Origin of the sequence: Coprococcus sp. AM11-30B, from assembly GCF_027674365.1 — a bacterium.
In the GTDB taxonomy this organism is placed as follows: domain Bacteria; phylum Bacillota; class Clostridia; order Lachnospirales; family Lachnospiraceae; genus Allocoprococcus; species Allocoprococcus comes.
In genome coordinates this window covers 261-57,931 of record NZ_JAQDVB010000004.1, presented here as the reverse complement: position 1 = coordinate 57,931, position 57,671 = coordinate 261, and the positions used below count along the sequence as shown (strand labels likewise).

Here is a 57,671-nt window from a genome sequence, read left to right as displayed (position 1 = left end):
ACTCAAAGAAGAATCCGGTGCTTACGCTGATCGATGATTATACCTATGATAAAGATATATACAAAGGTGCGATCGCAATTGAAATTGATATCGAATCCGGTGAAGTGTATTCTGCATTTTATGCAACAAAATGCGACAGTCTGAATTATGCCGAGAAAGATGAAAAACATTCGCTTACCATGCTTGACAGAGAATACGAAAGCAGAAGCAAGCGTCTGCTTGGTTATTATTCCGCAGATGATACGGTAAATGCAGTCAATCTTGGTACAACGAAGCTTCGTATTGCAACGATCAGTCTTCAGAACAGTGAACGGTTGTCGTTGAACTGGTCAAGTAATGTGGGCAGCAGTCTGGATGTAAGCTATGAGATTATTTTCTATTTAAAAGGAAGTGACAAAAAGCTTTTCAGTATGGTTGTATCGCCATATGATCTTCGGAAAAACGGATGGTCCATTGATCAGAATAAGTCGGACAGTGGACAGATGGCATCGGTTACTCTGAAGGATGGAAAGAATAAAGAAAGTGAAGGATGGGAGTTCCCGCTGACTTACAGCGATAATAAGTACTCTCTGATTCTTGATGCCATGATGTCTGCGAAGACACAGGCAACGTTGGCATCGGATTCATCTGCTTATGAGAAAACGTTGAGCACAAGTATCTGTCGCCTTGCGTCTATGACAAAAGATCTTGCAAAGGCACAGAATATTTATGCAACAGTAAAAGCGACTTCTTATGCCGGAAAAGATTCAGCCAACTTGATCCAGAAGGAATATAAAGACAGCGAGTCAGTATCATCTAATACAGCGAATACCATGTATGCGGACAGCACATCCCTAAATGATGTAAAGATTGCTGCGTACCGTCATCTTTCAAATATCCGGTATTATGCAGAGGAAGGAAATCCGACCTTCACACTTACCAATAAAAATATGGACTGGACTTCAGCCGGTACCGGTGTGTATCAGCTGACACAGCAGACTTCGGGTAATGTTTCCGGACAGAAGAATGTCCTGAAGCTGGCCTGGAAAGAGAACAGCAAAACTTCGGTCATTGATTTTCCGGCAATTGCGGAGCTTCCTGCAGGCTATACGTTAAAAGGAAAGGGAGGAAGTACGCTGCTCTCGAATCTGAAGCTGGGTGAGGACTCGATTATTGATGATACAACAGCAGACGAACTTCAGACTGCTGCAGCAGTACAGAAAACCGGAAGAACCGAAACGAAGGCAGCAGGTCAGGTGAGCAGACCAGAGTATCTGGGACTGTTCTGTGAAGTAAAGGGAACGATCGAACAGGTGACGCTCCAGAATCCGAAACTGACCTTTGGAACGGAAAAGGCAGATACCAGAAAGTATTCGTCACTGAAAGGAATCGGAATCCTTGCCGGGCGAAGCGAGGGAAATATATCAGATACGGCAGTGACCGGAAAAGATACGGCGGTCAATGTATCGCTTGAACAGACTGGTGCAGGGGCATCTGATGGATCTGTTATGGCAGCGGTCGGTGGGGTGATCGGAAGTATGGCAAATGCAGATGGCACTACGGTAGCAGTAGGGCAGGCAACAAAGCTTTCTATGTCGGGGACTATGAATGTCAAGATCCCGGATACTGATCCCCAAAGTACAAAAAGAGGAATCGGTGGTATCGTGGGATATGCAAGCCTGCCAACCGAAAAGAATGGTGCCAAAATTGCGGAATGCGAAAACCATGCGAACATCAACGGCAATTACTGTACAGGTGGAATTGCAGGAAAGGTAACTGGTACATTAGAGGCTACGAACTATCGGGATGATGTGCTAAGAGAAATGTCGGATCTGACAGACTGTAGCAATGACGGACTTGTACTTTGCAACGTTTCTTCCGTTGCAGACGATTATGAAAAAGGAAAATATTTCGGCGGAGTTGTCGGATATGGTGAGAATACGCTTCTTTATGGAGCTTCAAGTGCAGCTGGACAGACCGGGTATGTGTATGATCAGACGAAAAAGGATGAATTACTCCGTGGAGAATATGTTGGTGGTATCATCGGATATGGAAATGTTTCCCTGCTTGCCAACTGTTCAACAAAGAGCGGTGGATATGTGCTTGGATCAAAATATGTCGGTGGTATTGCCGGTGGTCTTGGCGGTATTAGTCAGGCAATCCGGGCACATGGAGGAGTTTCTGTCACGACAAATGGAAACTATGTGATTGGTAACAGTTATGTTGGTGGAATCGTTGGTGAAAATGCAGGTTCAGTCGAACTTACAGATTGTATCAATAATGGTGTGACGGCTGGTTATGAAAAATACATTGGTGGAATTGTCGGATATAATGCCAACGGAGCTACGATCTCAAACTGCGCAAGCTACTTATCCGATTATGATAATTCTATTTACAATACGATTGTAAATAACTGGGAAGCAAAAGCGGATTATGCAGGTGGAATTGCAGGATATAATGATGGTAATATTCTGTTTTCCGAAGAAAGCCAGAATATTACGGTCAAATCTGTTTCCAGTATCGTGGTTGGAGAAGATTATGTCGGTGGCGTAGTTGGATTCAATGATGTGAATGCCAGGATCAGTGTCAACTACACCCTGATCGGTGGACGTATCTATGCATTTGGAAAATGTGCAGGTGGTGCGTTTGGATTAAATGCATCTGCGTCTGTGACGGAATCAGACTTAAAGATCCGTCCACGAAGCGTGGAAGGTCAGCTTTTTGTCGGCGGATGTATTGGAGCGAATCTGATAAATACAAATAACGATCTTGTGATGGATGGAATCCATACAGATAACATCCTTGGTACGATCAAAGGAAAAGCATTCTGTGGTGGTGTGGTTGGATATATCAGCACCTATTCTACAACAGAAGGAGAGTTGCGGGAAAATGCAGATAAACTGCTGCCGGAACTGAGTGCGGATAATATCCCGGTATATGCGAGTGGATATACCAATACCAATATGACAAGGATTACGGTCACAACGACGAATAATCTTCCGATCACTGCCAGTCTGTATACAGGAGGGATTCTTGGATACAGTGAAAAGAACAGCAGGATTGTAGTGAAAGAATGTACCAATTCGGGAAATATTTCTCTGACATCTGCTGCGTTTGGTGAAGCGGTCGGAACGGTGAAATTGGGGACATTTGCAAAAAATGAGATTGGAGCGGGCATCGATCTGCCAGATGAGGCGGAAAATCTGGAGCTGCACCTGGCAGGTGGAATTGTCGGAGTCAATCTTAAAAATCAGATCATCGACAACTGTACCAACAAGGGAAGTTTATCCGGTTTCACAGGAATCGGCGGAGTGGTCGGACTGAATGCGGGGCTCATTTACCAGTGTACTCTCAGTGAGCATTTTGGAAATGCAGCGCTTAGTTATGTCGGTGGAATTGCCGGACTGAATATCGGAAGCGATACGACATTTACAGATGGAACAAGAAACTACACAGCAGGAACCATTGAAAAATGCAGTACCATGTCAGGAAAGACCATTTCCGGTAATCAGAATCTGGGTGGAATCGTCGGCTGGAATCTGACCAAAGGTGTGATAAGAGAGAACACCAGCTATGCAAATATTTCTGCTGCCAGTGATAATGTTGGTGGAATCGCAGGTAGAAACAGCGGTACGATCCAGGTTGCTGAAGACGAGAATATCAGCCGCAGCATTATGAGCAGTCACGGAACGAATGTGGGCGGTATTATTGGTATTAATGAAAAAACAGGAACTCTGAGTGTTACCGGAGATGGCGGAACAAACGGAGAAATTGTAGCTGTCGGAAGCGGAGCGAGGATCACCGGTTATGAAAATGTCGGTGGAATTGTTGGAAACTATCTGGGACAGGATTCTCTTGGCCAGTCTGGAACACAGTATCTGGTATGCAAGGCGAGTCAGGTACGGGCAACCCACGGAATGGTTGGAGGAATTGTCGGTACAACCAGTGGAAATGTGACCAATACAATCAACCGGGCAGGAAAAGTAACTGCGGATTCCGGATATGCGGGAGGAATTACGGCAGTTAATGTGGCAAAGATTTCGAACAGTAAAGATTACGGAAGTGTGAGCAGCAGTTCCGGATATGCCGGAGGAATCGCGGCACAAAATGAAGCGGATGGAATTATTGAGAACTGCAACGTTCAGGGAACAAAAACGACAAAGGCAGAGATTTACAGTCTGGGCGTCATGGACGCAGGAGCAATCTGTGCAGTGAATAACGGAACGATACTGGGAAGTGCACCGAAAGAAAACGTGGTCCTTAAGGGAAGTGCGGTCATTATCGGAGGAATTACCGGATTAAATAACGGAACCGTAGGAGATTCCCAGGCGACAGGAAGTGTGACAAAGATTACGACCATGCCGGAAATCAATGTACAGCAGACTGCGCTGGTTGTCGGAGGCGCTGTCGGCATGAACCAGGGGACGGTGGTAAAGGTTGTGGCAGAAGGTGTGAATTTTAATGATTTCAGTGGATATAAGTATCTTGGTGGAATTGTTGGAAGTAATGGTAATGCCACGATTTTGCAGAATGGAATAGATGGTATTTCCGTCATAAGCTGTGCTTATTCCGGAGAAATGACAGAAGCAAGCAGTGAAGCCGGAAACTGTTATGGCGGAATTGCCGGAATCAATTATGTGCTGCTGAAAGACGATAAGGTTCCTTATATCAAAATGAATATTCAGGGAGTCTATAGTGCGACAAGTTCAAGCACAGCAGAACAAAAAGAAGCACTGTCCAGCCATGTCGGCGGAATTGCCGGAAAAAATGAGACAGATGGTTCTATTGATGGCTGTATGCTTGAGGATAATACATCCAGCAGTCTGTCTGCAGAAGCAGGTATGCTTGGTGGTGTGACCGGATTTAATAAGGGTGCAATCGAAATGTCCGGAAGTGGTGAAACCTCGGATATCATATTAGATGATATACAGGAAGATACGCTTGATAAAATGAACCAGAGAGCACGTAAATCCGGACTGCGCGAAGATGGAAACAAATATGTCAATTATAGCAGCTGGTCTGGTGGCAAAAAGTATTCAGACAATACAAATATTACATCTGGAAAGATGTTGATGTATATGAATGCAAACGGAAATCTGGGAGGTATTACTGCCTTTAACGGGACAACCGGTTCGGTTAATAAGTGTGTGTCAGGTAACTGGTTTATACTGAATAAATCACAGGCACTCAGTGTAGGTACCGGTGGAATTATCGGAATGAATGAGTCTGAAAATGATTCGACTTACTTGATCAATGGAGCGTTTGTCGGACGTGAGCTGTCGACCGGAATTACCAACCGATTTGCCGGTGGAATTATCGGAAATCAGAACAATTCAACTTCAAGTGACTGGAATATCAAAAACTGTATCAATTACGGAACGATTTATTGCTATAATACTCATTATTCCGGCGGAATTATGGGACAGTGGACAGGAACTGGCGGAACCATTGAAAAATGCAGAAATTATGGTAACTTGCAGACTACATACAGTGCCGGATGGATTGGTGCGTCCAGTGGTATTGTTGCACAGCTCTATCATCCATATGAAAAAGATACTTATAATATTGTAAGCTGTAACAATTATGGAAGTATTTACAGACAGAATGGTACATCTGGAAGCGGAGCAAATGACAGTGCCGGAATCCTTGGAAATATTACAACCTATCGAACTGGAAATATCAGTCGGGGACAGAGTTTTACTGTACAGATATTAGATTGTGTGAATGAGGCAGGAGTACAGATTTACTCTTCATCCATGGCATCTGGAATTTTTGGTTTCCTGTCGTGTGATAAAGCAGATGGATATGCAATACAGACATCAACACAGAATGTTGTTATCCGGATTGAGAGATGCCGGAATTTTGGTAATAAGTTAAATGGTGATAATTTTGCGAGTGGCATTTTTGGAGACCGGTATGGTGAAAGCGATAAAGCAGGTGCTTCATGGTCGGAAAACACGATTGTAAAAGAATGTTATTCATTGAACTTAGGTGACAGCAATTATAATAAAACAAATTATCCGGTTTATTCGGCAGCAAGTGATTATACAAAAAATGGAAGACCGGAAATGATGTCGGCAGAAAATCGGAAAAATAATTTTTATTTGGATGGATCAAAGGAGAGTACTCCATGGGCATTTACCAATGTCCGGATTTCCAGAAGCAAAACAGGAAGTGGAAAAGCAAAAAACGGTTTGGATGCAGGCGGGTTGAAGTCATATGGAAGAGGGGATAATAAAAAATTTAGTACCTATACCTGTGATTATTTCTTCCTGTATGATATGGATAATGAGCAGTATTTTGCAGCGTATATTTATGCACAGCAAACGGTGGACGGAGCATCGTGTAGATTGGATGGACGTTATATAAAATATAACAATAACGTAATAGGAGAAGTGTTGTTCTATTTGGAAAAAGGTGAGGTACCAGCATGGGATAAGTTATATGGATCCTATATTACCAATCCAGATAATGTACTGATAGAAGATACTCGAACCAGTTATCGCCGTATCGAAGGAATTGTTTCAGATTCCGGAAGTGAAAAGATTCTGGCGCCAGCTGCAGCAAAAGCAACAGTTGCGGATGGACAGATTACGATGGTTGTTATACCAAAAGATCTTGAAGATTCTTTAACACAGGAAAAATGTGATCCATTTGCTTATGTTGTATCAATTGCAGATGATCAGGGCGTGACAGAAGAACATGTGATGTATACAGAGAAAGAGAGTTTTGATATTCCGGCAGGAATGTCCGGAGTATTAAAGATCACAGTTCGCTCAAAGAGTATGTATGACGATATAGAAGAGTCAGAAGCAATAAATGCAGAAGTAACACAGGGAGAAGGAATATTGCCTGAGCCAGATGTGAAAGTAGAACTGATCGAAACAGGAACGGAATCGGGTCAGTATACCTATCGTTATAGTTTAAATAATCTGGATGTTTATAACAAGAAGTATCCGGGATGGCAGGTGAAAATCAGTCTGTTTGGACGATATGAATCATTGACTCTGAATGCGAAAAATCCGACAGGAAGGCTTTACATTGCTTATGATGAAAAATGGTATCAGATTAATGCACAGGCAACAGGAGATGGTTATCAGTCATCAATACTTACTTCTGTGCCGGTATATCTTCCGAATTATCAGCCACAAATTAAAGTGGGAACTTATAACAGCAATGACCGGGTGAAGGCAACGACATCGATCAGCGGAAGCAGTCTGGATGATCTGAAGATTAACGTCACACTTGAGGGAGCAAATACAAACATTGTAGAAACACCTACCATTTATCGTGCAGAACTGATTGGAACATGGAAGAGCGGAACTTCAGAAAAACAGAATGTTGTGTTTGCAAAAACCGATATGATGTCAGTATCCAAAGGAAATGCAGTAGCGACATTTGCAAATCTTCCAGATTATCTGCGGGATGCATCGAACCTGAAGATTCGTCTCTGGTATTCACAGTCTGGTCTTGGACCGGTCTACACATATTATGATGTAGATACAGAAAATGCTGCAAATATAATTGAGCTGGCTGATGTTGAGGAGCAGACCGACGGAACAGAAAAATGTGAATGGAAGTATAGTTTCAGTACGGTTTTGAAGTATAACAGAGGATATTTTAATGATTATAACTATACTTCGGGCAGACTGTTCACCTGGCTTGCAGCCCCGGTACTTGATCAGAAAGACGGATCCAACCTGGAACCGACCTATGATGATGAGAACCGGATGCAGTACACCTTCTCGTGGGACAAGAATCTAGCTGCGACATCCGATCCGAAGTATAAGATCGAGATGACCGGTATTGATGCAGATGGCAAGGAAGTTACGATTGATACAAGCGCATATAAAGAGAGCGGGCGAAGCTTTACCGCAGACGGAGATGACTGGAATTACACCCAGATCCGTCTGAAAGTAACCCGTATCGGAGATGCATCAAAAAGTCAGATCGGACTTTCTTCCACAGCGATCTACAATGTATCACAGCGTCTGGAAAAGCCGGGACAGCCATCGGTAGTGAATGTGGATGAAAATGAACTGAATTACAATGTCAGCTGGGCAAAAATCTCAGATGAGACTTATTGTATGGGATACCAGATCTATGTTCGCGAGTACAGCAATTCTGGCGAGCCCGGAAAAGAAACAGCCATGGGAGATGTGATCTCGAAGCGTGAAGCAAAAGATGGCAGCTATTCAAAGACGATCAATCTGGAAGCTTATGCGGGCAAACGAATCGTTGTCTATTTGGTAGCCAAAACGAGTGATAAGAATGTCTATGTAGACAGTGCTCCGGGTGTGACCTATGAACTGGAAATTCCGAGCAGACTTGCAGCTCCGGTACTGGATGGATGGAAAGTCAGCTGGACACATGATAAGGAGAAGCCGGTAGATGCGGAAGATTTTAAAAATGGAACGGCAGAAGGTCTGAGAATCAACATTGCCGCATCGAAAGAAAGCATTCCACCTGGAGGAAGCGCATACCTTCTGAAAGCCTATGTTTATAATTCCAAGGAGGATGCAGAAGCTTCTACCGTAGAGAATCCGGGGAATCGTATGATAAAGATTTATCCGCAGACTTATGAGGATAATTTTGTTCCGGTTCAGATGAACATGGAAAATGCACAGGATTATTACCACTTTATGAATAATTTCTCAATTCGCTATGCCGGTAAATGGATCGCGTACTACACCAGAATTTCTTCCGGTAACAGCAGTGTCAGCTCACGGTGGGTGAAAGTCGGAACGGTACAGCTTCCGTATGCAAAACTGACAGCACCGGAAGTAGAAGCAGATACCGTGGAAGAAGAAGAGAAGGTAAAAGTAACCGATACGCCTGAAGTGCCTTCCCATGAAGAACAGTGGAATGCAGATCGTACGGTGCTGAAATGGAGCAGTATCGACTGTGCAGAAGTCTATTCGATCAATCTGAAAGGAAAACTGACAGAGACAGAAGCCGGACAGGATAATAAGCTGGAAGGAAAACTCCGGGTTATCGAAACGACAGAAACGGTGGATGGAGAAGAACAGAAGAAAGTAGAACTTCAGCAGTATGTATACCGCAAGATAAAAGAGAAGACAGAGACTTCTGAGGAAGAATGGAAATGGATCTGGGAGAATGTGAAGGAAAAAGAAGATGATTCACAGGAAGGTGTACCAGATGAGGAAAAAATCCATACTTTTGAACCGGAAGTATACAATGTGACGATTGAGTCAAATTATGTTTCAGACAGTGGAGCTTATAATTATTACACGATTACGCTGAAACCGGTGATTATCGCCGAGCCAGACGGAAAAGGCGGCTTCCGTTACACTTTGAAACTTCCGGATCTGGAATCTGTGAAAGATACGAATGAAGTTTCTGTGGAACATGGTAATTTTATCGTGACAGAAACGGCAATGTTTAAAGCAGATGTACTTGCAAATGTAAAAGCAGAAGACGCTGGAAGTGGCAACGGAAGTGATGCTTATGTGGCATCAAAGGAAACTGAGATCAAATGGAGTCGGTAAATATGGAGGAAGCTATGAAACATACAGGCTGGCAGCAGCTGAAAGCAAATGAAAAAAAAGGTGTATCCATGGCAGTGGTGCTTTGTGTATCCGCGTTCTTTATCGCTTTTGCGGCTGCCATCCTGTATACGGCGGGACTCATGACGGCGCAGTCGAATATGCGCCTGAAGGAGGAACGCTGCTACCAGCTGGCAAAGAGCTACGCAAAAGTACTGGATAAAGAACTAAAAGCCGGAAATACCTCATCGGGTACGAATTTCTATACCTTTGCAAACAGCTTTTTGGAAAATTCCCAGTACGCGATCTATAACGATGAAACAGCGTCCAGTGCAGAGGCGACGAAATACAAATTTGTTACAGATGGAACGAGTACGGATGATCTGTCAGCAGGACAGATTGGTGAAGGGTATGGAAATCTCTGCATTTCCCTTGCGAAAGAGAAAGTTGGAAGTTCAGCAGGGGATCTGAAAAATGGAGAAATTAATGTCAGTACGGCAACCGATTATACGGCAGAGATCGAGGCACGGCAGAATACAGTTGTCAGACAGTATGTGCTGATGGTCGGAGTGACAGCTTATTATGAAGATGCATCTTATACTTATACCGCAGAATATACAAGAGAAGAGACTTATGATGTGAAGTTTACCTATAAGGGACAGAATATCATATGGGTACCAGTTGAGACTGGAGGGGGCGTCTGGAGGGTCGGAAGTACGGTCGGAAACGAGTGCGATTTTTCAGATGGTGGCAAAATCGAATATACATACCAGACCAGTGAACCGCTTTCACGGAAATTTGTGGAAGACACGGGAGAGATTACGATAACAGGAGGCGATGGCGATGCACAGAATTAAAAGAATAAAAGCGAAAGCCGGAGAAACCCTGGTAGAAGTTATGGCGAGTATGTTTATTTTCCTGATCATGTTCGGAGTGCTGGAGGGAGCCATTTCCTACAGCAATTCGGCATTGAAAAAGAATAAAGAAATCCGTGCAGATAATGCGGCTGTCCTTGAGGGACTGCAGTCTTCGGAAGAAACGGTAACGGGAAGCCAGAAGACGATCCGGTTCCGTGCGGCGGATTCTGGCCTGACACAGATTGGAAATGTAGTATTTTCCGTAGATGCAACTCTGGATAGCAAACAGATTACCTATACAGATGCCGAGAAGCGGCAGCAGAATACAACCTTTTATCTTTATGGACCGGTGGCAGCTTCATCAGAGTCCGGACAGACAGATGCCGAAGGAGGAGACTGATCATGAAACGACTGAGAAGCCTGCTTCAAAAAAAAGAAGGAACGACGCTGGTTGAGACTATGGTATGTCTGCTTCTGATCAGTATTATGCTGGCGATGGCAGCATCCGCTTTAAGTGCGGCATCCCGCATTTTTGTCCGGGTGCAGAGGACGCAGTATGCACAGTCTATACTGGATACCGCAATGACGGAATTGAGAACAATTACTCAAAATGCGAGTGGGTATGTGAAAATCTATGATATTCCGGCAGTTTCAGCAGAAAAAAGCGAAAACATTACAGAAAACATTACAGAAAGTACTGGAAATTTGCACGGAAATACGGTAGAATTTATAAATGAAGAGGGTTATGTCGTCCTTGTTTCTACAAACGGATGCGAGGATACTGACCTGTATATTCAAAACAATCGAACCGGTCAGGCGTCGGCTGTGGACAGTGGGCAGTTACTGACCAGATATTATTTCCGCAATAGCTCAAAGAACAGTTATATCTATCTGAAAGATGGAGTTCCGGTGGCACGTGCAGTTGCCACGGTATTTGGAAAAGGGTTTTATATGAACAATTATCTGGAAGTGATTTATTCTTTTCCAGAAGGAACCCAAAGTGGTGATCAGGTAGACTGGATCAGCGCGACCGTGAATCTGTACAGTGACAAAGAGCTGACGAAACTTGTTGCTACGGATTCAGAGATCCTGGAGTTTAAGCACAGTGTGCTTTGCTGTGAGGAGATTACGGCGAAGGCGGAGACAGGTTCAGATTGAGAAAGTTTATATTTATATGATATGAGCGCATGCACCGAGGCGTTTATATAGAAACAAAAGATACTTTAAGAGGAGTGAAGAAACATGTTTAAGAAATTGAAAGAGAACAAGAAAAAAGGTTTCACACTGGTAGAACTTATCGTTGTACTGGTAATTCTTGCAATCCTGGCAGCTCTGCTGATCCCGGCACTGACTGGATATATTAACAAGGCAAAAGAGAAACAGATTACAGCAGAAACTCGTCAGTTAGTAATGGCGGCTCAGACTTTAACAGATGAACAGTATGCAAAATTAAATACTGGTGTTGAATTAACAGCTGCTGTTACTATTGGCAATAATACGGGAATCAATGGATCAGCACTTACATTAGGAACAGGGGATATTAAAGAATTAGCAGAAATTTCTGTTACAGCAGCAACTTTTAAAGATGTTCAAGTTGATAAAAGTGGTAAAATTACTACAGCAACATACGTAAAAGGTACACAACAATGTGTATATAAGGCTGAACCGGCTGCAACCGAAGAAAAATATAGTGTAGGAACAGCAAGCGGTACAAATAAATAAGAAAGGTAAATACTCATGCCAACCCCCAACAAAGCCCAACCACCCAAAACTAAATACCGTTGGATAAGGTCGGCACTTAACGTTTTACTTATTCTTCTGCTTACGATCGTCCTCATTATACCTGGGGTGCTCCGGTTGATTTACCGGGCAGACTCCCAGGTGGCTTTGGGAAATGCAAAATCGGTGCGGGTAGCATTTCAGGTAATCGGGACTGAGGCGTACGGCAGTAATGGACCATTCGGTGACGCTTCCCATAAAGGAGGCGTCGCCGATGGTTTATATGATGAAATCATTAAACTCAGTAAAGCACCCGGAGATTTCTGGGTATTACAGACCGATGAGACCGGTTATCAAGTCCTTCGGTTCATTTATCAAGAAGGAGAATATACTGTCTGGTATCAGGCAGACGATCCTTCACCATATAAGGTGTATCATGAGGAAACCATGATCGATACCGGAGATTGAGATGTTAGTAGTTTTAGAAGGAATTTTATGGACGATACGGTTCTTTTTTGGAGCCTGTATCTTTAGCTTTTTAACGGTCGTGATCGACCGGTTACCCCGTGGGGAAAATGTAGTACGCGGGAGAAGCCACTGTACAAGCTGTGGCAGAGAACTGACTGTATGGGAACTGATCCCGTGTGTGAGCTTTCTGTGTCTGGGCGGAAAGTGCAGAGGATGTGGGGAGCGGATCCCCTTAAGGTGTTTTTGGACAGAACTTGCAGGTGGAGCAGCTTTTATCGGCTGCGTGACCAGATATGGCTGTGGCAGATCAGGCGTAATATCGCCAAGAGGCGCAGTGATTTTTGCATATTTAGGAATATTACTTGTGGTAGCCCTGATTGACTGGGATACACAGATGATTTATGATAGATTTCATATTATGATTTTGATACTTGCAGTTTTTGATTTCCTGCTTTATCCGGAGCGGGGAATTGTGACAAGATTGATCGGTGCTCTGATCATTTCCGTACCGATGCTGATCCTGGCACTGGTGATCCCGGGAGCATTCGGAGGCGGAGATATCAAACTGATGGCAGCAAGCGGACTGCTTCTTGGTACGGCATCTATCGTGTGTGCGATGTTTATCGGAATTGTAACCGGAGGCGGTTACGCGGCGGTGATGCTTGCCGGAAAGAAGCTTGAGAAGAAAGACCAGTTTGCATTTGGACCATTTCTTGCACTGGCACTTGCAGCAGCCGTTTTCTGGGGCGATCAGATTGCAGCGTGGTATCTGCATTTTCTGTAGAGAAACTGCAAAGAAGTGAAATAGAAGATCCATCATGTGAAAATGACAGGGTTTGATGTTAGATAGAAGAGAGGATTTATGGAGGATGGCGAAATTTCGATATGTCGCAAAAGACATGGGCGGAAAAACCTACAGAGGAACGACAGAGGCGACTTCAGAGGCGGCACTGATCCAACAGCTTCGGGAACAGGAACTGTTTCTGGTAGAATCGAAGAACCTGACAAAAGGAAAAGAATATAAGAAATTAAAGGCAAAACAGCTGGCAGCATTTTGCCGGGAGCTTTCTACGCTTCTGGCATCTGGTGTCAGCCTTGTGCGTGCTATGGATATTCTGGCGGATCAGGAAGGACTGGATCCAAAAGAAAAGGAGATCTACAAAGATGTACTTCTGGATCTAAGAAAAGGGGTTCCTCTTTCAGAGGCGATGGAGTCCAAACAATGCTTCCCGGATCTGATGATCGGAATGCTCCGGTCAGGAGAGGGAAGCGGAAATCTTGATCAGGTAACAGACCGTCTTGCCGTGCAGTATGAGAAAGATTATAAGCTGACACAGCAGGTCCGTTCTGCAATGACTTATCCTTGCATTCTTCTGGTGCTGTGTGTGGCGATTGCAATTTTGATCGTTACCTTTATTCTGCCACAGTTCCAGTCTTTGTTTGATCAGATGGACAGCCTTCCGTGGGTGACGACTGTTCTGATCGCAGCTTCGGATTTTCTGACAAAGAAATGGTATCTTGCGATCCTGATCGTAGTGATTGTTTATGCACTGGTCCGGATTATTATGGGAATCCCGGCAGTCCGACACCAGATCGATTACCGGAAGGTTCATCTTCCAATATTTGGAAAACTTTTCAAAGTTGTCTATACGGCACGTTTTGCCCGTACTTTAAGCAGTCTGTATTCCAGTGGTATGCCGATTGCACTTGCGATCAGTGTTGCCGGGAAAACGATCGGCAATGTCTATATCGAGGAACAGTTTGAAGAAGTTGTGACCGAGGTCCGGAGTGGTGTGCCGCTTTCACGGGCACTCAGGCAGGTGGATGGACTGATGAAAAAACTTGCCAGTACGATCCTGGTCGGTGAGGAAAGTGGACGGCTGGATGTGATGTTGGATTCAATTGCCGTGTCCATGGAAGAAGAGGCAGAGCAGGCGACAAAGCAAATGGTTACATTACTGGAACCGATCCTGATCATTTTCATGGCGCTGATCGTCGGATTTATTATGATTGCAGTCATGCTTCCAATCTATCAGTCTTATGCAGCAATTGAGAATGCATAGCAGGTGATTACAGGAAGCGGAGTTTAGATACAAAGGAGGAACAAGATGAGCGATACCGTCATCGTTTTGCAGGATGAATGTATTCTTGCTGCTGAAGGAAAGGCAGGCAAATCACCAAAGATCCAGAAGGTAGAACGGATACCGATCGATGTATTTGGGGATCCTTTTGAACAGTGGAAAGAGGCATTGGATAAATATAAAAAGAAACACAACCCATCCCAGGTGAGACTGGTGCTTCCGGCATCCTACTCATCTGCCAGAGTAACGCAGATCCCTTATGCCAGGGGAAGACAGCTTACCAGGCTGGCGGAGAATGTCATGGCGGAAAATGGCAGTGACTGGGTACAGGATTATGCGGTGATCAAAGCAGACAGAAAGAAAGGAATCTGTCTGTGCTGCGGAGGCGCGGAAGAGGATGTCCTGAAAAAGATCCGTGAGCTGACAAAAGCGGTCGGGATTTCGGCTCAGTGGATTTCTGTTCCGATGGAGTGTTATCTGAATACATTAGGACAGTTGAAATCCTACCAGAATGATACTGAGATCGTTCTCCTGTTTGAAGAAGGAAGTGTGACGAGCATTCTGTTCCGGGAAGGTCAGTATATGTATTCTACGAGAAGCCGTATCTTCAGTGAGAGAGGAACTCTGGATTTTGGTACGGAGATCGTGCGGAATATTTCAGGTATTCTGCAGTTCTATTCCACCACAAAATCTGATGTGCCGCTCACAAAAGTATTTTACGCCGGATGCAGTACGGATGATTTTGAAGTCAGTGAGGACGGAATCCATGCGATGAATCTGGAAGTAGAGCCGTTAGAGGCAGAATTTGATTTTGACCCTTCAGAAAAAGTGGATGACTGGCTGATCTGCATTGGTGCCATGGTCAGTACCAGGCAAAAAGAGATCAATTTAAACAAAGTCTGGAAAGGAGAGGGCACGGATGGTGTCCTGAAAAAAGAAAGTCTTGCAAAGCATCTGATGTTTCCGGCGATTACGTTTGGTATATGCCTTGTGGCAGTGATCGCAGTGACGATCTGGAATTATGCAGAATCTCACAACATCGAGAAAATTGAAGACTGGATCAACGATCCACAGATTCAGAGCGAATATCAGGAAGCAAATGCGGTCCGGGAAGAGAGCGACCGGCTGGATTTCACACAGAATCAGGTCGAACAGATGAAATCCAATCTGGCAACCTATCCGGATCTGGATGCGGAGATGATCGCGAAGATCGTGGATGTGGGTGGAAGTGCCATGACAGTCCAGATTAAGACGATGGATTCCGAGACGGGAGAGCTTACGTTTAATGCGGTCAGCTCGGCGGTCATTGATATTCCGGCGTATGTAAGAAAACTTTCCGAGACAGGGCTGTTTTCAACGGTAAATTACAGTGGATATTCTTACGATGACGGAGAATATTCGCTGATGCTTTCCTGTGTATTAAAGGGAGCAGAGACAGGAGGTGAGGATCAGTGAAAATCGATATGGAATTAAAACCAGGTGACGTGGTACTTTTAAAGGTGCTTGCCTGTGTATTGATCCTCTTTTTCATGGCGCGTTTTCTGATCTTTCCGGGAATGGAAAAACATCAGGATCTGGTGGCAAAAAAAGACGACCTGACGATCGAGAAGCAGGAAATGCAGTATACGATCAGCAGTAAGGCGTCGACAGAGAAGAAAATCGTGACGCAGAAAGAAAATCTGAAAAAAGCACAGGAAGGTTTTTATGACCTGATGGAAAACCGGGAGGTCGATTCCCTGATTACAGGGCTTGCACTGAAACATGATCTGTTTCCGGTGTATTTGAATATTGAAGATCCGGTGGCAGGTGTTCCGGCGGCATATCAGTTTTCTGAAGCTTCAGATGATTCTGCAGAAGATTCTTCTGCAGAAGAGTCGCAGAGTACACTTCCGTATGTTCAGTATGTGAATACGACGACGGTTACGATCACCCTGCAGGGGCAGGAAGCGCAGATCCGGGAACTTCTGGATGATATTGCGAAGAACTATCCGGGAATCCAGGTGCGTTCTTTTGATATGCAGTCCGGCACTTATGTGGACAGCAGCCTGCAGAAGACAGAGCAGATGAATTGTAATTGTGTACTGGCTGTATACACCTGTGGAGAACTTAGTAATACTAAAGGAGAGTAAGCGAACGTGAAAAAGAATCTGAGAATCGGAGAAATCCTGGAAGAAAAGGGTTATGTGACCGGAGAGCAGATGTCACAGGCACTTGCCTATCAGAAAGAACATAGAGAGATGCGAGTTGGACAGATTCTGATGGAACTGGGATTTGTCACGGAAAATCAGGTACTTGAAGCACTGGCGAACAGACTGAACCTGGAAATTGTAGAAGTATCACAGATCCAGGTCGATCTGCAGGCAGTAGGGATGATTTCGAGAGAGCTTGCGGAAAAAAATCTTTTCCTTCCGGTCAGTCTGAAAGGAAAAGTACTGGGACTTGTCACTAATGATCCACTAAATTATTTCGCACTGGAAGAAGTCAAGCAGCAGACCGGATGTCAGCTGGAGATCTATTTGAGTGAGGAAGTACCGCTGCGCAAGGCGATTTCCTACTATTATGCGGAAGTCAATGCGCGGAATGCGGCAGAGCAGGCGAATGTGGGATTTGCGACAACGGAGGAACTGGAGATCGAAGACCTGGATGATTCCGATGATGAGGCACCGATCATCCGGCTTTTAAACTCGCTGATCGAGCGTGCGATCAAAACCGAGGCGAGTGATATTCATATTGAGCCATTTGAAAAAGAGACAAAAGTCCGTATGCGTATCGATGGTGTGATCATGGAATATGTTACGATCCAGAGAAATATCCATGCACCATTGATCGCCCGTATCAAGATCCTGTCCAATCTGGATATCGCAGAGAAGAGAATCCCACAGGACGGACATTTCCGTGTCAAGATCAATGACAGTTTTGTCAATATCCGTGTTTCTGTTTTGCCGACAGTGTTTGGGGAAAAAGCGGTTCTTCGTATCATGGCAGCGACCGGACATCTGGAGCATGCGGATCATTTTGGAATGGATGATTTCAGTTATAATCAGTTTTTGCCGATGCTGAATTATCCGAATGGAATTATTTATATTACGGGACCGACCGGAAGTGGAAAATCAACGACACTTTATATGGTGCTGGATTATCTGTCCGGAAGACATGTCAATATTTCCACGATTGAGGATCCGGTGGAAAAGAACCTGCCGGATATCAACCAGACGCAGGTTAATCCGGTTGCCGGTCTGACCTTTGATGTGGGACTGCGTGCCCTGATGCGTCAGGATCCAGATATCATCATGGTCGGGGAGACTCGTGACGGTGAGACTGCCGGAACATCGGTCCGGGCTGCGATCACAGGACATATGGTTTTAAGTACCCTTCATACCAATGATGCGGTATCCAGTATTGTCCGTCTGGAAGACATGGGCGTGGAGACATATCTGGTTGCCAATTCTCTTGTCGGACTTGTGGCGCAGAGACTGGTTAGAAAGGTGTGTCCGCACTGTGCAAGACAGATGGAGACAACCGAACAGGAACGTCTTTTCCTTGGAGAGGATGTGCGTGTGGTTACAAGGGGAACCGGATGTACCAAGTGTAATAACACCGGATATAAAGGTCGGATCGCAGTTCATGAAGTCCTTGCGATCAACAATGATATCCGGAGGATGATCATCAATCATACAACGATCGAGGAGATCAACCGATATGCAAGAGAAGTGCAGCATATGCGGACGCTGAAGGAAAGTGGACTGATTCTTGTGAAGGAAGGGAAGACAACGCCGGAAGAACTGCTCAAGATCAGTTACGAATAAAGCAATTCTGCTTTTTAGCAGAACGGGGAAGATGGAGGAAAGAAGAAATGTCACAACTTGGAAGCAGTCAGGAAAAAATAGATACGATCATCCGTGAGGCAAGAGAAAAAAAGGCTTCGGACATCCATCTTTCGGAAGGAATGCCGATCTGGTACCGTGTCAACGGACGCCTGATCCAGGCAGAGGCACAGATACCGTCAGAAGAAATGGCAGAGATGCTGACGGACATTTTAAGTGAGCGTCAGAGAAAACTGTTTGATGCGGGCAAGGATGCGGATTTTGCGATCCGTACTTCAGACGGTCATCGTCAGAGGGTCAATGTGTTTCGTCAGCAGAAGAAGGTGGCGGCAACGATCCGTCTTCTGAACGCGCATATTCCGTCGCTGGAAGAACTGAAGATGCCAACGCTTCTTTATCAGCTGGCAGAAGAGCCGCGCGGTCTGATCCTGGTGACAGGTCCGACCGGAAGTGGAAAATCAACCACACTTGCGGCAATGATCGAGCATATGAACCAGGTCAGTGATCGCCATATTATTACGATTGAAGATCCGGTTGAGTATGTCTATGAGAATAAAAAGTCTCTGATCCATCAGAGGGAGGTAGGAGAAGATGTGGAAAGCTTTGCAGCGGCACTTCGCAGTGCACTCCGTGAAGATCCGGATGTGATCCTGGTGGGAGAGATGCGTGATTATGAGACGATCCAGGCAGCACTTCTTGCAGCAGAGACGGGACATCTGGTGCTATCAACACTGCATACGACCGGTGCGACGCAGACGGTGGAACGTATTATTGATGTCTGCCCGACCAGTGGACAAAATCAGGTGCGTATCCAGCTTGCCGGGACCTTAAAGGGGATTATCAGCCAGTGCCTGATCCCGTGCGAGGACGGTATGACGCGTGTGGCAGCGACGGAGCTTCTGATCGGTACGGATGCGATCCTGAATCTGGTCAGAGAGGGAAAGACACATCAGATTGGAAGTATCATGCAGACGAGTGGAAATGCAGCGATGCATACCCTGAATATGGATCTGTCAAGACTGGTAAAGCAGGGCTATATTTCCAGAGAAAATGCGCTTGCTTATACGAATAATAAGGCGGAGATCCAGCAGTATCTGTAAGGACGGAGCCGGAAAATCATAACAGAAAAGTGGAGCAGTACCACGGAGGAAATCCGGTGGGTACTGCTCCGTTATGATTTGGGTAAGATCATCCGGAAATCTTACACCGGCTCAGATACCATTTTTCAACCAGTCCGATCAGTGCGTATAGCAGCATGGCGATCACGCAGAGGATGCAGATGCTCATCAGCAGCCAGTCGAGCTTGAAGACCTGACTGCCGTAGATGATCATATAGCCAAGTCCTTCCCTGCCGCCGATAAATTCTCCGATGATCACGCCCACCAGACAGAGCCCGATATTGACCTTCATGGTGCTGATGATCGCCGGAATGCAGCTTGGGATCACTACCTTGGAGAGAGCATGGAGCCGGTTTCCGTGAAGGGTGTAGATGAGCATGATCTTATCCGGATCCACTTCGGAAAATTCGGAATAGAGGTTCAGGATGCTCCCGAAGATCGCAACCGACATTCCGGCTATAATGATCGTTGTGCGGTTTGCACCGAGCCAGACGATGAGCAGCGGGGCAAGAGCAGATTTTGGCAGGCTGTTCAGCACCACCAGATAAGGTTCCAGGATTTCCGAAAGCTTCCGGAAGAGCCAGAGAAGGACGGTGACAAAAAGGCTGAAGAAGATCACCAGGATAAAACTGACTAGGGTTTCGTAAAGCGTCACTCCGATATGACGGAAAATACTGCCGTCACCGGTCATTTCGAGAAAACACAGGGCAATCCGGGAAGGACTGCTGAAAATGAAAGAGTCGATTAGCCCTGTATTTGCGGCAAATTCCCAAAGGAAGAGAAAGGCAAGCAAGATGGAGATTCTGGAAACAACAATGATCCGTTTATGCCTGCGGTGCATATTCAGGTAATGCAGCTGGTTTTTTGAAAGTTCATTCATCCGGGTTCAGCTCCTTCCAGATCAGATTGAAATAAGTCTTAAATTCCGGGGTATTGCGGCGGGCAAGCGGGGAAAGTCCCGGATCAGAAAAGGAAACATTGACCGTCTGCCCAATGGTTGCCGGACGGCTTGTGAGAACAAGGATCCGGTCAGCAAGACTGACCGCTTCGGCAAGGTCATGGGTGACGAGGATCGCTGTTTTTTTCTCTTTTTTGATAATCTGCCCGATATCATCACTGACATTTAACCGGGTCTGATAATCCAAGGCAGAAAAGGGTTCATCCAAAAGCATGATATCCGGCTTCAGGACCAGCGTGCGGATCAGCGCGGCTCTCTGGCGCATTCCTCCGGAAAGTTCGGATGGTTTTGCATTTGCAAAGGCATTCAGGCCGTATTGTGTAAGAAGGGCTCTTGCCAGTGCGCGGGAACGGGCAGTCAGTGCATGCTGGATCTCGAGACCGAGAAGAACGTTCTGATAGATGGTACGCCACTCAAGAAGTTCATCCTTTTGCAGCATATATCCGATGCCGGAAGTATTGTCCGGATGATAGCTGCCGTTTATTTTGATGAGACCTTTTTCCGGGGTGAGAAGACCCGCAATCAGGTGGAGCAGTGTAGATTTTCCGCACCCGGAGGGACCGACCAGAGCAATAAATTCCCCTTCGCGGACCGAAAAGGTGATGTCTTTCAGGGCGTAGGTTTCTCCTTCCAGTGTATGGTAAGCATAATGAACGTTTTTCAGTTCCAGTGCATATTGCATGATAATCCTCCAGATACAGAAACGATCATAAGTCTTTTACTTACAGTTTATGAGAAATAAAAAAAAGCGTGTGTGCATCTGGCTGGAATGGAGCGGAAAAAGAAAAACAGAGCAGAAAAGATATTGTGCGAAGAGAACAGCTGCACTATAATAAGAAACAAATCTGCAATATGAGGAGAGATGAACAGATGCAGAAAAAGAATTACCAGAAAGAACTGGATAAAAAGATAGAACTGATCGTATCGGAAAAGAAGGTTCCACGTCTGTTCCTTCACAGCTGTTGTGCACCATGCAGCAGTTATGTGCTGGAATATCTGTCGGAATATTTTGAAATTACGGTTTTTTATTACAATCCGAATATTTTTCCGGAATCCGAATTTGAAAAACGGATCCACGAACAGGAGAAGCTGATCCGTGAGCTTCCGGCGAAACATACGATCCATTTTCAGGCGGGAAATTATGACAGTGAAAAATTTTACGAGATGGCGAAGGGACTGGAGATGATTCCGGAAGGTGGAGAGCGGTGCTTCAGGTGTTATGAGCTCAGACTCCGGGAAGCTGCGAGATTTGCAAAAGAAGGCAGATATGATTATTTCACCACAACCCTTTCCATCAGTCCGCTGAAAAATGCACAGAAGCTGAATGAGATTGGTGAGCGGCTTGCCGGGGAATATGGAGTGGCTTATCTGGTTTCGGATTTTAAAAAGAGAAATGGATATAAGCGTTCAACCGAGCTGTCAAAGATTTACGGACTTTACCGCCAGGACTATTGTGGCTGTATTTATTCCAAAAATCAGAGAGAACGGGAAAAGAAACTTCGGGAGGAAGAGGAAAGTTCTGTGAAAAGTTAAGAGGGGAACTTTACAGAATCCGACATTCTATGGTACACTAAAGCACAGAATTACGTTGAAGAAAAGAGGGAAAGCTATGGCACAGTTATGGGGAGGACGTTTTACGAAAGAAACCGACAAACTGGTTTATAATTTCAATGCGTCCATTTCATTTGATAAACGATTTTATGAGCAGGATATCCAGGGCAGCAAGGCGCATGTTATGATGCTTGCAAAGCAGGGGATCCTGACAGACGATGAGAAGCAGCAGATTCTGGACGGACTGGAAAGCATCCGCAGGGATGTAGAGAGCAGAAAGCTTGAGATTACAGAGGAATACGAAGATATCCACAGTTTTGTAGAGGCAAATCTGATCGACCGGATCGGAGATGCAGGAAAGAAGCTGCATACCGGAAGAAGCCGTAATGACCAGGTTGCACTGGATATGAAGCTTTATACAAGAAGTGAGATCACCGCACTGCAGGGACTGGTTGTGGATATGCTCCGCGAACTTCTTGCGATCATGAAGGACAACACCGAGACGATCATGCCTGGATTTACCCATCTGCAGAAAGCGCAGCCGATCACACTGGCACATCATATGGGCGCTTATTTTGAAATGTTCAAAAGAGACCATATGCGTCTGAAAGATATTTACAAAAGAATGAATACCTGTCCGCTTGGATCCGGAGCACTTGCAGGAACTACTTATGATCTGGACAGAGCATACACCGCAGAGCTTCTCGGATTTGACGGACCGACACTGAACAGTATGGATTCGGTATCGGACCGTGATTATCTGATCGAGCTGATGAGTGCTCTATCTACGATTATGATGCATTTAAGCCGCTTCTCAGAAGAAGTGATCATCTGGAATTCCAATGAATACCAGTTTGTCGATATCGATGACAGCTACAGCACCGGAAGCAGTATCATGCCACAGAAGAAGAATCCGGATATTGCGGAACTTGTTCGTGGAAAGACAGGACGTGTATACGGTGCACTGTCTTCGATCCTGACTACAATGAAAGGAATTCCGCTTGCTTACAATAAAGATATGCAGGAGGACAAAGAGCTGGTATTTGATGCCATCGATACCGTGAAAGGATGCCTGGCTTTATTTACCGGAATGCTCGCAACCATGAAGTTCAACAAAGAACGTATGCTGGAAAGCTGCAGACACGGATTTACCAACGCAACAGATGCAGCTGACTATCTGGTAAATCACGGGGTACCGTTCCGTGATGCACATGGAATCGTAGGAAAGCTGGTACTTTATTGCATCGATAAGAAGATTGCGTTAGATGATATGTCACTGGAAGAATATAAGGAGATCTCTCCGGTATTTGAAGAAGATATTTATGATGCGATCAGCATGGAGACCTGTGTCAATAAGAGAAATACGATCGGTGCACCTGGACCGGAAGCTATGAAAAAGGTGATCGCGCTTCACGAAGCATATCTGGAAGAGTGCTAATCGTTATAAGGAAAATGAGCATTGCTGGTCACAGGTACTGGGAACAGTAACATGAGCGTTAATAAGTAGACATAGTTTTTCAATTGTCAGGGTTGAAAAATGTCGGAAAATGCGCTATGATATACAAATCACGCGTACAAATGTGCGCATTAAAAAGACAAAACAGGAAATGAGGACATAAAAATGGATCAGAAATTAAGAGTAGGTATTCTTGGTGCAACAGGAATGGTAGGACAGAGATTTATCTCTCTGCTGGAAAATCATCCGTGGTTTGAGGTAGTAACACTGGCTGCAAGCCCGCGTTCCGCAGGGAAGACATATGAAGAAGCAGTCGGAGACCGCTGGAAAATGGACACTCCGATGCCGGAAGCAGTCAAGAAGATCGTTGTACATAATGTCAACGAAGTAGAAGAAGTTGCAAAGACAGTTGACTTTGTATTCAGTGCAGTTGATATGTCAAAAGATGAGATTCGTGCGATCGAGGAAGCATACGCAAAGACAGAGACACCGGTTGTATCTAATAACAGTGCCCACAGATGGACACCGGATGTACCGATGGTAATCCCGGAAGTAAACCCAGAACATTTTGCAGTCATCGAAGACCAGAAAAAGCGTCTTGGAACTACAAGAGGATTTATCGCAGTAAAACCAAACTGTTCGATCCAGAGCTATGCGCCTTGCCTTGCAGCATGGAAAGAATTCGGACCAAAAGAACTGGTTGTTACAACCTACCAGGCAATTTCAGGTGCAGGAAAGACCTTTAAAGACTGGCCGGAAATGGTAGAAAATATCATTCCATTCATTGGTGGAGAAGAAGAAAAGAGCGAGCAGGAACCGCTTCGTGTTCTTGGCAGAGTTGAAAATGGACAGATCGTAAAAGCAGATTCTCCGAAGATCACATGCCAGTGTGTACGTGTACCGGTTCTTAACGGACATACCGCTGCCGTATTTATCAATTTTGAAAAGAAACCAACCAAAGAGCAGCTGATCGAAAAACTGGAAAGTTTCAAAGGCTTCCCGCAGGAAGCAGAGCTTCCGAGTGCACCGAAGCAGTTCATCCGCTATATGACAGAAGACAACCGTCCGCAGGTGAAACTGGATGTAGATTATGAGAACGGAATGGGAATTTCTATCGGACGACTCAGAGAAGATTCCCTTTACGATTATAAATTTATCGGACTTTCCCACAATACAGTCCGCGGTGCGGCAGGAGGAGCTGTTCTCTGTGCTGAGACACTGACTGCAAAAGGCTTTATCACAAAGAAATAGCTTTTGCAGGAAAGTTTAAAAGAAGTTAACTTTTCTTTCTTCTGATTCAGTGGTAGAATGAAATTATACCAGTGTAAAGGAAGAGTGAAGGTGGGCTAATATGAAAAAAGAAATGCAGAACTATACACAGAACAGAGAACTGTCCTGGCTGAAGTTCAATCAGAGGGTACTGGAGGAAGCAAAGGATTCTTCAGTACCCCTTCTTGAAAGAATGAAGTTTGTATCCATTTTTACAAGCAACCTGGATGAATTTTTTATGATCCGCGTAGGAAGCCTGTATGATATGTCGCTTACGGATAACAGCACGATCGACAGCCGTTCGGGGATGAATCCGAAAGAGCAGCTGGATGCAATCTTTGCGGCTGTAGCACCATTGTATAAAGAGCGGGACAAGACTTACTCGGAGATCAAGAAGCTGCTGAATCCATACGGTGTCTGTGGACTATCGATAAAAGAGCTGGAGCAGCAGGAAAAGAAGTATGTGAAAAAGTACTTCAAAGACCAGATCCTACCGATCCTGTCTCCACAGATCGTGGATGCCAATCATCCATTCCCACATCTGCTCAATAAGGAACTGTATGTGATCGCAAGTCTGAAGCAAAATGGAACTTCCATGATTGGAATCGTACCGGTTCCACAGTTTGTGTCAGATATTTTATATCTTCCGGGCCATGATATCCGTTATATCCGTATGGAAAAGGTGATCATGGAATATCTGGATGTGGTGTTCGACAAATACGAGGTATCGAACAAGAATTATATCTGCGTGACAAGGAATGCAGATGTGTCGCCGGACGATGAGGCACTGGAGATCAATGATGATTTCCGCCTGCTGATGCAGGAAACCCTTCACAAGCGCCGCAGAATGGCAGTAGTCCGCATGGAGACAGCGGAGCCGCTGGATAAGGAACTGGAAAAGTATTTCTGTGACAAATTTAAGATCACACCGGCACAGATCTACCGGACCAAGATGCCGATGAAGCTGGATTATATTTTTTCGATTATGGATAAGGTTCCGGCATCGCTGAAACGTTCTCTGATCGACGAACCGTTTACTCCGCAGCCGTCCCGCTATCTGACGGATGGAAAAGTGATTCCGCAGGTAAAGAAAAAAGATATACTTCTTTCTTATCCGTATGAGAGTATGGATCCGTTTCTGCGTATGATCAAGGAAGCGGCTTATGATCCGACCGTTCTTACGATCAGGATCACAATCTACCGTCTGGCAAAGAAGGCACGGCTGGTAGAGTACTTATGTGCAGCGGCCGAGAACGGCAAAGAGGTTACGGTTTTGATCGAGCTGAGAGCCAGATTCGATGAACAGAACAATATTGACTGGTCCGAACGTCTGGAAGAAGCAGGATGCCGTGTGATTTATGGATTTGAAGGTTATAAGGTGCATTCCAAGATCTGTCTGATCACTTACCGGAACCGCAACAATATCGAGTACATTACGCAGGTGGGAACCGGAAACTACAATGAAAAGACAGCGACGATGTATACGGATGTGTCGCTGATCACAGCGGATAAGGGAATCGGAGAGGATGCAGCCGTCTTCTTCAAGAATATGTCCATTGGCAATCTCAATGGAAGCTATCAGCACATTATTGTTTCACCGACCAGTCTGAAACCAAAGGTGCTTTCACTGATGGACGAGGAGATCAAAAAGGGAACGAACGGACGGATCATCATGAAGATGAATTCTGTGACGGATGTAGATTTTATCCAGAAGGTTTCCGAGGCATCGAATGCAGGGGTGAAGGTGGATCTGATCGTCCGTGGGATCTGCTGTATTCTTCCGGGAGTCAAAGGGTACACAGAGAATCTCCGTGTGACCAGTATTGTCGGACGTTATCTTGAGCATCCGCGTATTTTCCTTTTTGGAACCGGAGCGGATCAGAAAATCTATATCGGTTCCGCAGATATGATGACGCGTAATACGGAAAAACGCGTGGAAGTGGCATGTCCGGTTTACGATGAAACTATCAGGAAACAGCTGACACATATGCTGAAGATCATGCTTGCGGACAATGTAAAAGCGCGGGAATTAAAGAGTGACGGCAAATACTACATGAAAGAAAAAGGAACTTCAAAAGTCAATTCCCAGGAATATTTTATGCGTGAAGCAATCACCGTCAGACATCCGGAAGGACGGACAAAACAAAGCTTCGTTGATAAAATCCGGAAGATTTTTCGAAGAAAATAATTTGTTTTATGTTCTGAATATGATATGATAAAAAAGTGGAGCTGGTATCAGCTTCACTTTTTAAACGCTGTGAGAGTTGCTATAGCGTGAAAATACAGGAGTACAAAATTATTATATGGGTAAATTGGTATATATTGCAGAAAAGCCGAGTGTGGCACAGGAATTTGCCAAGGCACTGCATTTGAATTTGAAAAGAAAAGACGGATATCTGGAATCAGATGAGGCGATCGTAACCTGGTGTGTTGGTCATCTTGTCACGATGAGTTATCCGGAAGTATATGATGAAAAGTATAAGAGATGGTCTTTGCAGACACTGCCATTCATTCCGCAGGAATTTCTCTATGAGGTGATACCGGGAGTAAAGAAGCAGTTTGAGATCGTAAAAGGAATACTGACCAGGAAGGACGTAGACCGGATTTATGTCTGTACCGACTCGGGAAGAGAAGGAGAATACATTTACCGTCTGGTGGAACAGATGGCAGGCGTAAAAGGGAAAGAACGCCGGCGTGTGTGGATCGATTCCCAGACGGAGGAAGAGATCCTCAGAGGAATCCGTGAGGCGAAGGATTTGTCAGAATACGATAATCTGTCAGCTTCGGCTTATCTCCGTGCGAAGGAAGATTATCTGATGGGAATCAACTTTTCCAGACTTCTGACACTCAAATATGGAAACAGCATTTCAAATTATCTTGGGAATAAATACACGGTTGTATCTGTCGGACGTGTGATGACCTGTGTCCTTGGAATGGTCGTAAGGCGGGAACGGGAGATCCGTGAATTTGTTAAAACGCCGTTCTATCGTGTGATCGAATCGGTAAATGTAGACGGACATACTTTTACCGGTGAGTGGCGTGCAGTGAAAGGTTCGGCTTATTTTGAGTCTCCAAAGCTCTACAAAGAGAATGGATTTAAAGAGAAAGAGGAGGCCAAAAAGCTGATAGCTGTTTTGAAAGAGGGAACATCCCCTCTTACCTGCCGGATTGTATCCATCGAAAAGAAAAAAGAGAAAAAGAATCCGCCACTTCTGTTTAACCTTGCAGAACTTCAGAACGAATGCTCCAAACGGTTCAAGATCAGTCCGGATGAAACGCTCCGCATTGTGCAGGAGCTTTACGAGAAGAAGCTTGTCACCTATCCGAGAACAGACGCCAGAGTGCTTTCGACGGCAGTATCAAAGGAGATCACAAAGAACCTGAACGGGCTGAGTAAATACCAGATGGCTGCACCATATATGCAGGATATTCTGCATTACGGAGCATATAAAAATCTGGCAAAGACGCGTTATGTCAATGACAAGCAGATCACGGATCATTATGCGATCATCCCGACAGGACAGGGACTTTCCGCATTGAATTCGGTATCTGCAACGGCTCATCATGTGTATGATGTGATCGTCCGGAGGTTTCTGAGTATCTTCTATCCTCCGGCAGTTTATCAGAAAGTGGCGTTGGTAACACAGATCGGAAAAGAACAGTTTTTCTCCAACTTCCGTGTACTTGCGGAAGAAGGATATCTGAAGGTGGCAGGGGTCCCTGCACCAAAGAAAAATGCAAATGGAAATGACGCGGAAGGAGATGGAAGTGATAACAATGTGGATCTGGATGCCGCATTTTTTGCATCCATCCAGAAGTTAAAAAAAGGTGATATCCTGGATGTGAAATCACTGGATATCAAAGAGGGAGAAACTTCACCGCCGAAGAGATACAATTCCGGTTCCATGATCCTTGCGATGGAAAATGCAGGTCAGCTGATCGAGGATGAGGAACTTCGTGCGCAGATCAAAGGAAGCGGGATCGGAACCAGTGCGACCAGGGCGGAGATCCTGAAAAAGCTCTTCAATATCAAATATCTGGCACTGAATAAAAAGACGCAGGTGATCACACCGACGCTTCTTGGAGAAATGATCTATGATGTGGTGTTGAATTCTATCCGTTCACTTCTGAATCCGGAGCTGACGGCAAGCTGGGAAAAGGGGCTTAACTATGTGGCAGAGGGAGAAATTACATCGGATGAATATATGACAAAACTGGATCATTTTATTGTTAGCAGAACCAACGGAGTACTGGGACTGAATAACCAGTATCAGTTAAGAAGCTGCTATGACAGGGCAGCAGCATTTTATAAAAAAGAAACCAAAGGCAGAGCATCGAAAGGAAAGAAAGAATGAAAGAAATGACGGTTAAAGAAATGTATACGCTGGAAGAGACGATCGCAAAGGATTTGTTTGAAGGAGTGACCTACCCGTGGGAAGTACTTCCGAAAATCAGCAGTTTTATCCTGGAACTGGGTGCGTCTCTTCCGGAAGAAGAGTATGAAAAACGTGGAGAAAATGTGTGGGTTGCCAGATCCGCAAAGGTTGCACCGACTGCATTTATCGGCGGTCCGGCGATCATCGGAAAGGACGCAGAGGTAAGACACTGTGCGTTTATCCGTGGAAATGCGATCGTAGGAGAAGGGGCGGTTGTCGGAAATTCTACCGAGCTGAAAAATGTGGTCCTCTTCAATAAAGTACAGGTTCCACATTATAATTATGTGGGGGATTCAATCCTTGGATACAAGTCACATATGGGAGCAGGTTCTATCACATCTAATGTGAAATCCGATAAAAAACTGGTGGTTGTAAAGACGCCGGAAGGAAATATCGAGACCGGTATGAAAAAGTTCGGCGCGATGCTGGGTGACCATGTAGAAGTTGGATGTGGAACCATTCTGAACCCGGGAAGTGTAGTAGGACCGCATACCAATATTTATCCACTTTCTTCGGTTAGAGGATTTGTGCCGGGAGGAAGTATTTACAAATGTGCAGGTGAAGTGGTTGAAATGAGACAGGAGTAATGACGGATGAAGCTTACAATACTTGGAACGGGAAATGCAACAGTAACGGAATGCTATAATACATGTTTTGCCCTCTCGGATGGAAACAGGCATTTTCTGGTGGATACCGGCGGCGGAAACCGTATTTTAAAGGTGTTAAAAGACACCGGGATCCAGCTGGAAGACATTCACGATATTTTTATTACCCATGAACATATCGATCATCTTCTGGGCGTGATCTGGCTGATACGGATGATCGGGCAGAAGAAGATTGGCCAGGGAAAATATGAGGGGAATCTGCGGATCTACTGCCATGAAGAGCTGGCAAGATCAATCCGCATGATCGCAGAGCTTACGATCCAGAAAAAGGTGACGAAATATTTTGATGACCGGATTCTTTTTGTGCCGGTGCATCATGGAGAGACAAAGGAAATCCTTGGCTGTCCGGTCACCTTTTTCGATATTTTTTCCACGAAGGCAAAGCAGTTCGGATTTACGATGCTGCTTCCGAACGGAGTGAAGTTTACCTGCTGCGGTGACGAACCGTACAATGAGAAAGATTATGAATTTGTGAAAGGCAGCGACTGGCTGACCCATGAGGCGTTCTGTCTGTATGGAGAAGCAGATAAGTTCAAGCCTTATGAAAAGCACCACAGTACTGTGAAAGAAGCATGTCAGCTTGCCGAGGAGCTTCAGATTCCGCATCTGATCCTGTATCATACGGAAGAGATGCATCTTAAGGAGAGGAAAGAGCTTTATACGCGGGAAGGACGGGAGTACTATCACGGGAAGTTGTTTGTACCGGATGATCTTGAGGTGTTTGAGCTTTAGATTGCAGGACGGGTGGTCTGCGGGAAAATAGAAGACGGACGCGCTTTTAATAAAATAAACCGGACAGATTTAGTTGTGCAGGGCATTCCGATGAGCCTCCGAATGCGAAAATTATGTCAGCAATGGCTTCCGAGAAGAAGTGTTCTGGTTGTGGGGGAAGGGGGAGATGTGGTATGATGGGGGAGTCAGAAGCTTTGGGGATCTGGGCGAGAAAGGTTTTCGGGAGGGGTTCGGTTTCTTCTCCGGGGAAGGTGAGACGTGTGGATCTGATTTAAAAATGTAGTTGACAAACCAGAACATATGTACTAATATAGAACCAGAACAAACATTCGTTCGATGGAGAGCGTGGGCGAAGAATCTGGGATAAGGAGATTAATGATGGCGAATAACACAATGAATGATGAGAATAAAAAGAAAGCATTAGACGCAGCAATTGCAAAGCTTGAGAAAGATTTTGGTAAGGGAGCAGTTATGAAGCTGGGTGATCCGGCGGCACAGGTGCATGTTGAGACGGTTCCGACCGGTTCTCTGAGTCTGGATCTGGCACTTGGTGTTGGCGGCGTTCCGAAAGGACGTATTATTGAAATTTATGGACCTGAATCAAGTGGTAAGACGACAGTTGCATTACATATGATCGCAGAAGTACAGAAAAGAGGCGGCATTGCGGGATTTATCGATGCAGAGCATGCACTGGATCCGGTATATGCGAAGAATATCGGTGTAGATATTGATGAACTTTACATTTCACAGCCAGACAGCGGAGATCAGGCATTGGAGATCACTGAGACAATGGTACGTTCCGGTGCGATTGACATTATCGTAGTCGATTCTGTTGCAGCACTTGTTCCGAAGCAGGAGATTGAGGGTGATATGGGTGATACACATGTAGGTCTGCAGGCAAGACTGATGTCACAGGCACTCAGAAAGCTGACACCGGTTATCAGTAAATCAAACTGTGTTGTAATCTTTATCAACCAGCTGCGTGAGAAGGTTGGCGTTATGTTCGGTAATCCGGAGACAACAACGGGTGGACGGGCACTGAAGTTCTATTCATCTGTCCGTATGGATGTCCGCAGGACTGAGACTCTGAAGCAGGGCGGAGAGATGGTTGGTAACCATGTACGCGTGAAGATCGTGAAGAATAAAATTGCACCTCCGTTCAAGGAAGCAGAATTTGATATCATGTTCGGAAAAGGAATTTCCAGAGAAGGAGATATCCTGGATCTTGCGACGAAGATTGATCTGGTCAATAAGAGTGGTGCATGGTATGCATACAACGGAGAAAAGATCGGTCAGGGACGTGAGAATGCAAAGTCTTATCTGACAGCACATCCGGAGATTATGGAAGAGATTGAAGAAAAAGTCCGTGCGCATTACGGAATCGGTGCAGAAGGGCAGGAAGCAGAAGAACCGGCACAGGCTGCTCCGGCAGATGCTGAAGAAGTGATGGATGAGGAAGAATAAAACATATGATGAGAATTACCCGAATCGAGCCAGTTACAAAGACAAAGTATCGGGTATCTGTTGATGAGCAGTTCGCCTTTGTGGTTTACAAAGGCGAACTGTCCCGTTTTCACCTGAAAGAAGAGTGTGAACTGACAGAGGATACTTATGCAAAGATCAAAGAAGTCCTTTTGAAGCGGGCAAAGCTTCGTGCGATGCACCTGCTGAATGACATGGCAAGAACTGAATCCCAGCTCAGAGATAAATTAAAGCTGGGCGGCTATCCATCGGAGATCACCGAAGCGGCGATTGCCTATGTGAAATCATTTGGATATATCAATGATGACGCCTACATTCGGAACTTTATAGACAGCAGGAAAGATAAAAAGAGCAGACGGGAGATTTATGCCCTTCTGAGACAGAAGGGCGTGGATATGAACCGGGCAGAAGAAATCATGGAAGAGATGTATGAAGAGCATTCCGATCAGGAAGCAATCCGGGAGCTTCTTCGCAAAAAACACTGGGATTTTGCCTGTACGGATCCGAAAGAAAAGCAGAAAATATATGGATATTTGGTGCGGAAAGGATTTCGTTACGAAGATATCCGTCAAGTAATACAAGTTTGCGATTGGAATGCTTGACATATTTGTGAAAACAGTATAGAATTTAAGTGTTGTATTTGTACAATGAAAACTAAATAAGGAGGTGCTCCTGTGCTGATACCTATAATTATTGCTGTAGTTGTTACGCTTATAGTAGTAATGCCGGTTACTTATTTTGTTACTGTTTCCAAGTTGAAGAACGATGCAAATTCTAAAATTGGGAACGCTGATGTAAAAGCAAGAGAAATTATTGATGATGCTTTGAAGACAGCAGAGACAAAGAAGAAGGAAGCACTTTTGGAAGTAAAGGAAGAGTCTATCAAGACAAAGAATGAACTTGAAAAAGAGACTAAGGAACGCAGAGCTGAACTTCAGCGTTATGAAAAGCGTGTACTTTCAAAAGAAGAATCTCTGGATAAGAGATCTGCGGCAATTGAGCAGAGAGAGACTGCATTTACTGCAAAAGAGACAGCGATGAAGCAGCGGGAGGCTGAAGTTGAAGAACTCAGCCAGAAAAGAGTACAGGAACTAGAAAGAATCTCAGGACTTACCTCCGAACAGGCAAAGGATTATCTATTAAAAACTGTTGAAGAAGATGTGAAACATGACACTGCCAAGATGGTGAAAGAGCTTGAAACACGTGCAAAGGAAGAGGCTGACAAGAAGGCGAAAGAGTATGTTGTCACCGCAATCCAGAGATGTGCGGCAGATCATGTGGCTGAAACTACGATCTCGGTAGTTCAGCTTCCAAGTGACGAGATGAAGGGTAGAATTATCGGACGAGAGGGACGGAATATCCGTACTCTTGAGACACTGACAGGAGTAGAGCTTATTATTGATGATACTCCGGAGGCAGTTGTTCTTTCCGGATTTGATCCAATCCGAAGAGAAGTGGCAAGAATTGCACTGGAGCGTTTGATCGTAGATGGACGAATCCATCCTGCAAGAATCGAAGAGATGGTTGAAAAAGCGCAGAAAGAAGTAGAGACTATGATGCGCGAAGAAGGAGAGGCAGCAGCACTTGAAGTTGGTGTACACGGCATCCATCCAGAACTGATTCGTCTTCTTGGACGTATGAAGTTCAGAACGAGCTACGGTCAGAATGCACTGAAGCATTCAATCGAGGTTGCTCAGCTATCCGGATTGCTTGCGGGCGAGATCGGGCTGGATGTCCGTATCGCAAAGCGTGCAGGTCTTTTACATGACATCGGTAAATCGATCGATCACGATGTAGAAGGTTCACATGTTCAGATTGGTGTAGACCTTTGTAGAAAATACAAAGAGTCGCCGCTTATTATCAACGCGGTAGAAGCACATCATGGTGATGTAGAACCACAGTCTCTGATTGCAGGCGTTGTTCAGGCAGCAGATGCGATTTCGGCTGCAAGACCAGGTGCAAGAAGAGAAACCTTGGAGACATACACAAACAGATTAAAACAGTTAGAAGATATTACCAACCAGTTTAAAGGGGTTGAGAAGTCATTTGCTATTCAGGCGGGTAGAGAGATTCGCGTAATGGTAGTTCCAGAACAAGTATCTGATGATGATATGGTATTGCTGGCAAGAGATATTTCAAAACAGATTGAATATGAATTGGAATATCCAGGTCAGATTAAAGTAAATGTAATCCGGGAATCCCGTGTTACAGATTATGCTAAATAACACGATAATCAGAAAACGACAGCCGTCCAAAAGATTCGGTCTTTTGGATGGCTGTATTTAATTTACGCGAGCAACGAGCCAAAGTCCGCGCTTGCACGAGACCTTGGCGACTGCCGCGATAACTTGAGAAACTCGCGGAGCGTGTTTCTCGTAGTTGTGTGAAAAGGAAGTGGAAAACGGATGAAAAAAGAAATCAAACGTGTAAAAAGAGAAAGAGTATATCAGGGAACAATTGTTGATGTATACAAAGATTATATGGAGTTTTCCAATGGAAATCATGAGGTGTGGGACTATATCCACCACAAAGGGGCTGCTGCTGTGATCCCTGTGATGGATGACGGCAGACTCCTGATGGTAAGACAGTACCGGAATGCACTGGATCGCTTTACACTGGAGCTTCCGGCAGGAGGGCTGGACCAAGCGGATGAACCGGGACGAGACTGTTCGGCAAGAGAATTGGAAGAAGAGACCGGATATCACAGTGATGATCTGGAATGGCTGATCACGCTTCGAACAACTGTAGCACTTTGCAACGAAAAAATCGAAGTTTATGTGGCACGAAACCTGATCCGTACCCATCAGCATCTGGATGAGAATGAATTTGTGAATGTAGAGGCACATACGGTTGAAGAATTGAAGCAGATGATCTTTGAAGGAAAGATTGAAGATTCCAAGACTGTAGCTGCTATCCTTGCCTATGATGCAAAGTATAACAGATAAAGTGAACGCATAATTGACAACTCCGGTCATATAATGAACTATGTGAAATTATTGGAGGCCGGAATGTGGAATTTTATCGGAAGAAATATCAGCTGCCCATGCTATATCTGATCGGTTTTGGAATGGGTATCTTATATGCTAATTTTATTGCGAAAAATTATGTTACGATGACTGGGATTTTCCATGAATATTTTCTAAATCAGTATACACAGGTGAAAATCATAAATGAAGATTACCTGTGGTACCTGCTCAGATGGAGAGTGATGCCTCTGGCGTTAGCGGTCTGTGTGGCAAATCTGGGGTTTCGCAGACTGACAGCAGCCGGAATTCTCCTTTGGACAGGCTTTGCAGCAGGGATACTGTCTGTGGCGGCAGTTTTAAGGATGGGCCTTTGCGGAATGCTGTTGTGTATTGCCGGTATTTTCCCGCAATATATTTTTTATGTACCGGCATATCTTTTATTGATCCGGTATTATTATCGTTATCCGCAAAGTGAATGGAATGGAACAAAAACAGGATTTACTGTTATGATGATCGTGGCGGGAATTTTGTCTGAGGTATATTTAAACCCTGGGATTGTCCGCTGGTTTGTGAAGGTTCTTACATAGCAGGAATGTGTTCAGCCACATTTTAGCGTTAGGTGATAGAAAATGACAGAAAGTCCTCTTACTGAACAATTCGGTAAAGAGGACTTTCTGCCGTTTTTTATCGCCCTTGTTTTATCAGGAGAAACATGCAGCAGCCAAATGTAAGAAGCTGGCTTGCAAGCAGTGCCCACAGATAGCCAAGAATCCCGAACTGCGGAATCAGAAACAGAACACCACAGATTCGTACTGCCAGGGTGAACAGATTGATCAGAAAAGTTTTTCCGGCAAGATCCAGACCATTTAACACACTGATCAATGCGGTGTTACTATAGAGAAAAGGACAGATAAATGCTAGTGTTAAGATATAATTTCCGGCTTCTGGTGTATGAAAGATCCGTCTGCTGATAAAGCCGGATGCGGTAAAGAAAAATAGCAGGCAGGCAAAACCAAGAAACAGGCAGAAAAAAATAACTTTCCGTAAAAGCTGCGGAAGAGCATGCTTTTTCTGAGCATCCGGCATACTGGCAACTTCGGGGAGGAGCATTGTGGAGATGGAATTGGTGAGGGCAGATGGAAATAAAATGCAGGGAAGGGCAATTCCAGTCAGAATTCCGTAGGTGCTAAGAGAAGCGGAAATACTCATTCCATATTTTTGCAGGGCAAGCGGAATGGAAATTGCTTCCAGACTCTGAAAAAGATTCAGAAGGACTCTGCTTGCGGTCAGTGGAAGAGCAGAAAAAAGCAGATCAGGAACGGCAGAAAGAGCAGACTCCTGGCGTGAGGAGAAAGGTTGCCCGGTAGTTCTGAGCTTATGGATGCAAAGAAAAGCGGCTGCAATTTCACCACCGACAATTCCGAGGACAGCAATTGCGACAGATGGTGTAAAAGCGGTATGAGCATCGGCTGTATAGAGGAAGATAACAAAAAAGATCCGAACCAGCTGTTCAAATAATTGGGAGAGGGCAGGAAGCCGGATCTGCTTGAGCCCCAGAAAGTAACCACAGCTGCAACTGTGCAGAGCTGCAAATGGAAGTGCATATGCTATCAGGAAGATGAGAGAGGCGCATCGGGGATCACCAAGTATGACTGTGGTGAGGAAAACAGCATTTTTCTGCAACAGAAAAAGACAGCAGATGGAAAGAAAAAGAGAACAAAGCAGTGCTGCTTTCAGGTAAGAATAAGCTTTTGCAGACTGCTTTTTTGCAGAAGAGGCGGCAACCAGGCGCGCCAGAGCCGTCTCGATCCCTGCTGAAGTTGCAGCATAAGCAAGTGTGTAGACAGGGAAAATCAGCTGATACAGACCGATTTCTTCTGCAGGGAAAGATCTGCTGAGAAAAATACGGTAAAAAAATCCCATTACACGGGTGAGAATGCCGACTACAGTAAGGATAAAAGTTCCTTTCAGGAGAAAATGTTTTTGTGACATAGCAGCTCCAAAGGCATTTTTGTTTTAAAATATATGCAAGAAAGAGCCTTGACAGAACATAACAGAGGTGATATTCTCAATTTGCAAGAAATCCTAGTAAAACAGTGGGATATAAAAATAAAGAGAAGGTGATGGATTGAAGATCTCAACGAAGGGTCGTTATGGTTTGCGCGCCTTTATCGATCTTGCGTGTTATGGCGCAGAAGAACCGGTTTCCATCAGCAGTATATCAGCCAGGCAGGAGATATCGGAACGATATCTGGAACAGCTCATGGCGAAGCTGAAAAAGGCAGGTCTTGTCAAGAGTATCCGTGGAGCGGGAGGAGGATATCGGCTGGCAAAGGATGCGGCGGAAGTTTCTGTTGGTGATGTACTCAGAGCACTTGAAGGAGACCTGGAACCTGCGACTTGTGCAGCACTTCATTCGGAAGACAGCTGCGAGATCCAGGGCAGCTGTATCACGAAATATGTCTGGAAGAAAGTCAATGAAAGCATGGCACAGACGGTAGACAGTATTATGATAAATACCCTTGTGGAAATGAATAAAGAAATAAAGAAAGAAGGACAAAAAGATGAGTAAATTAATTTATTTGGATAACGCAGCAACAACAAAAACTGCACCAGAAGTTCTGGAAGCAATGCTGCCATATTTTACAGAGCAGTATGGCAATCCTTCTGCGATCTACAGCTTCGCATCCCATAACAAAGATGTCGTGGCAGAACAGAGAGAAAGAATCGCAACCGCACTCGGTGCAAAGAGCAACGAAATTTATTTTACAGCCGGCGGATCAGAGTCTGACAACTGGGCACTCAAAGCAACCGCTGAGGCTTATCAGAATAAAGGAAAACATATTATCACAACCAAGATCGAACATCATGCGATCCTGCATACAGCAGCTTATTTGGAAGAACGTGGGCTTGAAGTGACTTATCTTGATGTGGATGAATACGGAAAAGTAAATCCGGCAGATGTGGAAGCAGCAATCCGCCCGGATACCATCCTGATCTCTGTAATGTATGCAAACAACGAGATCGGAACAATTGAACCGATCAAAGAGATCGGTGAGATCGCTCACAAACATGGTATCCTGTTCCACACAGACGCCGTACAGGCTTTCGGACAGGTCCCGATCAATGTAGATGAATGTCATATTGATATGTTAAGTGCCAGCGGACACAAGCTGAACGGACCAAAAGGAATCGGATTCCTCTATATCAGAAAAGGCGTGAAGATCCGTTCCTTCGTTCATGGTGGGGCACAGGAAAGAAAACGTCGTGCAGGTACAGAAAATGTTCCGGGTATTGTTGGAATCGGTACAGCAACAAAACGTGCTATCGCTACGATGGAAGAACGTACAGCAAAAGAGCGCGAGATGAGAGATTATCTGATCAAACGTGTGATGGAAGAAATCCCGTACACTAAGCTGAACGGACATCCGACAGACCGTCTGCCAAATAACGCAAACTTCTGCTTCCGTTTCATTGAGGGCGAATCTATGCTGATCCGTCTTGATATGGCAGGAATTTGTGGATCCAGTGGATCTGCATGTACATCCGGATCTCTTGATCCATCCCATGTACTTCTTGCAATCGGACTGCCGCACGAGATTGCGCATGGATCTCTGCGCCTGACTCTGAATGAAGAGATCACAAAAGAAGACATTGATTATGTAGTAGATCAGCTTAAGACAATCGTAAGCGATTTACGCGGAATGTCACCGCTTTATGAAGATTTTGCAAAAAAAACAGAATAAATAATTCGATAGAAAATACAGCTTTAGGAGGAATTTACAATGTATACAGAGAAAGTAATGGATCATTTTCAGCATCCACGTAATATGGGAGAAATCGAGAACGCAAGCGGAGTGGGTACTGTTGGTAACGCCAAATGTGGTGATATCATGAGAATCTACCTTGATATTGATGATAACGGAATTATTAATGATGTAAAATTTAAGACATTCGGATGTGGCGCGGCTGTTGCAACAAGCAGTATGGCGACAGAACTTGTAAAGGGAAAACATATTTCAGAAGCAATGCAGGTAACAAACAAAGCCGTTATGGAAGCACTTGACGGACTGCCGCCGGTTAAGGTACACTGTTCTTTACTGGCAGAGGAGGCAATCCATGCAGCGCTGTGGGATTATGCAGAGAAGCACGGGATCAAGATCGAAGGACTCCAGAAGCCGAAGAACGATATCAGTGAAGGTGAAGAAGCAGAAGAGGAAGAGTATTAGAATTTTCTGCAGGAGAAAAGAGAATGGCAAAAAAGAAAGTGGTAGTCGGAATGTCAGGTGGTGTCGACTCATCGGTAGCGGCATATCTTCTAAAAGAACAGGGATATGATGTGATCGGTGTGACGATGCAGATCTGGCAGGACGAAGAATCGAAAATACAGGAAGAAAACGGCGGATGCTGTGGACTCAGCGCGGTAGATGATGCCAGAAAAGTTGCGGCACAGATCGGCATTCCGTATTATGTGATGAATTTCAAGAAGGATTTTCAGGAGAAGGTAATCGATTATTTTGTGGATGAATATTTGCATGGCCGGACACCAAATCCGTGCATTGCGTGTAACCGTTATGTAAAATGGGAATCTCTTCTTACACGGAGCATGGAGATCGGAGCAGACTATATTGCAACAGGTCACTATGCGAGAGTAGAACAGTTGCCGAACGGACGCTATGCGATCCGGCATTCGGCAACCTGGTCAAAAGACCAGACCTATGCGCTTTATAATCTTACCCAGGATCAGCTGAGAAGAACGCTGATGCCTGTCGGTGAATACGAAAAAGACCAGATACGCGAGATCGCAAAAGAGATCGGATTGCAGATTGCGAACAAACCGGACAGTCAGGATATCTGTTTTGTATCCGATGACGATTATGCATCTTTTATTGAAGAAGAAAGTAACCAGAAAATCCCGGAAGGTAATTTTGTAACACCGGACGGAAAGATCCTGGGACGGCATAAAGGAATCATCCACTATACGATCGGACAGAGAAAAGGACTTGGACTTTCTCTTGGGTATCAGGCATTCGTGCTTGAGATCCGTCCGGATACGAATGAAGTTGTGATAGGGACGAATGAAGATCTGATGACGACGCGGGTCCGTGCAAATAAGCTGAACTTTATGACAGTAGAGGATCTGGAAGGTGAGATGCGCGTATTTGCCAAAATCAGATACAACCATAAAGGGGACTGGTGCACAGTCCGCAAAACGGGAGAAGATGAGATAGAGTGCATCTTTGAGACACCGCAGAGAGCGGTTACACCGGGGCAGGCACTGGTACTGTATGATGGAGATTATGTACTTGGAGGCGGAACAATTCTGGGATAGCTCAGAATTGTTCTGCTTTTTGGTATATTGGGACCGTACTGCAATCCAACAAATGATTTGCGGGAAAGCCGGGTGGATTTACACATGAAGAATGACAAGGAGGGGAAAATATGAGAGCGGACTGCCATATGCACACTTATTTTTCCGGAGATTCAGAGGCAAAACCGGAAGATATGGTTCTTGCAGCAATCGATAAAGGACTGGAAGCAATCTGTTTTACGGATCATGAAGATATTGATTATTTTTGTGATGATATTGAATTTGTGTTTGATCCGGAAACCTATTTTAAAGAGCTTGGAGCACTGAAGGAAAAGTATAAGGAGAAGCTGGATATCCGGATCGGTGTGGAGTTTGGACTTCAGCCGCACCTTGCGAAGAAGGCAAAAGCATTTACTACGGCATATCCGTATGACTTTGTGATCGGATCCATGCATGTGGTTGGTGGAAAGGATCCTTATTATCCTGAGTTCTTTGAGGGGATTTCGGATGAAGAGGCCTACCGGATGGCACTTCAGGAGACAATAGCCGATATCAGGGTTGTAGCGGATTTTGATGTGCTCGGACATCTGGATTATGTGGTACGCTATGGAAAACATCGGGAACAGGAATATTCTTACGGCAGATTTGCGGATGAAATAGATGAAATCCTGCGGTATCTTATTGAACACGGAAAAGGGCTGGAAGTCAATACGGCAGGACTGAAGTATGGCCTTCCTTTTGCACACCCGCATCCGGATGTGTTAAAAAGATACAAAGAGCTTGGTGGAGAGATCCTCACCGTCGGCGCAGATGCACATAAACCAGAGCATGTAGGGTATGATTTTAACATAGTTGACAATATTCTCGAAGCATGTGGTTTTAAATATTATGCAGAATTCATAAAAAGGGCCCCGGTTTTCAGAAAAATAAAGTGAAAAAAGGGGATTGAATTTTTGTTCTGAATTTAGTACAATAAATTACAGTTGATAAATCTTAAACAATGATAAGATTTATCAAGAAAAATGTAACTGTTATATACAGTAATACAATTTATCTTTAGGAGGACTAAATCATGGCAGTAAAAGTAGCAATCAATGGATTTGGACGTATTGGACGTCTTGCATTCAGACAGATGTTTGGAGCAGAGGGATTTGAGATCGTAGCAATCAACGACCTTACATCTCCTAAGATGCTGGCTCACTTATTAAAATATGATTCAACACAGGGAAAATATGAATTAGCTGATAAAGTATCTGCTGGAGAAGACTCCATCACAGTAGACGGAAAAGAAATCAAAATCTACGCTAAAGCTAATGCAGCTGAACTTCCATGGGGAGAAATCGGAGTAGATGTAGTTCTTGAATGTACAGGATTCTACACATCTAAAGCAAAAGCTCAGGCACATATCGATGCAGGTGCTAAACACGTTATCATTTCTGCACCGGCAGGAAATGACCTTCCTACAATCGTTTACAATGTAAACCATACACAGCTTACAAAAGAAGACGCAATCATTTCTGCAGCTTCTTGTACAACAAACTGTCTTGCACCAATGGCTAAGGCTCTTAATGATCTTGCACCGATCAAATCTGGTATCATGTGCACAATCCATGCTTACACAGGTGATCAGATGACTCTTGACGGACCACAGAGAAAAGGTGATTTGAGAAGATCTCGTGCAGCAGCAGTTAACATCGTTCCTAACAGCACAGGAGCAGCTAAAGCAATCGGACTTGTCATTCCGGAACTTAACGGAAAACTTATCGGATCTGCACAGCGTGTACCAACCCCTACAGGATCTACAACAATCCTTACAGCTGTAGTTGAAGGAAACGTAACAGTTGAACAGATTAACGCAGCTATGAAAGCAGCTTCTAACGAATCATTTGGATACAACGAAGATCAGATCGTTTCTAGCGATATCGTAGGAATGAGATTTGGTTCTCTTTTCGATTCCACTCAGACAATGGTACTTCCGCTTGACAACGGAACAACAGAAGTACAGGTTGTTTCTTGGTATGACAATGAAAACTCTTACACAAGCCAGATGGTAAGAACAATCAAACACTTCGGAACATTACTTTAATCCGTAACGTTTGTTTGGACAGGCTGAATTGATTCTTACTGGAATATTCCAGAGTTAGACTCAAGCAAGGGTCCGGTCTACATGGACCGGGCTCTTTTATTTAACAGGAAATTCTGATGGAGCTTCCTGTTAAATAAAGGGCACTATGTGCTCAAAATGCGTATTCGTGCGAAAACGTAGATTGCCGCAAGCGACTGCGCTTAGCACGGGGATATGCCCGGGCACATCCCATTTAAACGAAATGTAAACAGGAGGCAGGATTATGCTTAACAAAAAATCTGTAGATGATATCAATGTAAAAGGGAAAAAAGTCCTTGTAAGATGCGATTTTAACGTACCGCTGATCGATGGAAAGATCACAGACGAGAACCGTCTTGTTGCAGCACTTCCTACAATCAAGAAACTGATCGCTGACGGAGGAAAAGTAATCCTCTGCTCACATCTTGGTAAACCGAAGGGAGAACCGAAACCGGAGCTTTCTCTTGCACCGGTCGCAGTAAGACTTTCAGAACTTCTCGGACAGGAAGTAAAATTCGCAGCAGATCCTGAAGTAGTAGGACCAAATGCAAAAGCAGCAGTTGAAGCTATGAAAGATGGAGAGGTAATCCTTCTTGAAAATACACGTTACAGAGCAGAAGAAACAAAGAACGGAGATGAATTCTCTAAGGAACTCGCTTCTCTTTGTGATGTATTCGTAAACGATGCATTCGGAACAGCTCATCGTGCACACTGCTCTAACGTTGGTGTTACCAAATATGTTGATACAGCAGTTGTAGGATATCTTATGCAGAAAGAAATCGATTTCCTTGGAAATGCAGTAAACAATCCGGAAAGACCGTTCGTTGCAATCCTTGGTGGAGCTAAAGTTTCAAGCAAGATTTCTGTAATCGAAAACCTGATCGATAAAGTAGACACTCTGATCATTGGTGGAGGTATGTCTTATACATTCAGCAAAGCACAGGGCGGAACCGTTGGAAAATCTCTTCTTGAAGAAGATTACTGTGAATATGCACTGAACATGATTCAGAAAGCTAAAGACAAAGGCGTAAAACTCCTTCTTCCGGTAGACAACGTAATTGCAGATGATTTTTCAAATGATGCAAATATCAAAGTTGTTAAAGCTGGCGAAATTCCGGAAGGATGGGAAGGACTTGACATCGGACCAGAGACAATCAAGATCTATGCTGACGCTGTAAAAGATGCAAAGACAGTTGTATGGAACGGACCTATGGGTGCATTCGAGATGCCGAACTTTGCAAAAGGAACAGAAGAAGTCGCAAAAGCACTTGCTGAGACAGATGCAGTAACAATCATCGGTGGTGGTGATTCGGCAGCAGCAGTTAACCAGCTCGGATACGGCGACAAGATGACTCACATCTCTACAGGTGGCGGAGCTTCCCTTGAATTCCTTGAAGGTAAGGAACTGCCAGGTGTAGCAGCTGCTAACGATAAATAAGCAGCGTCTGTAATTAAGATAAAATAAGGGAGATTATTGCAATGGCAAGAAAGAAAATTATTGCAGGTAACTGGAAAATGAATATGACACCTTCAGAGGCAGTAGAGCTTGTGAATACACTCAAATCTCTGGTTGTGACAGAAGAGGCTGACGTGGTATTCTGCGTACCGGCAATCGATATCATTCCGGTTGTAGAAGCTGCAAAAGGAAGCAACATCCAGGTTGGAGCAGAGAATATGTACTTTGAAGAAAAAGGTGCATACACAGGAGAAATCTCTCCGAACATGCTTACAGATGCTGGTGTTAAATATGTTGTTCTCGGACACTCTGAAAGAAGAGAATACTTCGCAGAGACAAACGAGACTGTGAACAAAAAGATGCTGAAAGCATTTGAACACGGACTTACACCGATCATGTGCTGTGGAGAAACTCTTGAACAGCGTGAACAGGGTGTGACAATGGACTTCATCCGTCAGCAGGTTAAAGTTGGATTCCAGAATGTAACAGCAGATCAGGCTAAGACAGCAGTTATCGCTTATGAGCCAATCTGGGCAATCGGAACCGGTAAGACAGCTACAACAGAGCAGGCTCAGGAGGTTTGCAAAGCTATCCGTGAATGTATCGCTGAAGTTTATGATGAAGCTACAGCAGAAGCAATCCGTATTCAGTACGGCGGATCTGTAAATGCAGCTACAGCACCGGAATTATTCGCTCAGCCGGATATCGATGGTGGACTTGTAGGTGGTGCTTCTTTAAAACCAGATTTTGGTAAGATTGTAAACTGGAAATAGTCAATTATACCAAGGCGCAGGCAGAAATGCCTGCGTTTTTCAGCTGTCAAAGTTTTAACAAGTGCTTGCAAGCATATATAAAATCATGTACAATATTTAACTGAAAGAGAAATCAAACGCTTTAAGACAAAATGAAGGAGTGTAAGACGATGAGTAAAAAACCAACAGTTTTGATGATCTTAGACGGTTACGGTCTGAGAGATGAAAAGAAAGGCAACGGTATTGCAGAGGCAAACACACCGGTTATGGATAAATTAATGGCTGAATATCCGTTTGTAAAAGGAAATGCAAGCGGACTTGCTGTAGGACTTCCGGACGGTCAGATGGGTAACTCGGAAGTAGGTCATATGAATATGGGTGCAGGACGTATTATTTACCAGGAGCTCACCAAGATCACAAAAGCAATCGCTGATGGCGATTTCTTTGAAAATAAGGCACTTCTTGCAGCCTGTGAAAATGCGAAGAAGAACGGTACAGCTCTTCATCTGATGGGACTGGTATCTGATGGTGGTGTACACAGTCATATTACACATATTTATGGAATTTTGGAACTTGCAAAGAGACAGGGGCTGGACAAAGTATATGTTCACTGCTTCCTTGACGGACGTGATACACCTCCGGCATCTGGAAAAGAATATGTTGAACAGTTAGAAGCAAAGATGAAAGAAATCGGTGTAGGTGAAGTTGCAAGTGTTTCCGGACGTTACTATGCAATGGACCGTGACAACCGTTGGGACCGTGTAGAAAAAGCATACGCAGCACTTACACGCGGCGAAGGTGACACAGCAGCATCAGCAACAGAAGGAATCCAGGCTTCTTACGACAAAGAAGTAACTGACGAATTCGTAGTACCATTTGTAGTGACAAAAAACGGTACACCGGTTGCAACTGTAAAAGACGGAGATTCTGTGATCTTCTTTAATTTCCGCCCGGATCGAGCAAGAGAAATCACCAGAACATTCTGTGCGGATGATTTTGACGGATTTGACAGAGAAGAACGTATCAAGACAACTTATGTATGTTTTACAGAGTATGATGAGACAATTCCAAATAAAATGGTTGCATTTGTAAAAGAAGGCATCACGAATACATTTGGCGAATTTCTTGCAGCAAACAACATGACACAGGCAAGAATCGCCGAGACAGAGAAATATGCACATGTTACCTTCTTCTTTAATGGTGGAGTAGAAGAACCGAACAAGGGAGAGGACAGAATCCTTGTCAAATCGCCTAAGGTTGCAACTTACGATCTGAAGCCGGAGATGAGTGCATATGAAGTATGTGACAAGCTTGTAGATGCAATCAAAGCGGACAAGTACGACGTAATCGTAATTAACTTTGCAAACCCGGATATGGTTGGCCATACCGGTGTAGAAGCAGCAGTGATCAAAGCAATTGAAGCTGTTGATGAATGTGTAGGAAAAGCAGTTGATGCAGTGCAAGAAGTTGGTGGACAGATGTTTATCTGCGCTGACCACGGAAATGCAGAACAGCTGATCGATGAAGAGACAGGAGAACCATTTACCGCTCATACAACGAACCCGGTTCCGTTCATTCTTGTAAATGCAGATCCTGCATATAAGCTTCGTGAAGGCGGATGCCTTGCAGACATCGCTCCGACGCTGATCGAGCTGATGGGAATGCAGCAGCCAGCAGATATGACTGGAAAATCATTATTAGTAAAATAGTAAATATATTTGCCCGGAATCATGAAAATGGTTCCGGGTGTTTTGTTGTCAGAAGAGCAAAACATACTGCAGGAGAAAAGAAAATATGCTGCATATAAATCTGATCTACTCTTTTTGAAAAGCATTGAAATGGAAAAATGCATGAAATGAAAAACAAAAATTCAAAAAAACACATTTAAATCAACAAAAATCACGATATATCATATTTATATGCAAGAATTAGTTGACGAAAAATCATTTTTCCTATATACTTACTACTTGTAGTGAGTTTTGATGTTGTCAAAACAGCTGAAAGAAACTGCAGATGGCAGATTTCGGAAGTATAAAGTACGGCAAGAAACACACAATGATTAGTTGATGATTATGGGAGGTTTTCAAGATGACTGCATATAGAGATATGAGTAGAGAAGAACTGCTTGAATTAAAGAGCAGACTGGAAAAAGAATTTGAAGATGTTAAAGGAAAAGGTCTGAAACTGGATATGTCCAGAGGTAAACCGTCCAAAGCACAGCTTGATCTTTCTATGGGGATGATGGATGTACTTAAGAGCACATCAGATCTTGTCTGCGAAGAAGGAGTAGATTGCCGTAACTATGGAGTGATCGATGGAATCAAAGAAGCAAAACAGCTTCTTTCTGATATGATGGAAGTACCGAAGGATAATATTATCATCTTTGGTAACTCCAGCCTGAACGTAATGTATGATACTGTTGCAAGAGCGATGACACATGGTATCATGGGAAGCACCCCTTGGGCAAAGCTTGACAAGGTAAAATTCCTCTGCCCGGTACCTGGATATGACAGACATTTTGCAATCACCGAACATTTTGGAATTGAGATGATCAATATTCCAATGACGTCGGATGGACCGGATATGGATCTGGTAGAGCAGTATGTGGAGAATGATCCGGCTGTAAAAGGTATCTGGTGTGTACCGAAATATTCTAACCCACAGGGAATCACTTATTCTGATGAAACCGTACACCGTTTTGCGAAATTAAATCCAGCGGCAGAAGATTTCCGTATTTTCTGGGATAATGCATATGGAATCCATCATTTGTATGAGGATAAACAGGATTATCTGATCGAGATTCTGATGGAATGTAAAAAAGAAGGACATCCGAACATGGTTTACAAATTCGGTTCTACTTCCAAGATCAGCTTCCCGGGTTCTGGTATTGCAGCAATTGCGGCATCCGATGAAAACCTTGCGGAAATCCGCAAGATGATGTCCGTACAGACCATCGGTCATGATAAATTAAACCAGCTCAGACATGCGCGTTTCTTCGGTGATATCCATGGAATGGTTCAGCATATGAAGAAACATGCAGATATCTTAAGACCGAAATTTGACACCGTATTAAATGTACTGGAAAGTGAGCTTGGCGAACTTGAGATTGGTTCCTGGATGGCACCGCGAGGAGGATACTTCATTTCCTTCGATGCGTTGGATGGATGTGCCAAAGCAATCGTAGCAAAAGCAAAAGAAGCCGGACTGATCATGACAAAAGCGGGAGCAACCTTCCCATACGGAAAGGATCCAAAAGACAGCAATATCCGAATTGCACCGTCCTTCCCGACACCAGAAGAACTGGAAGTTGCAGCACAGGTATTCGTACTCAGCGTAAAACTGGTAAGTATTGATAAAATTCTTGGCGAAAAAGTAGAAGTCGAAGAAGCTTAATATATGTGAGAAAACAGTGGACTTTCCCGAAAGGGAGTCCGCTGTTTTTTTAAATAAAGGTTGTGTGGTCGATTTTACAAAAGAAAGTCCTCCAATTCCATTGTGCAAACCATTCCGATGAGCCTCTTAGGGCGGGAAGCGTGTTCAGCAAAGGCTTCCACGCTTCCTGAGTCTCATCTACATTGCACAAAAAGTGAATTGGCGGACTTTCTTTTGTAAAATCGACCGTTTAACTGTACTGGTAAAAATGACGGTGCTGAATTCGGAGAGAAAAAACTGTAAAGAAAGATATTACACTAATCTTCCCTTCCGACTGCAATTCCCTAAATCCTAGTCCTCACCACCCAAAAAACTTTCGCATATGTAAAACAAAGTTACCAATATACAGACCAGAGAAAACAAAGTACTCCCTCACATGAATTTGCACTACGGAGTTCAAGACTCAGGAATCGTGGAAGCCTTTGCTGAACACGATTCCTGCCTTAAGAGGCTTGAACGAAGTGGTTAGTGCAACTGAATGTGAGGGAGTACTTTGTTTCCTCTGGTCGTCTTATTGCAACCAAATATATTTTACATATCCTAAATTTCTACATCTTCTTCTGCGCAGTCGAAAGCATCAGTTTGATGCGGTTCAGCTGGTTTACTTCGCTTGCTCCCGGATCATAATCGATTGCAACGATGTTGGATTCCGGATGACGGCGGCGCAGTTCTTTAATAACACCTTTTCCGACTACGTGGTTTGGCAGACAGGCGAAAGGCTGTGTGCAGACAATGTTTGGTGCACCGCTGTGGATCAGCTCCAGCATTTCTCCGGTAAGGAACCATCCTTCACCGGTCTGGTTTCCAAGAGAAACAATTTCTTTTGCCATCGAAGCCAGGTGTTCAATATGTGATGGTGGATCGAAGCGTTTACTTGCTTTTAATGCATCAACGGCAGGCTTGCGGAACCATTCCAGAGCCTTGATTCCGAGATTACCCATGCGGGCGGTTGATTTCTTCATGCCGAGATGTTCTGCTTTAAAGTTTGTATTGTAGAAGCAGTAGAGCAGGAAGTCGGTCAGATCCGGAACCACGGCTTCGGCACCTTCCTGTTCAAGAAGATCTACCAGGTAGTTATTGGCAGCTGGAAGGAATTTAACAAGGATTTCTCCGACAACTCCGACACGTGGCTTTTTGACATCTTTTAATGGAAGAGAATCAAAATCTTCTACGATCTGGCGGCAGAGACGCTTAAATTCGTGTCTGCTTGGATAACCTTTCTTGATAAATTCGATAACTGTCTTTTCCCATTTCTTATGCATGGTATTGGCAGAGCCTGGAACAGCTTCATATGGGCGGACACGGTACAGGCAGCGCATGAAGAGATCACCAAATATCAGACCATACACACCTTTCAGTACAAGTGGAAGGGTGATCTTGAATCCAGGATTGCTTTCAAGTCCGCTTAAGTTGATTGAAATAACAGGGATATGTCCGTAACCGGCTTTTTTAAGAGCACGGCGGATAAATCCGATATAGTTGGAAGCACGGCATCCGCCACCGGTCTGCGAAATAATGACAGCCAGGTGGTCGGTGTCATATTTGCCGGAAAGGATAGCCTCCATGATCTGTCCAACTACCATCAGAGACGGATAGCAGGCATCATTGTTTACATATTTAAGGCCCATGTCAACTGCATGCTTGTTATCATTTTTCAGTACTTCCAGTTTGTAGCCTGCTTCCTGGAAGGCTGGCTCAATCAGTGAAAAGTGGATCGGTGACATCTGCGGACACAAAATGGTATAGGTTTCCTTCATTTCCTTTGTAAAAGGAATTTTTTCGATATTTGCCGGACGAATGGTGCGCTCCATATGCTTCTGCTCGCGGACGCGGATGGCGGCGAGAAGAGAACGGATACGGATACGTGCAGCACCCAGGTTATTAACCTCATCAATCTTAAGAGAGGTATAAATCTTGTCGGAACCGGTCAGAATATCTGCAACAGCATCGGTTGTTACGGCATCAAGACCGCATCCGAAAGAGTTCAGCTGGATCAGATCCAGATCATCTCTTGTCTTTACAAAATTGGCTGCTGCGTACAGTCGGGAATGATACATCCACTGATCCATAACAATCAGCGGACGTTCTACCGGATTCAGATGGGAGATAGAATCTTCCGTCAGAACGGCAAGTCCGTAGGAGGTGATCATCTCCGGGATACCGTGGTTGACCTCCGGATCGTAATGGTATGGACGACCGGCAAGTACAATGCCGCGGGTTCCTGTCTTTTCCATGTAAGCGAGTGTTTCTTCACCCTTTTTGCGGATGTCCTGACGGCATGCAGCAAGTTCTTCCCATGCAGCATGAGCGGCATTTTTGATTTCTTCTGCTGGAAGATTCTTTGCAGAAGTAAATTCACGGACCAGTCCGTCTGTGATTGTCTCTTCGCTTGTGAGGGCGAGGAATGGATTCATGAAATCCACTTCACCGTGTACGATCGGATCCATATTGTTCTTGATGTTCTCCGCGTAGGAGGTGACGATCGGGCAGTTATAATGATTGTCGGCATCGGCAAATTCACTACGTTCGTATGGTATGCAAGGGTAGAAGATAAAGTCTACACCATGGTTGATCAGCCACTGTACATGTCCGTGCGCCAGCTTTGCCGGATAACACTCGGATTCGCTCGGAATAGATTCAATACCAAGTTCATAAATCTTATGTGTAGAAGCAGGAGAGAGTACCACATGATATCCCAGCTTTGTGAAGAAAGTAAACCAGAACGGATAGTTCTCATACATGTTCAGAACTCTCGGAATACCAACCGTTCCACGTTTTGCTTCGGATGGATCTAATGGGGTGTAACCAAAATAACGTTCATTTTTATAAGCGAAAAGGTTTGGTACATCACTCTTTGCTTTCTCTTTTCCAAGACCGCGCTCGCAACGGTTTCCGGAAATAAAACGACGTCCGCCGCTGAATTTGTTGATGGTCAGACGACAGTTGTTGGTACAGCCGTTACATTTTGCCATTGAGGTTGTATAGGTAAGTTCATTGATTTCATCAATGGAAAGCATGGTTGTATTTTTACATTCTTTGAAACCATAGCGTTCTCTTGCAATCAGTGCAGCTCCAAAAGCACCCATGATTCCTGCAATATCCGGACGGATTGCCTGACATCCGGCGATGGTCTCAAAGCTTCTGAGCACGGCATCATTGTAGAATGTACCACCTTGTACAACAATTTTTTTACCAAGCTCAGATGCATCGGATACCTTGATAACCTTGAAAAGGGCATTTTTAATAACCGAATAAGCAAGTCCGGCTGAAATATCGGATACTTCAGCACCTTCTTTTTGCGCCTGTTTTACCTTTGAGTTCATAAATACGGTACAACGGGTACCGAGGTCAATCGGATGTTTCGCAAAAAGTGCTTCATGTGCAAAATCCTCTACGGTGTAGTTCAGGGATTTGGCAAAAGTCTCGATAAAGGAACCGCATCCGGAAGAACATGCTTCGTTGAGCTGTACGCTGTCTACAGTCTGATTCTTGATCTTGATACACTTCATATCCTGACCACCGATATCGAGGATACAGTCTACATCCGGTTCGAAGAAAGAAGCGGCGTAATAGTGAGATACGGTTTCAACTTCGCCTTCATCCAGAAGAAGTGCGGCTTTAATGAGCGCTTCTCCGTAACCGGTTGAGCAGGAGTGAACGATCTGTACGCCTTCCGGAAGCTGGCTGTAAATATCCTTGATCGCACCGATGGTCGTACCAAGAGGATCACCGTCATTGCCATGGTAGAAGGAGTACAAAAGAGTACCGTCTTCTCCGACCAGAGCGGCTTTCGTGGTGGTAGAACCGGCATCGATTCCAAGGTAGGCATTACCGCGGTAGCTGGCAAGATCACCAACCGGCACCTGATGCTTTGCATGGCGGTTCTTAAATTCATTGTAATCTGCTTCACTGGAAAAGAGTGGCTGCATACGCTCAACTTCAAAGTCCATTTCAATATGGGCATCCAGCTTTTTCTGCATCTCACCAAGAGAGGTGACTACATCCTTTTTAGAGTTCAGCGCAGAGCCGACGGCTGCAAAAAGATGGGAATACTTTGGTGCGATAATGTGTTCGTCATCCAGCTTGAGAGTACGGATAAACGCTTCTCTCAGTTCAGAGAGGAAATGAAGCGGTCCACCGAGGAAAGCAACATGTCCGCGGATTGGTTTTCCGCAGGCAAGACCACTGATGGTCTGGTTGACGACTGCCTGGAAAATAGAAGCAGACAGGTCTTCTTTGGTAGCACCGTCATTGATCAGCGGCTGGATATCTGTCTTGGCAAATACGCCACAGCGAGCTGCAATCGTATAAAGTGCTTTGTAATTTTTGGCATATTCGTTCAGACCGGTTGCATCTGTCTGGAGAAGGGACGCCATTTGATCGATGAAAGATCCGGTACCTCCGGCGCAGATTCCGTTCATACGCTGCTCAATATTTCCATTTTCAAAATAGATGATCTTGGCATCTTCGCCGCCCAGCTCGATCGCTACATCGGTCTGTGGTGCATAATCCTGAAGAGCGGTGGAAACGGCAACAACCTCCTGGACAAAAGGTACGCCAAGATGCTTTGCCAGAGTAAGACCACCTGATCCGGTAATCATTGGAGATACCTTGATCTGACCGAGTTTGTAGATAGCACGGCCAAGCAGATCAGAAAGGGTTTCCTGAATATTGGCGAAGTGACGCTCGTAATCAGAAAACAGAACATCATTATTACTGTCCAGAACTGCGATTTTAACAGTTGTAGAACCGATGTCAATTCCCAGGGTATGTAATTCTGTCTGATTCATGATTTAACTACTCCTTATTACAATTAAAAAATTTGTCTGTGTTATTACCTATTAAATGTAGTTCGCAGAGAACTACAGTATCTTACATTATACGACAGAACCAACGAAAATACAAATAGAAGTTGTGTATGGCATTGTAGAAAAAAGTGCCTGGAAGTGAACAAAAGATGTAAATTATGTGAAAAGAGAGTAAAGAGGTGGAATGGAATTGACAAAGTAAAAAGCAGACGATAAAATAACATACGTGGAAGGAGAGTTTGAATGAAGAACTGGTTAGATAAAATGGAGCGCAGGTTCGGGCGCTATGCAATTAGAAATCTTACGATGTATCTGCTTGCAGGCTATGCAATCGGATATCTTTTGAGTTTTACGATGCCACAGCTTCTTACCTATTTTACACTGGAACCAGCACTGATTTTGAAAGGGCAGGTGTGGCGACTTCTAAGCTGGGTGATCATCCCGCCGAATGACAATATTATTTTTGTTATCTTTATGATGCTGTTATACTATTCCCTTGGTAATACGCTGGAAAGCTACTGGGGGGCATTTCGTTACAATGTTTACATTTTTTCAGGAATATTATTTACAGTTATTGGAGCTTTTATTGTGAATGGACTGATCGGAGGCATTACCGGATTTGGAAGTCTTTACAGTACTTACTATATCAATATGTCCATTTTCCTTGCATGTGCATCCATCATGCCGGATTATCAGCTTTTGCTTTACGGCATTATCCCGATCAAGATGAAGTGGCTTGCAATTCTGGATGTGGTTCTGCTTGCGGTAGACGCAGTGCAGGGCGGTCTGATCATACGGATCGTGATCATCGCATCCCTTTTGAACTTTATTATTTTCTTTTTCTGCAACCGGAATCTGCGTGGACACAGTCCGAAACAGGCTGCCCGCAGAAAGAAATTCCAGAAGCAGATAAGCCGTCCGCAGAATCAGTATGCAGGCGGTGCAAAGCACAGATGTGCAGTGTGCGGTCGTACTGAACTTGACGATCCGACACTGGAGTTCCGTTATTGTTCAAAGTGTAACGGGAATTATGAATATTGCCAGGACCATCTTTTCACACACGAACATGTGAAGTAGAGTTCTAACATAGAATCAAATTGAATAATAAGAGGAGGAAACAATGAAAAAAACCAAGATTGTTTGTACAATGGGACCAAACACCAACGACAGAGAAATGATGAGAAAGCTGATCCAGAATGGAATGAATGTGGCACGTTTCAATTTCTCACATGGTGATCATGAAGAACAGAAATTCAGAATGGATATGCTCAAAGAACTTCGTGAAGAGGAACATGCAAACACAGCAATCCTTCTAGATACAAAGGGACCGGAAATCCGTACAGGAATTCTGAAAGACGGAAAGAAAATTACTTTAAAAGAAGGAGAAACCTTCACTCTGACAACAGAAGATATCATAGGAGATAATAAGAGAGTATCTATCACATATAAGGGACTGGTACAGGATATTTATAAAGGCTGCACCATTCTGATTGACGATGGTCTGATCGGACTTCGTGTAGAGAGCAAGACAGAGACAGAGATTGTCTGTTCTGTAGTAAATGGTGGAGAACTTGGCGAAAGAAAAGGTGTTAACGTACCGAACGTAGCCATTCGTCTTCCGGCTATTACAGAAAAAGATAAGGATGATATCCGTTTCGGTGTAGAGCAGGATATTGACTTTATCGCAGCATCATTTGTAAGAAATGCAGAGTGTGTACTTGAGATCAAGGCATACTTAAAAGAACTCGGCGCTCCGTATATTCCAATCATTGCAAAGGTAGAGAACGCAGAAGGCATTGAGAATATTGATGAGATCATCCGTGCGGCTGATGGTATCATGGTGGCACGTGGAGATCTTGGTGTAGAGATTCCGGCAGAGGAAGTGCCGCATCTCCAGAAAATGATCATCCAGAAATGTAATGACAACTTTAAGACTGTTATTACTGCAACACAGATGCTGGATTCCATGATGCGTAATCCGCGTCCGACAAGAGCAGAAGTGACGGACGTTGCCAATGCGGTATACGACGGAACAGATGCAGTTATGCTTTCCGGAGAGACAGCACAGGGGAAATACCCTCTGGAAGCACTCCAGATGATGGTTCAAATTGTAGAGACGACAGAGGAACATCTGGACTATGATTCCATTCTTGCTAAAGCCGGAGATCATCTGAAGTCAGGTGTGTCCAGTGCAATCGGATATGCTTCTGTACTTGCGGCAGCGAACCTGAATGCAAGATGCATCATCACTCCATCTGTATCCGGTGCAACAACAAGGGTTGTATCCAACCTTCGTCCGAAGCAGGAAATCCTTGGAATTACACCGAACGAACGTACCCTTCGCCGGATGTCGATCTACTGGGGCGTAAGAGGATTGAAGTCTCTGGAATTCCATACAACAGATGATATCTGCAGTGGGGCAATTGATCTTGCACAGGCAAAGAAATGCGTGGACAGTGGAGATATTGTTGTCCTGACAGCTGGTATTCCTTCACCGAGCGTACAGCGTGAAAAGGGTTCTGTAAGTAATATGATGCGTATTGCAACCATCGACTAGACGAAAGAGAGATGAACAGAATGAAAAAAGAACCATTCGTAACAAAGACACAGTTAGATGAAATCGTAAAAGAATATCCGACTCCGTTTCATCTTTATGATGAAAAAGGGATTCGTGAAAATGTAAAAGCACTCAAAGAAGCATTTGCATGGAACAAAGGATATAAAGAATATTTTGCAGTAAAGGCAACTCCAAACCCATATATCCTCAATATTTTAAAAGAATATGGATGCGGATGTGACTGCTCTTCCTATACAGAGCTTTTAATGTCTGAGTCTGTCGGACAGGTTGGAGAAAATATTATGTTTTCTTCCAATGATACACCTGCAGAGGAATTTGCACTTGCTGATAAGCTCGGCGCGATCATCAACCTGGACGATATCACACACATTGATTTTCTGGAAAAGACGATCGGAAAGATTCCGGAGACAATCAGCTGCCGTTATAATCCGGGTGGACTTTTCAAAATTTCCAACAGCATTATGGATAATCCGGGAGATGCCAAATACGGTATGACAACTGAACAGATTTTTGAGGCATTCAAGATCCTGAAGTCCAAGGGCGCAAAAGAGTTCGGTATCCATGCATTCCTTGCAAGTAATACTGTAACTAATGAATATTATCCGACACTTGCACGTACTTTGTTTGAAGTAGCAGTTAAGCTTCAGAAGGAGACCGGTGTACATATCAAGTTCATCAACCTTTCCGGTGGTGTGGGAATCCCTTACAAACCGGATCAGGAACCGAACGATATCAAGGTGATCGGTGAAGGTGTAAGAAAAGTGTACGAAGAGGTTCTTGTTCCGGCTGGAATGGGCGATGTGGCGATTTACACAGAGCTTGGCCGTTTTATGCTTGGACCTTATGGATGCCTTGTGACAAAAGCAATCCATGAAAAGCATACGCACAAAGAGTACATCGGTGTAGATGCATGTGCCGCAAACCTGATGCGTCCGGCTATGTATGGTGCCTACCATCACATTACTGTCATGGGAAAAGAAAATGAACCATGCGATCATACTTATGATGTGACTGGTTCTCTGTGCGAGAATAATGATAAATTTGCAATCGACCGTCAGCTTCCGAAGATTGACATGGGAGATCTGCTTGTGATCCATGATACCGGAGCACATGGATTCTCTATGGGATATAATTACAACGGACGTCTTCGTTCCGCAGAAGTTCTTCTGAAAGAGGACGGAGGTACACAGCTGATCCGCAGAGCAGAGACGCCGATGGATTACTTTGCAACTTTCGACTGCTTCCCGGTTTATGAGGAACTTAAGAAGAATACGGAAGAAGCGGATAAGCTCGGAAAATAGAATTATAAGCTGAGATAGAAAACGCCCCTGGATTTTGATATGCTACCCTCATATAGGACAATGAAATATAAAAGTCCTATATGGGGGTATTTTCATGTTCAGAAAGAGTAAGATAGAATCAGTAGAAAAAGTAAAAATAGTCGAACGCTACCTTGCAGGAGAAATTGGCATACGGCAAGCAGGAAAAGAATTGGGAGTTGATCATCATAGTATTCGAAATTGGATTTCTATTTATCAGTATGATGGACCAACTGGATTACTCAATCAACCGAAAAACAAATCTTATTCAAAAGATTTAAAAATATCTGCTATAAATGATTATCTTAACGGAGAAGGATCTCTTCAGGATATTTGCACAAAATACGGAATTCGTTCACACAGACAGCTTTCCGATTGGATTAAGGTGTATAATTCTGGTGCAATGGCACTCAAATATGATTGTTCCTATCAACAAGTTCGCAATTGGGTAATACGATACGAAAAGATGGGTCAAGCGGGTCTGGAAGACAGACGTGGACGTCGTATAGCTTCTCTTCCAAGCAGAACACCTGAAGAACATACTGGCGGAAGGAAAGCGCATCCTCTCCAACACGGAAGGTACCGCGGGGCACGCGGGAACCGTGGCGGCTGTAACCGCCTAAACGCTCGGGGAGAGGACGTAAGACCCTAGAGGACCAATATCGGTCCCCGACGGCAGACCTCACAGAACCGAGAATTCCCTGGTTTTAACTACGGGGAGTGTCAATTTAGCGGATTGGCCCTTACCATTGCTAAAACCAATGGTTTTACAACCGTTTTGGTAAATTATAAGCTGCATAGGACGATAGTATTATGCTATAATAATAGATATTGAAAAGAAAAG

General features: G+C 44.4%; 42 protein-coding genes (1 of these 42 only partly in view). 38 read left to right on the top strand and 4 right to left on the bottom strand.

Annotation, left to right across the window (positions count from 1 at the left end):
* The 12 genes from PGU50_RS03170 to PGU50_RS03115 form a co-directional block, all read left to right on the top strand.
* Positions 1–9,488: the 3' portion of a type II secretion system protein gene (locus PGU50_RS03170; protein ID WP_270246120.1), read on the top strand. It extends 319 nt beyond the left edge of the window; 9,488 of the gene's 9,807 nt are visible here — the last part of the coding sequence; its start codon lies beyond the left edge, outside the window; it ends in the stop codon at positions 9,486–9,488.
* 14 nt (positions 9,489–9,502) lie between these two features.
* Complete coding sequence (locus PGU50_RS03165; RefSeq protein ID WP_270246119.1) at positions 9,503–10,342, top strand: hypothetical protein; 840 nt, start codon at positions 9,503–9,505, stop codon at positions 10,340–10,342.
* Complete coding sequence (locus PGU50_RS03160) at positions 10,329–10,742, top strand: type IV pilus modification PilV family protein (RefSeq protein ID WP_270246118.1); 414 nt, start codon at positions 10,329–10,331, stop codon at positions 10,740–10,742. Before PGU50_RS03165 ends, PGU50_RS03160 begins: the two co-directional genes overlap by 14 nt.
* Before the next feature lie 2 nt (positions 10,743–10,744).
* Positions 10,745–11,500, top strand: a complete 756-nt coding sequence (locus PGU50_RS03155; protein ID WP_270246117.1) for a hypothetical protein — start codon at positions 10,745–10,747, stop codon at positions 11,498–11,500.
* An 84-nt stretch (positions 11,501–11,584) separates the two neighbouring features.
* The gene (locus PGU50_RS03150) at positions 11,585–12,064 is read left to right on the top strand and encodes a prepilin-type N-terminal cleavage/methylation domain-containing protein (protein ID WP_270246116.1); all 480 of its coding nucleotides are present in this window, start codon (positions 11,585–11,587) and stop codon (positions 12,062–12,064) included.
* Between the two features lie 159 nt (positions 12,065–12,223).
* The gene (locus tag PGU50_RS03145; protein WP_270246115.1) at positions 12,224–12,529 is read left to right on the top strand and encodes a hypothetical protein; all 306 of its coding nucleotides are present in this window, start codon (positions 12,224–12,226) and stop codon (positions 12,527–12,529) included.
* 1 nt (position 12,530) lies between these two features.
* Complete coding sequence (locus tag PGU50_RS03140; RefSeq protein ID WP_270203090.1) at positions 12,531–13,313, top strand: prepilin peptidase; 783 nt, start codon at positions 12,531–12,533, stop codon at positions 13,311–13,313.
* A gap of 85 nt (positions 13,314–13,398) precedes the next feature.
* The gene (locus PGU50_RS03135) at positions 13,399–14,592 is read left to right on the top strand and encodes a type II secretion system F family protein (protein WP_270246114.1); all 1,194 of its coding nucleotides are present in this window, start codon (positions 13,399–13,401) and stop codon (positions 14,590–14,592) included.
* Positions 14,593–14,637: 45 nt separating this feature from the next.
* Complete coding sequence (locus tag PGU50_RS03130) at positions 14,638–16,065, top strand: hypothetical protein (RefSeq protein WP_270246113.1); 1,428 nt, start codon at positions 14,638–14,640, stop codon at positions 16,063–16,065.
* Positions 16,062–16,739 carry a hypothetical protein gene (locus PGU50_RS03125; RefSeq protein ID WP_270246112.1) on the top strand — a complete coding sequence of 226 codons (678 nt, stop codon included), beginning with the start codon at positions 16,062–16,064 and terminating at the stop codon, positions 16,737–16,739. The genes PGU50_RS03130 and PGU50_RS03125 overlap by 4 nt, the downstream gene beginning before the upstream one ends.
* Before the next feature lie 6 nt (positions 16,740–16,745).
* The gene (locus PGU50_RS03120; protein WP_270246111.1) at positions 16,746–18,416 is read left to right on the top strand and encodes a GspE/PulE family protein; all 1,671 of its coding nucleotides are present in this window, start codon (positions 16,746–16,748) and stop codon (positions 18,414–18,416) included.
* A gap of 47 nt (positions 18,417–18,463) precedes the next feature.
* Positions 18,464–19,534 carry a type IV pilus twitching motility protein PilT gene (locus PGU50_RS03115; protein WP_270246110.1) on the top strand — a complete coding sequence of 357 codons (1,071 nt, stop codon included), beginning with the start codon at positions 18,464–18,466 and terminating at the stop codon, positions 19,532–19,534.
* Positions 19,535–19,622: 88 nt separating this feature from the next.
* On the opposite strand, the gene PGU50_RS03110 is transcribed toward PGU50_RS03115, so the two are convergent.
* On the bottom strand, positions 19,623–20,432 hold the full coding sequence (locus PGU50_RS03110; RefSeq protein WP_270246109.1) for an ABC transporter permease: 810 nt from the start codon (positions 20,430–20,432) through the stop codon (positions 19,623–19,625).
* A complete protein-coding gene (locus tag PGU50_RS03105; protein ID WP_270246108.1) occupies positions 20,425–21,192 on the bottom strand; it encodes an ABC transporter ATP-binding protein in 768 nt (255 codons plus the stop codon). The genes PGU50_RS03110 and PGU50_RS03105 overlap by 8 nt, the downstream gene beginning before the upstream one ends.
* Before the next feature lie 188 nt (positions 21,193–21,380).
* Here PGU50_RS03105 and PGU50_RS03100 point away from each other — a divergent pair, with 188 nt between their 5' ends.
* From PGU50_RS03100 to PGU50_RS03045, 12 genes are all read left to right on the top strand, one after another.
* Positions 21,381–22,043, top strand: a complete 663-nt coding sequence (locus PGU50_RS03100) for an epoxyqueuosine reductase QueH (RefSeq protein WP_243273116.1) — start codon at positions 21,381–21,383, stop codon at positions 22,041–22,043.
* A gap of 76 nt (positions 22,044–22,119) precedes the next feature.
* Positions 22,120–23,499, top strand: a complete 1,380-nt coding sequence (gene argH, locus PGU50_RS03095) for an argininosuccinate lyase (protein WP_270246107.1) — start codon at positions 22,120–22,122, stop codon at positions 23,497–23,499.
* A gap of 183 nt (positions 23,500–23,682) precedes the next feature.
* On the top strand, positions 23,683–24,768 hold the full coding sequence (gene asd, locus PGU50_RS03090; RefSeq protein ID WP_008372310.1) for an aspartate-semialdehyde dehydrogenase: 1,086 nt from the start codon (positions 23,683–23,685) through the stop codon (positions 24,766–24,768).
* Between the two features lie 100 nt (positions 24,769–24,868).
* Positions 24,869–26,974: a polyphosphate kinase 1 gene (gene ppk1 / locus PGU50_RS03085; RefSeq protein WP_055248284.1), complete on the top strand. Its 2,106-nt coding sequence runs from the start codon at positions 24,869–24,871 to the stop codon at positions 26,972–26,974.
* A gap of 115 nt (positions 26,975–27,089) precedes the next feature.
* Positions 27,090–29,141 (top strand): DNA topoisomerase, encoded by a 2,052-nt coding sequence (locus PGU50_RS03080; RefSeq protein ID WP_270246106.1) that lies wholly within the window; start codon positions 27,090–27,092, stop codon positions 29,139–29,141.
* Positions 29,138–29,809, top strand: coding sequence for an acyltransferase (locus PGU50_RS03075; protein WP_008372303.1), 672 nt, complete (start codon positions 29,138–29,140; stop codon positions 29,807–29,809). The genes PGU50_RS03080 and PGU50_RS03075 overlap by 4 nt, the downstream gene beginning before the upstream one ends.
* A 6-nt stretch (positions 29,810–29,815) precedes the next feature.
* The gene (locus tag PGU50_RS03070) at positions 29,816–30,619 is read left to right on the top strand and encodes an MBL fold metallo-hydrolase (RefSeq protein ID WP_055156598.1); all 804 of its coding nucleotides are present in this window, start codon (positions 29,816–29,818) and stop codon (positions 30,617–30,619) included.
* A 393-nt stretch (positions 30,620–31,012) separates the two neighbouring features.
* Positions 31,013–32,083, top strand: coding sequence for a recombinase RecA (recA, locus tag PGU50_RS03065; RefSeq protein WP_044999002.1), 1,071 nt, complete (start codon positions 31,013–31,015; stop codon positions 32,081–32,083).
* An 8-nt stretch (positions 32,084–32,091) separates the two neighbouring features.
* On the top strand, positions 32,092–32,703 hold the full coding sequence (locus tag PGU50_RS03060) for a regulatory protein RecX (RefSeq protein WP_055156726.1): 612 nt from the start codon (positions 32,092–32,094) through the stop codon (positions 32,701–32,703).
* A gap of 72 nt (positions 32,704–32,775) precedes the next feature.
* The gene (gene rny / locus PGU50_RS03055; RefSeq protein WP_008372294.1) at positions 32,776–34,326 is read left to right on the top strand and encodes a ribonuclease Y; all 1,551 of its coding nucleotides are present in this window, start codon (positions 32,776–32,778) and stop codon (positions 34,324–34,326) included.
* Between the two features lie 180 nt (positions 34,327–34,506).
* Positions 34,507–35,046, top strand: a complete 540-nt coding sequence (locus PGU50_RS03050; RefSeq protein WP_008372292.1) for an NUDIX hydrolase — start codon at positions 34,507–34,509, stop codon at positions 35,044–35,046.
* A 65-nt stretch (positions 35,047–35,111) separates the two neighbouring features.
* Positions 35,112–35,654 carry a stage II sporulation protein M gene (locus PGU50_RS03045; protein ID WP_243002775.1) on the top strand — a complete coding sequence of 181 codons (543 nt, stop codon included), beginning with the start codon at positions 35,112–35,114 and terminating at the stop codon, positions 35,652–35,654.
* A 97-nt stretch (positions 35,655–35,751) separates the two neighbouring features.
* On the opposite strand, the gene PGU50_RS03040 is transcribed toward PGU50_RS03045, so the two are convergent.
* Positions 35,752–37,059: an oligosaccharide flippase family protein gene (locus tag PGU50_RS03040; protein WP_270246105.1), complete on the bottom strand. Its 1,308-nt coding sequence runs from the start codon at positions 37,057–37,059 to the stop codon at positions 35,752–35,754.
* 136 nt (positions 37,060–37,195) lie between these two features.
* Between PGU50_RS03040 and PGU50_RS03035 the strand changes: the two genes are divergently transcribed.
* The 10 genes from PGU50_RS03035 to PGU50_RS02990 all read left to right on the top strand — a co-directional run bounded on the left by PGU50_RS03035 (position 37,196) and on the right by PGU50_RS02990 (position 48,083).
* Positions 37,196–37,639, top strand: a complete 444-nt coding sequence (locus PGU50_RS03035) for an RrF2 family transcriptional regulator (protein ID WP_055260503.1) — start codon at positions 37,196–37,198, stop codon at positions 37,637–37,639.
* Positions 37,632–38,813, top strand: a complete 1,182-nt coding sequence (gene nifS, locus PGU50_RS03030) for a cysteine desulfurase NifS (protein ID WP_270246104.1) — start codon at positions 37,632–37,634, stop codon at positions 38,811–38,813. Before PGU50_RS03035 ends, nifS begins: the two co-directional genes overlap by 8 nt.
* Positions 38,814–38,852: 39 nt before the next feature.
* Entirely contained in the window at positions 38,853–39,296 is a 444-nt protein-coding gene (gene nifU / locus PGU50_RS03025; RefSeq protein ID WP_008372281.1) for a Fe-S cluster assembly scaffold protein NifU, read from the top strand.
* 23 nt (positions 39,297–39,319) lie between these two features.
* Entirely contained in the window at positions 39,320–40,399 is a 1,080-nt protein-coding gene (gene mnmA / locus PGU50_RS03020) for a tRNA 2-thiouridine(34) synthase MnmA (protein ID WP_117556678.1), read from the top strand.
* Positions 40,400–40,509: 110 nt separating this feature from the next.
* Complete coding sequence (locus PGU50_RS03015; protein WP_270246103.1) at positions 40,510–41,313, top strand: histidinol-phosphatase HisJ family protein; 804 nt, start codon at positions 40,510–40,512, stop codon at positions 41,311–41,313.
* A 137-nt stretch (positions 41,314–41,450) separates the two neighbouring features.
* Positions 41,451–42,464: a type I glyceraldehyde-3-phosphate dehydrogenase gene (gap, locus tag PGU50_RS03010; protein ID WP_118217788.1), complete on the top strand. Its 1,014-nt coding sequence runs from the start codon at positions 41,451–41,453 to the stop codon at positions 42,462–42,464.
* Positions 42,465–42,726: 262 nt separating this feature from the next.
* Positions 42,727–43,920 (top strand): phosphoglycerate kinase, encoded by a 1,194-nt coding sequence (locus PGU50_RS03005; protein WP_022220114.1) that lies wholly within the window; start codon positions 42,727–42,729, stop codon positions 43,918–43,920.
* 41 nt (positions 43,921–43,961) lie between these two features.
* Entirely contained in the window at positions 43,962–44,711 is a 750-nt protein-coding gene (gene tpiA, locus PGU50_RS03000; RefSeq protein WP_008372272.1) for a triose-phosphate isomerase, read from the top strand.
* Between the two features lie 149 nt (positions 44,712–44,860).
* Complete coding sequence (gene gpmI, locus PGU50_RS02995) at positions 44,861–46,399, top strand: 2,3-bisphosphoglycerate-independent phosphoglycerate mutase (RefSeq protein WP_270246102.1); 1,539 nt, start codon at positions 44,861–44,863, stop codon at positions 46,397–46,399.
* A 379-nt stretch (positions 46,400–46,778) separates the two neighbouring features.
* Entirely contained in the window at positions 46,779–48,083 is a 1,305-nt protein-coding gene (locus PGU50_RS02990) for an aminotransferase (protein ID WP_270246101.1), read from the top strand.
* Between the two features lie 587 nt (positions 48,084–48,670).
* Here PGU50_RS02990 and PGU50_RS02985 read toward each other — a convergent pair.
* Positions 48,671–52,912 carry a 2-hydroxyacyl-CoA dehydratase gene (locus PGU50_RS02985; RefSeq protein WP_270246100.1) on the bottom strand — a complete coding sequence of 1,414 codons (4,242 nt, stop codon included), beginning with the start codon at positions 52,910–52,912 and terminating at the stop codon, positions 48,671–48,673.
* A gap of 261 nt (positions 52,913–53,173) precedes the next feature.
* Between PGU50_RS02985 and PGU50_RS02980 the strand changes: the two genes are divergently transcribed.
* The 4 genes from PGU50_RS02980 to PGU50_RS02965 all read left to right on the top strand — a co-directional run bounded on the left by PGU50_RS02980 (position 53,174) and on the right by PGU50_RS02965 (position 57,479).
* Positions 53,174–54,007: a membrane protein gene (locus PGU50_RS02980; protein WP_008372258.1), complete on the top strand. Its 834-nt coding sequence runs from the start codon at positions 53,174–53,176 to the stop codon at positions 54,005–54,007.
* A 43-nt stretch (positions 54,008–54,050) separates the two neighbouring features.
* Complete coding sequence (gene pyk / locus PGU50_RS02975; RefSeq protein WP_270246099.1) at positions 54,051–55,487, top strand: pyruvate kinase; 1,437 nt, start codon at positions 54,051–54,053, stop codon at positions 55,485–55,487.
* A gap of 20 nt (positions 55,488–55,507) precedes the next feature.
* The gene (locus PGU50_RS02970) at positions 55,508–56,809 is read left to right on the top strand and encodes a diaminopimelate decarboxylase (protein ID WP_022220112.1); all 1,302 of its coding nucleotides are present in this window, start codon (positions 55,508–55,510) and stop codon (positions 56,807–56,809) included.
* 94 nt (positions 56,810–56,903) lie between these two features.
* Positions 56,904–57,479 carry a transposase gene (locus tag PGU50_RS02965; protein ID WP_270246098.1) on the top strand — a complete coding sequence of 192 codons (576 nt, stop codon included), beginning with the start codon at positions 56,904–56,906 and terminating at the stop codon, positions 57,477–57,479.
* Positions 57,480–57,671: the final 192 nt, after the last annotated feature.

Excerpts from the sequence above, each read along its gene's own strand:
- PGU50_RS03165 (WP_270246119.1), top strand. The coding sequence starts at position 9,503 with ATGAAACATACAGGCTGGCAGCAGCTGAAAGCAAATGAAAAAAAAGGT.
- PGU50_RS03160 (WP_270246118.1), top strand. The coding sequence starts at position 10,329 with ATGCACAGAATTAAAAGAATAAAAGCGAAAGCCGGAGAAACCCTGGTA.
- PGU50_RS03155 (WP_270246117.1), top strand. The coding sequence starts at position 10,745 with ATGAAACGACTGAGAAGCCTGCTTCAAAAAAAAGAAGGAACGACGCTG.
- PGU50_RS03150 (WP_270246116.1), top strand. The coding sequence starts at position 11,585 with ATGTTTAAGAAATTGAAAGAGAACAAGAAAAAAGGTTTCACACTGGTA.
- PGU50_RS03140 (WP_270203090.1), top strand. The coding sequence starts at position 12,531 with ATGTTAGTAGTTTTAGAAGGAATTTTATGGACGATACGGTTCTTTTTT.
- PGU50_RS03135 (WP_270246114.1), top strand. The coding sequence starts at position 13,399 with ATGGCGAAATTTCGATATGTCGCAAAAGACATGGGCGGAAAAACCTAC.
- PGU50_RS03130 (WP_270246113.1), top strand. The coding sequence starts at position 14,638 with ATGAGCGATACCGTCATCGTTTTGCAGGATGAATGTATTCTTGCTGCT.
- PGU50_RS03115 (WP_270246110.1), top strand. The coding sequence starts at position 18,464 with ATGTCACAACTTGGAAGCAGTCAGGAAAAAATAGATACGATCATCCGT.
- PGU50_RS03110 (WP_270246109.1), bottom strand. The coding sequence starts at position 20,432 with ATGAATGAACTTTCAAAAAACCAGCTGCATTACCTGAATATGCACCGC.
- PGU50_RS03105 (WP_270246108.1), bottom strand. The coding sequence starts at position 21,192 with ATGCAATATGCACTGGAACTGAAAAACGTTCATTATGCTTACCATACA.
- PGU50_RS03100 (WP_243273116.1), top strand. The coding sequence starts at position 21,381 with ATGCAGAAAAAGAATTACCAGAAAGAACTGGATAAAAAGATAGAACTG.
- argH (WP_270246107.1), top strand. The coding sequence starts at position 22,120 with ATGGCACAGTTATGGGGAGGACGTTTTACGAAAGAAACCGACAAACTG.
- asd (WP_008372310.1), top strand. The coding sequence starts at position 23,683 with ATGGATCAGAAATTAAGAGTAGGTATTCTTGGTGCAACAGGAATGGTA.
- ppk1 (WP_055248284.1), top strand. The coding sequence starts at position 24,869 with ATGAAAAAAGAAATGCAGAACTATACACAGAACAGAGAACTGTCCTGG.
- PGU50_RS03080 (WP_270246106.1), top strand. The coding sequence starts at position 27,090 with ATGGGTAAATTGGTATATATTGCAGAAAAGCCGAGTGTGGCACAGGAA.
- PGU50_RS03075 (WP_008372303.1), top strand. The coding sequence starts at position 29,138 with ATGAAAGAAATGACGGTTAAAGAAATGTATACGCTGGAAGAGACGATC.
- PGU50_RS03070 (WP_055156598.1), top strand. The coding sequence starts at position 29,816 with ATGAAGCTTACAATACTTGGAACGGGAAATGCAACAGTAACGGAATGC.
- recA (WP_044999002.1), top strand. The coding sequence starts at position 31,013 with ATGAATGATGAGAATAAAAAGAAAGCATTAGACGCAGCAATTGCAAAG.
- PGU50_RS03060 (WP_055156726.1), top strand. The coding sequence starts at position 32,092 with ATGAGAATTACCCGAATCGAGCCAGTTACAAAGACAAAGTATCGGGTA.
- PGU50_RS03050 (WP_008372292.1), top strand. The coding sequence starts at position 34,507 with ATGAAAAAAGAAATCAAACGTGTAAAAAGAGAAAGAGTATATCAGGGA.
- PGU50_RS03040 (WP_270246105.1), bottom strand. The coding sequence starts at position 37,059 with ATGTCACAAAAACATTTTCTCCTGAAAGGAACTTTTATCCTTACTGTA.
- nifS (WP_270246104.1), top strand. The coding sequence starts at position 37,632 with ATGAGTAAATTAATTTATTTGGATAACGCAGCAACAACAAAAACTGCA.
- nifU (WP_008372281.1), top strand. The coding sequence starts at position 38,853 with ATGTATACAGAGAAAGTAATGGATCATTTTCAGCATCCACGTAATATG.
- mnmA (WP_117556678.1), top strand. The coding sequence starts at position 39,320 with ATGGCAAAAAAGAAAGTGGTAGTCGGAATGTCAGGTGGTGTCGACTCA.
- PGU50_RS03015 (WP_270246103.1), top strand. The coding sequence starts at position 40,510 with ATGAGAGCGGACTGCCATATGCACACTTATTTTTCCGGAGATTCAGAG.
- gap (WP_118217788.1), top strand. The coding sequence starts at position 41,451 with ATGGCAGTAAAAGTAGCAATCAATGGATTTGGACGTATTGGACGTCTT.
- PGU50_RS03005 (WP_022220114.1), top strand. The coding sequence starts at position 42,727 with ATGCTTAACAAAAAATCTGTAGATGATATCAATGTAAAAGGGAAAAAA.
- tpiA (WP_008372272.1), top strand. The coding sequence starts at position 43,962 with ATGGCAAGAAAGAAAATTATTGCAGGTAACTGGAAAATGAATATGACA.
- gpmI (WP_270246102.1), top strand. The coding sequence starts at position 44,861 with ATGAGTAAAAAACCAACAGTTTTGATGATCTTAGACGGTTACGGTCTG.
- PGU50_RS02990 (WP_270246101.1), top strand. The coding sequence starts at position 46,779 with ATGACTGCATATAGAGATATGAGTAGAGAAGAACTGCTTGAATTAAAG.
- PGU50_RS02985 (WP_270246100.1), bottom strand. The coding sequence starts at position 52,912 with ATGAATCAGACAGAATTACATACCCTGGGAATTGACATCGGTTCTACA.
- PGU50_RS02980 (WP_008372258.1), top strand. The coding sequence starts at position 53,174 with ATGAAGAACTGGTTAGATAAAATGGAGCGCAGGTTCGGGCGCTATGCA.
- pyk (WP_270246099.1), top strand. The coding sequence starts at position 54,051 with ATGAAAAAAACCAAGATTGTTTGTACAATGGGACCAAACACCAACGAC.
- PGU50_RS02970 (WP_022220112.1), top strand. The coding sequence starts at position 55,508 with ATGAAAAAAGAACCATTCGTAACAAAGACACAGTTAGATGAAATCGTA.
- PGU50_RS02965 (WP_270246098.1), top strand. The coding sequence starts at position 56,904 with ATGTTCAGAAAGAGTAAGATAGAATCAGTAGAAAAAGTAAAAATAGTC.